The sequence below is a fragment of the Gemmatimonadales bacterium genome, assembly GCA_019637315.1.
GTDB lineage: Bacteria > Gemmatimonadota > Gemmatimonadetes > Gemmatimonadales > GWC2-71-9 > SHZU01.
Window position 1 is genome coordinate 57,238 of sequence record JAHBVU010000008.1, and the last position, 57,671, is coordinate 114,908.

Genomic DNA, 57,671 nt, shown 5'->3' on the forward strand with positions numbered 1-57,671 from the left:
CAGACATCGGGGCATGATGCAAACCCGAAGAGCACCAGCGTAGGTTGTCCTCTGGTAAACTCGTGAAATTCAACGGGCGTCCCATCCGTGCCGGTCAGTGTAAAGGCGGGCCTGGGCCAGGGCGATGGGAAGTCAACCCCAGCCCGGGGTCCGTCGCGGCAACCAACCGTCAGCAGCTGCGCTGCGACGAGACCCAGCAAGCACTTCTTCACTGCGGGGACGCCGGCTCGGTTCGATCGAACTCCCGCTCCCAGGCACGATAGTTGTCTGCGGCGTTCTGCACGAACGGCGACCACCCGATCACCTTGAGGATCCCGGCATTCAACAGGTTGACCGGGAAGCGGAGTGGTCGAACGATATCGAGGAACAAGACAACCCGCACTCCGTCTGTGTCATTCCAGACTTCGTGCTGATAGGTGTCGTCAAACACCATGACGCGCCCCTGCTCCCACGCTCGAATCTCCTGATCGACCCGGATACGGCACTGCTCCCGCGGCTCCGGCACCTGCAATCCAAGGTGCGCTCGAATCACGCCCTTGAAGGGCCCCCGATGCGGGGGAATATGTTTGCCCGGGGCAAGTATCGAGAAGAATGCCGTCTTCATGCCGGGAATTTGCGCCAGCACCCGAGCCGTCTCCGGGCACCGCTCACAGTTCTCGGCAGCGCGAAAGCCGTACGCGTAGAAGAAGAACGTCTTCCAGCCATCGTCCGACGTCAGGTGACGCTGATCCTTTGAAATATCCTGGAAGTTCGGGAGATCCTGGTGACGCACCATCACCCGCGACAGCTCCGCACGAATCGTCTCGGCGTGGTCCTCCAAGAGCTTGACCCAGGGGAACTGGGCGCCATCGAGAAAGGGCTCGTCCGGAATCAACGAGGCCCGCCCAATGACCCGCTCGAGGCTGCGAACCAGCACCGCACCATTCGTCACCACCCACCGATGCAGCCGTTCCTTCACACAGCACCTCCATTCAAGTCAATCGACAACCCCATCGCGATCGCCGAATCCCTCCACCGGCAACACGACCTCGAGCAACCGTTCGCCGGTCAGAACGAGCCTCACCCGAAGCGAGTCTCCAGGAAGCATCTCGCGTCCGAGGCCCTCGAGCATCAGGTGGAGCTCGCCAGAACGCATCGTCACGGTGCTGCCTGGCGGCAGCACGAGCTCGCTCTGGTGCATCATCCGGATCATGCCGCCGGTTGCCTCGTTGCGGTGCAGCATGATCTGCGCGGCATCCGGGGTTTCGAACCCGACGATCGTGGCTGTGTCGCGCCCCTGATTCCGGACCGAGACGAACGCGGCCAGGCTGCCTTCGATCGATGGAAAGGCATGACCGTCCACAACCGCGATGTTCCCGGCTCTGGCAAGAGGCGCGGGGCCGCAGCCCGCGCCGATTGCCAGGAGGCCGAGCAACCACGTCGCGCTAGCGCAGGGTGGCACGATGGAGCTCATCAATGGTCCACAGGTCCGTCCGCGACGCTGTCGCTTGGCGGACGGCCGCGACATCCTGCGGCGTGATTGAACTGGCGCTATTCCCGAATGACGCGCGAACGTAGCTCACGACCGCGGCGATCTGGTCATCGCCTAACGAGCCCCAGGGCGCCATGATATTGTTGTAGACCTGGCCTTTGACCGTCACCGGTCCCTGCAAGCCGTGCAGCACGATGGCGATCATGGGGTCAGGGGGGCCATTGACGATCTCAGACCCGGCCAGCGGAGGATAGGTGCCTGCCACACCCTCGCCGTTCTCCATGTGGCAGGTCTGGCAGATGAAGTATTCGTCGCGACCCGCAGCAATCAGCGCCGGATTCTGCCCCGATGGCGCACCGGCATCGGCTGCCGCCGTGGTCGGCGCAGCAGGCGGCGGAACCGCCGGTTTATCCCCCGAGCCGCCACAACCGATGAGACTGAACAGCCCAGCGATGAGTACCAAGTCCCGCCTGATAGTTTTCGACATACCGTTTACGAGCCCTCCCCTTTCGTGATGGTCCTGACGACGAAGGTCCGCCATGGCACGCAGCGACGTGCCGTTGGCGCATCGAGTATCACCGCAAACGAGCGGGTCGACCCCTGGTTGTCGTCACCGCGGAATCCGGTCGGCGGACGCCACGGCAGGAGACCGGTGCCGGGGGAACTCCCACGCGTCGCGAAGGCATCGTCGCAACCCCGCCGAGTCCGGCGGTGGCACGAGATCACCCGCGTTGAAGATGATACAGAACGCCTAAACCGTCAGTGGTGGTGCGAGTGCGGGGGGGAGAAGAAAGGGGACGGTTGCAGTCGAAAATCCCGGACGGTCCGTCGGCAGCACGATGACCGCATCAGCCGGAGGTGCAATCGCAACGGCGAGGTACGCAGGGCGGAGGCCTGGCGGGACGGACAGGTGACAGCCGTCAGCGCAGACACATACGCCTGCATGGTGACCGGGATGACTGGACGCGGGATCGATCGGTCCCGACGGACCGGCGGCGTCGGCGTGCTCGTGCGATGGGTGGTGGTCTGCTGCGGTCGGCGCGACTGCGACGGCACCGGCCTCGTATCTGGCAACCTCACATCGCGCCGCCCCCGCAACCACGCCCTGCAGCGTGACCGCGAGAACCGCGAGGAGGAGCCAGACCTGCCGCCAGGACCCGAGCATCCTGGCAAAATGTCAGAGGGGGGAACGACCGTCAAGTTTTGCGGATGACGCCCAGCGTGGCGTCATCCGCGGGGGCAGGTCGCCTAACGTCCGACCACTACCCCCTCGTAGATCACCGTCTTCGGAGCGACGATGCCGAGCGTCAACCCCGTGATCAGCAGGTCGGTCCAGCGGCTCTTGGTCCGGATCTTGAGTTGCGCGATCTCATTGCCGCCCACCAGCTGCGAAGCAAGGGCGCGGTCGAGGCGCGCCTCCTTGAGCTGCACCACGCCCCAGAAGGCATGCACCGTGTGAGTCCGGATCTGAAAGGGCTGACCCGCAGCCGGATCACCGGCGGCGGCCGCCATCGTGGCCGGCACTCCCAACGAGGTCGCATCGAACGACTGGGCGCACCCGCTCAGCAACCCCACCAGCGCACCTGCCGCCACCAACCGCCACATTGTACTTGCCAACGTCATCCTCACCGAAAGTGGTAACCCACCCCGACACTGAAGCCGGAGGCGGACCGATCCTCGCCGGCCCAACCCAGACGGCTGTCATACGCCAAACGAAACCCGAGCCCCGAGAGCAGGCCGAAGTCGACCCCGCCGCTCACGGCCCCTTTGATCTGGGTACCGTCGACCCGAATCAGATCGACCCGAGGAGCAACCCAGGGTCGGATCGAGACAGCCACCGCCGGTATTGCCAGCGCGGCACCCACACCCAGGTGGCCACGCCAGGGCTTGGAAGCCCCCTCTGGCGCGTCAAACGGCTGAATCAGACCAGCCTGCCAGGTGACCTTGAGTGGCACCAGCGGACCGCCGAAGACTGCGAACTGAGCGGCCGCAGCGAGCGAGGTCTGGCTCACGTTCGGCCCCATGGCCGGATCGATCGTGGTCCGAATCACCCCCGCAGACAACCCCAACGGCCCAAAACCAAGCGCCCCGGTTACCCCAAGGGCGCGAGACTTGTCGTTGTCACCAGGACTTTTGACACTGCCGAGCCCGAAGTCGGCCGCAAGCCCGAATCCGCCGGTCACACCGGCATTCCGAATCGGAATGCCCGAGATCTGGGCAGCCGCGTCGGAAACTAGAGCGATGCCGGCCAGGAACAAGGCCGCAAATGTGGTCGGTCGAATGAGGCACCTCCTCTTCCCTACTTCAGGTTGAGGCTGACTCCGACACCAACCGTGGTCGGTTTAGAGGTCAGCCGGTCGTCGAAGACTCGGTCGACTGCCAGATCGATTCCGACCCCATTGAGCAAGCCGAACGCGACGCCACCACTGAGACCGAATGCGACGTCCGTAGTGGTGACGCTCTCCGCCCGGGCCGCGAGCACGGTTCCCGGGAGACTCTGCCGACTGTACTGTATCCGCGGCGCAATCCAAGGCCGGATGGCGACTGCCGGCTGCGGAATGGTCCACGCGATCCCGACCCCGACTGGCACCTGCCACACGGACACTCGTTCACCACCGAGACCAATGGGGGTCGAGTAGCGCCCGGCCCCGGCCTGCAGGTTGATGGCGACCGGCACGAGCGGTCCGCCCGCCAGTCGATAGGAGCCGACCACGCCAGGTGCGGTGATCGGATCGTCGCTCCAGCTGGACCCGGCCATGCGGGCCAGGTACCCGCCGATCGCGGCCCGCCGCGACCCGACGCTGCCACTCACCGCCACCGTGGTCCCGCTCCCCGCGCCGTCGTTGCCGCGCCCGACCATGGTGCCAAACTTGACGCCGCTTGCCACGCCGGCGTTGACGACCGGCAGACCCGGCGCCTGCGCAGCGAGCGGCAGCGCCAGCATGGTCACCAGCAACCCCGTCATTATCCGCTTCATGTTCTGCGCTCTCCTCGTGAACTGCCCGGTGGGCCCCAGACACCGGTCGGGCACCAAACAATGCGAAGTCCCGAGGCCATGGGCACCCGGGACTCCGAATGCGACACGGGCTGACCGGCGGGCCCCTGACCTGCCCCGCGGATCAATCCGTTACCGGGTAAACGCGAAACTGACCGCCACGCCGTCGTAATCGCCGATGCCGGCGCTGACCCGAAGCTCGAAGCGCCGGTTGAAGGCGATATCGACGCCGAGCCCCAATCCGAACAGCAGATCGCTGTTGCCACCACCAAACGCCGGTGCCAGCACCGGATGAATGAACGGGACAAACTCGATGTCCGAGTCCTCGAGCTGCACCCGGCGGCCCAGCGAAATCCCTACCGGCACATACATGACCGACCGACCGTCGCCGAAGCTGCCGCCAACCCCGACGGTAAAGGCGCCATCGAAGGGAAAGTCGGCCGAATGGTCGAGCACACGGGTGCGGAAGTCGGCGCCCAGGAGGAGTCGGGTGTCCGAGCCGCGCCGGTCGTGGAAGCCGCCGCGCAGGCCGATGTCCCAGCGACGCTGCCCAAACCGGTAGAACCCTTCCGCAGCGAGTCCTGCGCCGGGATCCGAAATGGTGCCGCCAAACTCGATCCGCTGAAACGCCCGATACGGGGCATGAAAGACGGGGGTGCCGGTGGACTGGGCCACCAGATCGACCGCGCCGCCACCAATGGCAAGCGCGAGCCCGCCGATTACGAGAGCTTTACGATACATCGGTTGTCTCCCTCGAGTGGGGCGCCGGCTTACGCCGCCGGCGCCACGTGTTCAGCCACCACGCGAACCCGATTAGAGACGACTTGCAGGAAGCCGCCCTGCACAGTGAAACGATGAACGGCAGCGCCGTGTTTCACCGTGAGGACGCCGGAACCCAGCAGGGTCATGAACGGCGCGTGGTTGGGCAGAATGCCGACCTGCCCGTCGTACGCCGGCGCGACGAGGGCGTCCGCCTCGCCGTTGAAGACGGACGCTTCCGGACCGATCACCGTGACCTGCATCACGCACCCGCCAGCTTCTTGGCCTTCTCGACAGCTTCGTCGATCGTGCCGACCATGTAGAACGCCTGCTCGGGAAGGTGATCGAACTCACCGGCCAGCACCCGCTCGAAGCTCGCGATGGTGTCCTCGAGCTTGACGTACTTGCCCGGGAAACCGGTAAACTGCTCGGCCACGAAGAACGGCTGCGACAGGAAGCGCTGCAACCGCCGCGCCCGGGCGACGATGAGCTTGTCCTCTTCGGTGAGCTCGTCCATGCCCAGGATCGCGATGATGTCCTGGAGCGCCTTGTAGCGCTGCAAGGTGCGCTGCAGACCGACTGCGACATTGTAGTGCCGCTCGCCGACGAACTGCGGATCCAGAATTCGGCTCGAGCTGTCGAGCGGATCGACGGCCGGATAGATGCCAAGCTCCGAGATGGCGCGGCTCAAGACGACCGTGGCGTCCAAGTGCGCAAAGGCGTTGGCCGGCGCCGGGTCGGTCAAGTCGTCGGCCGGCACGTAGATGGCCTGCACCGAGGTGATCGAGCCCTTCTTGGTCGAGGTGATCCGCTCCTGCAAGTCACCCATTTCCGTAGCAAGCGTCGGCTGATAGCCAGCCGCGCTGGGCATCCGACCCAGCAGCGCCGAGACCTCGGAGCCGGCCTGAGTAAACCGGAAGATGTTGTCGATGAAGAGAAGCACGTCCTGGCCCTCGACATCGCGGAAGTACTCGGCGATGGTGAGGCCCGAGAGACCGACCCGGAGACGCGCGCCCGGCGGCTCATTCATCTGACCGTAGACGAGCGCCACGGATTCGAGGATGTTCGCTTCCTTGAACTCGAGATAGAGGTCGTTGCCTTCACGGGTCCGCTCACCGACGCCGCAGAAGACCGAGCGACCGCCGTGGCCCTTCTGCACGTTGTTGATGAGCTCCTGAATCACGACCGTCTTGCCGACGCCGGCGCCGCCGAAGAGACCGATCTTACCACCCTTCACGAACGGCGCGATCAGGTCGACGACCTTGATGCCCGTTTCGAAGATCTCGGTCTTGGGCTCGAGGTCGGTGAACTTCGGGGTTTCGCGGTGAATCGGCCACCGCTCGGTGTTGGCGGGAATCGCCGCGCCACCATCGATCGGCTCACCGAGCACGTTGATGATCCGGCCAAGCGGCGCGTTGCCCACCGGCACCTTGATCGCCGCGCCGGTGTCGACCACCTGCATGCCGCGCGTCACGCCGTCCGTCGAGCTCATCGCGACCGCGCGAACCATGTTCTGGCCGATGTGCTGCTGCACCTCCGCCACGAGATTGATCGGGATCGCCGCGTTGGGATCCTTGACCTCGACGGCGTTATAGATCTCCGGCAGCTTCTCCGGCGCGAACTCGATGTCGAGCACCGGGCCGATCACTTGGACGATGGTGCCCAGGTTCTGAGCGGTCGGTGTAGCGGTCGCAGTCATTGGCGTATCCCTGAAGTCCTGAATCGTTTCGTCTCAATCACCGGGCGATCACACCGACCGCACCGTAGCTGCTTCGTGTTGTACCGCTCAGCCCAACGCCGCCGCGCCGCCGACGATCTCCGCGATTTCCTGCGTGATCTGCGCCTGACGGTTGCGGTTGAAGGTCCGCTTCAAATGCTCGAGAATCTCACCCGCATTGTCGGTGGCGTTCTTCATCGCGGTGCGCTGCGAACCGTAGAACCCCGCCACCGTCTCCACCAGGCCGCGATAGACAGAATTGCGGACGTAGAGCGGCAGCAACTGCTCCAGGATCTCGTCCGGACCGGGCTCGAGGATGTAGTCAGGTCGGACTTTCCGATCGGTCGGCGCCTCGACCGGAAGCACCCGGGTCGTCGTCGGCGGCGTCGAGATGGCGCTGATGAACTTGGCGTGCACGAGATCGACGCTGGCAAGCTTGCCCGCTTCGTAATCGGCAATCAGCGTCTCGACGATGCTCGCGGCATGGTCGGCCGTCGGCTTGTCACCGACGTCCTGACGATCCGCAGCAAGGGTTCGCCCCATGTACTTGAAATACCCGGCGCCCTTCTTACCCACCGCATGCAGCTCGACGGTGTAGCCCTGTTCTTCCAGCTCGGCAATCCGGCGCCGGGCTTCCTTGATCAGATTGCTGTTGAACGCACCGGCAAGCCCGCGATTGGCGGTGACCACCACCACGGCCGCGCGGGTCGGCCCGCCCTGCGCAGGCGGCGCCGGACGACGCAGCAAGGGAAACCGCTCCGCCAGTTCCGGCGTCATCAGATCGGCAATCACCTCACGCAGCGCCTCGGCATACGGGCGCGCGGCCACGACACGGTCCTGGGCGCGCTTCAGCTTCGAGGTCGCGACCAGCTCCATCGTCCGGGTGATCTTGCGGGTATTCTGGACCGCCCGCATCCGGCCCTTGAGCTGCCGATTCTTCGACATTATTCAGGCTTGAAGAGCGGCTTGAACGAGGCGATGGCCTGCTCGAGCTGCGCCTTCTGCGCGTCATCGAGCGTCTTCTTGGTGCGGATCGTCTCGAAGATCCCGCCGTGCTGTGCACCGACGTAGCCGAGGAAGTCCCGCTCCCACTGCCGCACATGCCTGACGTCGACGGTATCGAGATGGCCGTTGGTCACCGCGTAGATGATCACGACCTGCTGCTCGACCGCCATCGGCTGATACTGGGGCTGCTTGAAGATCTCGACCAGCCGGGCACCGCGCGCCAGCTGGCGCTGGGTGGCCTGGTCGAGGTCGGAACCGAACTGCGCAAACGCCTCGAGCTCGCGGAACTGCGCCAGCGCGAGCCGGAGCGGACCGGCCACCTGCTTCATCGCCTTGATCTGCGCGTTACCACCGACGCGACTGACCGAGATACCGGCGTCGACCGCGGGGCGCACGTTCGAGAAGAAGAGGTCGGTCGTCAGGTAGATCTGGCCGTCCGTGATCGAGATCACGTTGGTCGGGATGTAGGCCGAGACGTCACCGGCCTGGGTCTCGATGATCGGCAGCGCGGTGAGCGAGCCGCCCGGCTTCTTGATCCGCGGATCGAGCTTCACCACGTTCGGATCTTCCGAGATCTTGGCGGCGCGCTCCAGCAGGCGGCTGTGCAGGTAGAAGACGTCGCCCGGATACGCTTCACGACCCGGCGGACGGCGCAGAATCAGCGAGAGCTGACGGTACGCTGCGGCCTGCTTCGACAAGTCGTCGTAAACGCAGAGCGTCGGCTGGCCGTTTTCGTACATGAAATGCTCGGCCAAGGCGCAGCCGGCGTAGGGCGCGATGTACTGGAGCGGCGCCGGATCAGAGGCGGAGGCGACGACGACGATGGTGTACTCCATCGCGCCCGCAGCCTTGAGGCGCTCCACCACGGTCGCCACGGTCGAACGCTTCTGCCCGATCGCGACGTAGACGCAGACGACGCCCTGGCCCTTCTGATTGATGATCGTGTCGATCGCGATGGCCGTCTTACCGGTGCCGCGGTCGCCGATGATGAGCTCACGCTGACCGCGACCGATCGGGATCATCGAGTCGATCGCCTTGAGCCCGGTCTGGAGCGGCTCCTTAACGGGCTGACGTACGATGATGCCCGGCGCGATCATCTCGACCGGACGAGTCGTCTTGGTCGCAATCGGTCCGCGGCCGTCGACCGGCTGCCCGAGCGCGTTGACGACACGGCCCAGCATCGCCTCACCGGTCGGCACCTCGAGGAGGCGGCCGGTGCAGCGGACCTGGTCGCCCTCTTTGAGCTTGAGGTAGTCGCCCAGAATGACGGCGCCGACGTTGTCCTGCTCGAGGTTGAGCACCAGGCCCGTGACGACTTCACCCGTCTCGGTCGAGGTGAACTCGAGCATTTCGCCTGCGACGGCGGAGCGGAGTCCGTAAACTCGGGCTACCCCGTCACGCACCTCCAGCGTGGTTCCGACCTCAGCCGTATCGACCGATCCCAGGTCGGCAGCCGCGATCTCCTTGAGGAGGATGTCCTTGATTTCACCGGGTCGCAGCGTGGATTCTGTGGCCATCGTCTTCAGTGCGTTTGAGATGATTTGGTCAAGTCAGAGTATAGCTTGTGAAAAATATCACAAATCGCCGGACTTGCAAGCCGACAGGACCCGATTCTAGCCCCGACTGCGCGACCGCGTACCCAGAAAACGGCGAATCGGATCTGGCGCGTCCGGATGGCTCAGCTCGTCCAGCGACAAGCCAGCAACTCGGCCGACCGTCTCACGCAGCCGGCTGGGCCGCCCGAACCCGAGCAGGGTGGCGACCGTAGCGGTCGAGTAGCCTGGGTTGGCCAGCAGGTCACGCGCCGTGATTACCGCCAGTAACCCTATGATCCGCTTGAGGTTGGGGGCTCCGCCAGCGGCAAACTGACGGGAGAGATGCTCTCGGCTCACACCCAGGGCGTCGGCCAGTTCTTCGGTTGTGGGTGGCGGCCCAGCGGCGGAGAGCAGGAGGTCAAAGGCCCGCAACTGGAGCGTCTCGGTCAACCGCAGCAACCTGGGGAGGTGCGCCAGGCGGGCTCGGCGGGAGGCCAGGTAGCCGTGTCGGGAGATCAGTTCGCCCGCCATCGGGTCGTCGACTCCCTCCACCAGGACCGCGCGAAACGACCCGGCCCGCCCCGCTTCGATCAGGATGCGGGCGTCGTCCGGGCGGACGGCGCCGAACAGCAGCATTGGAACGCCGGGGAATCGAGCCCGAACCGCCGCGAGCCCGTCGCGCCGGTACGCCGCGGTCCCGACGACCATGGCGTCGACCAGGGTGGACTCGAGCAGATCCGCCAGCGCGCCCGGGGTGCGGCAGCCGCGTACTCGAGTCCACCGCGGCGGCACGGACCGGCGGAGTGACTGCAAGGCTGCCGGGGTATCCAGCAGCGTGGCTACTGTGTTCACGACGCGCATCCGCAGCTATCGCCTCATCGAACGCCAGCGTGACCTGACGGCTGTCAGCTTCCCGGTTCCGCTCCTTCCAGCACCGCGCGGGTGACTTCACCCGCTCCGCGCAGGACGCCCCGCGCGTTCTGATATCCGATGGCGGCCACGGCTTCGTCGAGGGTAAACCAGGCGCACTCGGTAATGCCCTCGTCCTGCTGCGGCGTCGGTTCGCCGACCTCGGACTCGAGCAGGAAGAAATGGCAGAATTTGTGTATCAGCTTGCCGCGCAGCCGGAAATACCAGTCGATCGTGTCGAGCGGCCGGTGCAGCACCAGCGCCTCGAGGCCGGTTTCCTCGGTGGTTTCCCGCATGGCGGCCTGGGCCGGCGTCTCTCCCGACTCCAGGTGGCCCTTGGGAAAGCCCCAGTGTCCGTAGCTGTCGCGAATCAGCAGGAAGCGAGGACCATCAGCGCGGCGCCGAAAGACCACGCCCCCCGCGCTCACTTCCTTCTTGGCGCGACGAGCACGGCCCTGACCGGACCGGGACTGCGAGCGTGGCGCGTCGGCCATGCTCAGAAGACCGAGAAGCGGAAGTAACGGCGCGGGTTGGCCTGGATGTCCGCCAGCAGCTGGCGCATCTGGGCAATCACAGCGGTCGTCTCGAGGTACAACGACGAATCCCGGGCCAGCAAGCCCAGACTTCCCTGTCCGGTCTGGACCTTGGTGAGCAGCGTATCGGTGGTCACCATGATCCGACTGAGGGTCTGCTCATGCCCGCGGATCACGGCCACCAGCTCCCTGGCATCGTTCGAGGCCGATCGGAGGTCGCCCATGGTTGACTGCGCCGAGTTGAGGATAGTGGCGAGCTGACCGTCCTTGGTTGCCTCGTCGACCCGACCAAGCAGGCTGTTGACCCGTTCGGACGCCGCCCCCACCTCGGCCGACGTGGCAGCAAGGTTATTGGCGAGCTGGTTGAATGGCCCGGTCTGCTGTCGGGCAAACTGGGCCAGACCGTCGGCGGCTTCTCGCAAGGCGCGCAGGCTCTGCCGCACATCGACCACCGCAGCTGAATCGAGGGCGCCCGAGACCCGATTGGTTACCAGGCCGATGTCCGAGGCGATCCGGCTGGCCTGCTGCGTCAGCTGGCCGATATCGGGAAGGGTGGCGCCAGGCCAGGCCGCGCCACCCGGCCCGGCAGACTCCATCAGTTGCTGACGGAGGCCCGGGTCGAGCGGGGTGGCATCGAAGTCCACGACAGTGACCTGCCACTCGCCGAACAGGCTTCCGGAAGCAGCGATGGCCACGGGGCGCCTGGGCAGGATCACATCGGCGCCGATCCGCAGATCGGCCTCGACCCAGTCGTTGGCGGCAAGCCGGATTGCGTTGACGCGACCGACTTTGACGCCGCGAACGGTTACCGGGGCGCCCACGCCGAGCCCGCCCACCTCCCGGAATCGGACGGTGGAGATTTCCTGCGGGTTACCGAAATCGCTTTCGGACAACCAGATGGCTCCGCCGATCACCGCGGCAAACGCGATGATGACGGAAATTCCGACCAGGAACTCGTTCTGCCTTTTCATGGCCGTCCTTCGATAAACTGGCGGACGATCGGATCGTCGGTCCGGCGAATTTCGTCGACGGTCCCGACGGCGTGAATCCGTCCCTGATAGAGCATGGCGATCCGATCGGCAACGGCAAACGCGCTGCGCATGTCGTGTGTCACCATCACACCCGTCACGCCGAGATCTCGCTTTGTCCGCACCATCAGATCGTCGATCACTGCCGACGTGACCGGATCCAGACCGGTGGTCGGCTCATCGTACAAAATGTAGCGGGGCTCGAGCGCAATCGCCCGGGCAATCCCGACCCGTTTGCGCATCCCGCCCGAGAGTTCGCTCGGGAAGCGCTCTGCGGCCTCGGCCAGCCCGACCCGCTCGAGGCTCGACTCGACCCGCGCGACGACGTTCGCTTCCGGCACCCGCTGCTGGCGGAGACCGAGGGCGATGTTGTCGAACACCGACATCGAGTCGAACAGCGCGGCAAACTGGAAGACGAACCCGATGGTCGAGCGGAGGGCCATCAGCTCGTCGCGTGACAGTTCGGCCACGTTCTGGCCATTGACCTCGACCGTGCCGCCGTCCGGTTCGAGCAGGCCGACGATCAGCTTGAGCGCAACGCTCTTCCCGGTGCCCGAGTATCCCAGCAGGGCCGTAGTCTGTCCCACCGGGATCTCGAGCGAGACATCCTCGAGCACCCGTTTGGGCCCGAAGGACTTGCTGACGTTCGTGAAGCGGATCATCGGCCCGGGGTCATAGCAGGACCACAGCCCAGAACGCGTCGAGGACCAGGATGGCCTGGCACCCGAGCACCACGGCCCGGGTGGTGGAGCGCCCGACCCCCTCGGCGCCTCCCTGCGTGCGCAGCCCGGTCAGGGCACCCATGATCGCGACCGCGCAGCCGAAGCTGGCACTCTTGACCAGGCCGAACCAGACGTCCTTGAACTGGTAGAACTGGCGCACCCCTTTGAAGAACTCGGGGGTCGAAAGGTCGAGCAGGTTGGTGGCGGTAATCCATCCAGAGATGACGCCGACCCCGATGGCCATCGCCGTCACGACCGGAAACATCAGGGTCGCGGCCACGACGCGCGGCACCACCAGGTAGGCGTGGACGTCGACCGCCAGAGTTTCGAGCGCGTCAACCTGTTCGGTCACCTTCATGGTACCGAGTTCTGCGGCAATGTTGGCACCGACGCGACCGGCCAGGGCCATCCCGGTCAGCACCGGGCCCAGCTCCATCATGATCGTCTTGGCCACCAGGGCGCCAACGAAATAGAGCGGGACGGCGCCGGTAAAGATGTACGACGCCAGCAGGGCCAGCACGATCCCGGTGAAGATCGCGAGAAAGAGGGCGATCGGAATCGAGTCGACGCCCAATCGCCGCATATGAATGGCAACCTGGGGCAGCCAGACGCGGGGCATCACGACGGCCCGAGAGGCGTCGATGGCCCATCGTCCGGTCCGTCGGACAAAGCCCAGTTGGGCCACGCCGGCGAGGTTGAGGCGGGTGCTCACCGGGTGGCGCCCATCCGGTCGAGGCGGTCCATGCGCAGCTTGCGTTGCCTCGTTCGATTGGCGCCCCGGTGGCGGGGGGGCTCGCTTTGCGCCAGACGCGACGAACGGTGCGCGTCCGTCTCCGAATCGGACCCGCCAGCATGGCAATTATGGGGGTGCGTCCAGACCATGTGCGATCGGTGATCTACGAGGGAAACGGCATGAGTTTCGCTTGACATGTCTCCGCCGGACATGCTAGCTTGCTTTGCTCCAACATAAGCGCGGCGCGAGCGGGTACAAGACCGGGGACGTAGCTCAGTTGGGAGAGCGCGTGAATGGCATTCACGAGGTCAGGGGTTCGATCCCCCTCGTCTCCATTGACCGGGTCGGAAGCCCGTTCGGGCGGTAGTTGAACCGGTTGCTAATGGAAGCACCCGATGGTACGTTGGGTGCCCGCTGGACCGCGCGGGAATAGCTCAGTTGGTAGAGCACAACCTTGCCAAGGTTGGGGTCGCGGGTTCGAGTCCCGTTTCCCGCTCTGGGGTCGATGAATCGGACTGTTGGTTCACGACAAGCAGTGACACCCTGGGGGTGTCGAAACAGATAGCCGACGGGTGGTTGGGTCGGCAGTGAACGACGCGGGGTGGAGCAGTCTGGTAGCTCGCCGGGCTCATAACCCGGAGGTCGTGGGTTCAAATCCCACCCCCGCCATGGCAGTAGGATGACGGACAGTCGGACAGTCGGACGGCTGCACCTGTGACCCGGTGGTTCACGGCGCTGTCGAACCGTCAGACCGCTGTCCGTCTCGCGTGAGGGCAGGTCGTCTGCGCGAGGTAGGGGCGGTTAGCTCAGTTGGTTAGAGCGCTACGTTGACATCGTAGAGGTCACAAGTTCGAATCTTGTACCGCCCACTGAAATCATAGAGGGCCCGCCGGCTGAATCGGCTCGTCCCGCAGGTAGTGAGGGCCCGTAGCTCAATTGGATAGAGCGTCTGACTACGGATCAGAAGGTTGGGGGTTCGAGTCCCTCCGGGCCCGTGCGGTGCAGGTGCAGTGAATTCGGGATGCAGGTGAGTCAGAACGGGGCGTAGCGCAGCCTGGTAGCGCGCTTGCTTCGGGAGCAAGAGGTCCCGGGTTCAAATCCCGGCGCCCCGACTGATCATAAAGTGAAGCCTCATCGAACGTTACACTCGGTGGGGCTTCACCTTTTTCGATCGGTTCCTGCCCGGCAGTGTCGTTCCCAGTGACAAACGAGGTCCAGCCCAGCCGGTCTTTGAGCGCATCGAGGTGCTGATCGATGCGGAACTCCACAACATCCGAGCGATGACGTACCGTGCCCAAGTGCGAATAGACTTTCTCGACCATCTCTGTTGAGCCGTGGCCCATTTCACGGCTCACGGTGTAGACGCTGACCGGCGCCCCGCGGTCAAGCGTCTGGAGTCGCGCCGCACAGTAAGCATGACGGAACATCCGGGCGTTAATCTCTCGCGGCTTCCAGCCCGCCCGCACCGCAACCCGATCCACCATTGGGCGAATCTCACGGAGCGGCTGCTCGCGGCCGGCCACGAACGACGGAAAAAGCAGCGACCCGCCCCGCAGCATGCGCGGACCGAACAAGTAGACACGCAGAATCGCCTCGAGCTGCGGCCACAAGGGCACGACCCGCCACGACGCCTCCGTCTTGAGCCGATCGCGCCAACGGTTGGCCCGGAAGGTGACGGTTTGACGATCGAGGCTCACGTCGTCCAACTCCAGCCCCAGCACTTCACCACGTCGGCCGCCGGTCAGCGCCAGAGTCGCGAGGAGCGGCCAGACAAAGCCTGCATCGAAGCCGGCCGCGAATGGGGTGGTCGGGGTGGGTACCGTCCGGGCACTCTCGAGCAACAACGCCACGTCGTGTGCTTCGAGCCAGGCAGCTGTGCGCTGCGGCTTAGGTGGCTTGTCCGAGAACGACGCGACGGGATTGAAGCCGGGTGGAACGTGCTCAGCTTCTTGCGCCAACCGATAGAGGTTCGACAGCGTAAACAAGTGGCGCCTAACGCTATCGGCCGAGAAGGGCTTGCCGCGCACCGAGTCAGCATTGTGCAGCAAGTGCGAGGACCAGGCGCGCACATCCGACACCCGGATCGCATCGAGCGGTCGATCAGCCCCAAGAAATGCCACCGCGCGCTCGAGGAATTTCTGACACGCCTTGAGCCAGTCGACCGTCACGTTACCAGTCTGCTTTTTAGCGATCAGATAGTCGCGCGCGAACTCCGCCAGCGTGATGACATCGGCCTTGCCCGTAAGCGCTCGGCGTTTACGAGCTGCCTCGAGCTCTTCAAGCCGGCGGAGCGCCAGACGGAGCGCCAGATCCGGATCCGAGGTCGCAAACCGCTCGCCAAGCGGGATCAGCGGCTCACGCGTTCCTCCCACGTCGGAATAGTCGCGGAAGTCTCCATAGGCCCGTCGCGCCCCGCCCTGGCGGCGCCAATACACGCGAGACTGGCGCTTCCGCGGTGTCATCATGTCCTAACCTACCCTCCGCCAGTCGCCCAGATCCACCACCTTTGCCCGTCGAACCGGCGGGCCGGCCGGCGCAGGGCTTGGCGGTTGTGTTGGCATCTGGCGTTCACGTTCGGCCGCCTCGAAGGCCACCAGACTCGCGCGTGGCACCCGCCATTCCCTACCTTGCAGCCGGTACGCGCCCGGCATCCGGCCCTGCTCCAGCCACCACCGCACCGTTGACGGCGACCGCTGGTAGCGTGTCGCCAGATCCGCCACAGTGAGATCGACCGGCCCAATATCCGCCGCATCACCCAATAGCGCTGCCAGCCACGCCCGCGGCACCGTAAGGACGGTGCCATCGGGCGAGGCCTCGACGAGCGCACGGACGTGCTCGCGGGCATCCATCGTTAGGCAGCGCTGGCCAGCATGGGACGGGGAATCACCTTCTCCACCTCGCTGAGGTGATCAACGAGTTCTTCCGCCATGTCCGCGACAGTCGCCCAAAGATTGGCATCGCGTTCGTCCTGACGGAGCACGTCCCGACTACTCCGATGTCCCCCGCCGTCGCGCCGCGTCGACGCAAGCTCAGCAGCGGTCTCGGCCAAGGCTTTGACACGATATGCACGTTCGAGCGCCTGATCGAAGTGATTCACGGGCTTTTCTGCGTGGGACGATGTTGTACCCATACCGTTCTCCTTTGGGGTCAAGCGTCGACAGGCTCTCCTCGGGATTAAGGAGCTGCCCGTCAGACCGTATCCCTTCCTCGGTTGCCATCCAGTCCGTGACTCAAAGATTCCATCAGCCCGCTCACCAGCATCGTACTCGCCTGTAAGTCGCGCGTGTCCACTACCGTCCCGTCGGCCTCAGCGTTCTCGACCAGCGCGCACAAGGTATCGATCCCTATCTCGAGCGCGGCTGCGCGCCGCCGAACTTGGGAAAGCAACGACGTCACTGGCATGGCGGGCTCTGCACCGGGCCGAGAGAAGCAGGCTTGCGACTGATACGCCAACGTCAAGCCAAGGGCCGCATCCTCGGGCATACCTGCCGCCTGCAACGCGGCGTGATAGGTTGCCGTGGCTGCTGCGAGTTCTTTGATCCGGTCGAAATCCGACACAGAACCTCCCGCTGGTGAGGAAGGCCGCCCCCTCAGACTCAGAAAGCAGAGCCTTCGGGCTGGGTTTGCAGCGCCTTACCGGTATTCCATTTAGAGCCGGTTGCGACGAAACATCATGGCTCAATATTGCCACTTCTGGCAAGATTGTCAAGTCACTTGTGGCAAGCCATATTGGGCCATGCCAACCATGTTCCGTCTCGCTGAGCTCCTCGAATCGCGGAAGATGACTCAAGCCGAATTGGTCCGCCGCTCTGGTGTCAGTCAGCGGACGGTGTCCCGCCTGGTTGCTAACGAAACCCGACAAGTTCACCTCGACACCCTGGATGCCATAGCGACTACACTTGGCGTCGCCCCGGGCGAACTGATCGCCCACAATCGACCTCGGCAGCGGTAGCCTTTTCCGAGCTCCTCCGCTCCATCTCCCGTAACCCCTCAGCTTGTGCGCCCAGTCCTGACCGGTCACCGCCGAATCGTCGCCCGCCGAATGTGGGGGCAGAATGTTCCAACGCGTGAAATCGCCTGGTGGCTCAACGTGAGCGTCCGCGTGATTCAGAAATGGGCCATGCGATGGAACTGGCCGCGGCGGCGAAAAGCACCCGAGCCCGCCCGCCGCAGCGAAGCGTTCACCCGGGCTGTGATGGTCACGCGCCGGTGCCATCGGTGCTTGACGCCGAGATCGATCCTTCTCGACGACACCAACACCGATTGCCCACAATGTGGTGCGCCGTTTTTGCGCTGAGGCGCCGGTTATTCTCGAGTCAGTTCGGGCATCGGCGGCAGCGACTTCTCCGGCCAATCCGGTGGTAGCTGCTTCGGCTTCCCCCGCGGATGCCCTTTTGCGCTCACTTCTAGAAAGACCTCCAGGAAAGTCCGGCCCCTGTACGCCCGTTTGACGAAACGGCTCAGTGTGTCGATCGAGCAGTCGAACCATGCCGCGATTCCCCGTTCCGTGTAGTGAAGTTTGCACAGGCGTTCGAACTCTTCGCGGTCGATGTCCGCACTCGGGCGACCCTTCTTGACCACGGGCGCGGCGGCCTTCGCGTCCGCGAACACCCGGTTGAAGAACGCCCGCCCGCCGTCCGGCATCGACGCGAGCACCGCACGGAACCGCGTGAGCTCGCTGCGGTCCGGCGGGCCTAGCCGCGGCTGGCGTATCGTCATAGGAAGGTCGCAAACCAGGCGTCGGCTCTATCAGCATTGCCCTGCACGGCGCCGACCATGGCCTTGAGCTCCATCTGTAACGGAGACCACGCGTCCCGTGCGTCCTGCAGAGCTGCGGCCGATCGAAGGGCGCCTTCATTCAGCGTCCGGAGACTCACCCGGTATCGCTGCGCTGCCTCACGGATCTTGACCTGCTGCCGTTCCGGCGTAAGGTCCTCGCCCTTGATGCCACGAATAGTCTCGAGCGCATCGACGCAGCGCGCTGCTGTGTCGACGTACGCCTGCTTTAGATGGGAAACTGTGGCGTCATCAACGTGACTCGGCGAAAACGACCATTGGCTTGAAACGGATGGCAATGCCGAGTCACCTAGCGATAGGACGTGCCCTTCGAGCTGGCGAAGGAGCTGAGCGTTCTGAGAGCTTGCTTCCGGGTGATAGGTGGTCACGTTTGAAATCTCCTAAGATGATCGGTGCGCTAGCCAGCGCCCTGGAGGTGGCGCTTCATTGCAAGCCATTCAAGTGGCGGTTCGGTGGTTGCGGCCGCCTCCGCTTGCGCGATTGTTTCCAACTCGGAATCGGGCCTACCGTCCCGCCTCGCGTTGTCGGGTGCTAATCCGCTCCCGCTTGCTGGGGAAGATCGCCTATAGGTTGAAGCGGGAATAGCATTTACAATGCTGGTGGTAAGCGGGACCCCACCCCCCTGCCCCCCCTCCCCGCGGGCGGAGCTCGCGCTGTGATCCCGCTCGATCGGGCGGGACGTGTCCCGCTCGGTGAGCCGGGACGTATCCCGCTCGTCGGGGCGGGATGATTCGCGATATCCGCAGCTAATCAGGTGCGCATCGAGCCGAGCCGCGGCAGCGGATACCGCCGCGTCGGTGGGTCGGTCGCTGCCCGGTCGGAGGTCAGGCGGGACGGTTGCGTACCACGTTGACCGCATTCGCGACCCCTCACGAATCAGAAGGCCCGCCCGGACCAGAGCGGTGCGGCTCCTCTCCACCGTCTCCGGCGATAGCCCGACGCGTGACGCCAGCGTGGACGCCGTCGCAAAGCACCCCCGCCCAGTGTCGAGCTGTCGGTGCTCGTGCCAGATGCCCTTCGTCGGCCACGTCAGGACGAGTGAGCCGGTCACTACTCTGCTCCAGGCATACGGGACACTCGGAGGCATCCGGTCACGAAGTCGCGGCGGGCGCCGATGGCTCGACCCGCGTGGCGGGCTTCGGTGGCTCGGCCCGTGCCGCGATCATGGCATCGACCGATGCGGTAGAGATGCGCCAGCGGCCGTCGAGCATCTGCCCCGATAGCTTGCCACGCAGGACGAAGTCGCGCGTTCGCGCGTAGGAAAACCGAAGTCGCGCAGCAGCTTCTGTGATCGAAAGATCCAAGGATCACCCCCAGTGGAAAACGCGAAAAAGCGCCCTAACGAAACAGCACCCTCCCCGCCTTGGCAGGGAAAACGTGGTTCGTCAGGACGCTCAGCATCCCGGAACAAGCCGTACAAGGCCCGCTCGATGCGCATCGCGCTCCGCGCGATTCGCCTCTACGGGTCAAACTAATACTTTCAAAAAAAAGCAACAGTGGCGGGAATACTACTCGCATCCATGGCTCCGGCATACCAACCGAATACCGAAACTACCGACGCAGATACGATCGGGGCGGGTGGTGCGGAACTAAAGCGTTCGCCGCTCGCCCGTCGCGAGCATCGCATCGTCGACGGCCTGCTGGAGAGCGACATCAGGATCCGGCATGCTGATCCGCCCGGTGTTCCGGTCGATGCGGTGGAGCACGGCCAGCTGCTCGCGGGACACAGCCAGGTGCTGGTTGGCAATGCCGACCATCGACCCCATGAGGCCGGCAATCCGGTTGCTCGTCGCTTCGGTCGTAACGACGGAGGCACTGACCGAGGTCTGGCTCGCGCCGAAGGTTGGCGACGTGACGCTGAAGTTCGACGCCATGGCCTTGTCGAACTCCTCCTGCTGCCGTCGACGCCGCTCCTCGTCACGCTGGGCACGCTCTTGGCCATGAACCCGCCGAAGGTCGTCCAGCTGATCTGAGGATCGACCGGCCGCCATCGCGTCGCTGATCTGCTTCGCGTGCGTCGCCAGCAAGGCCAAGTCATCGGCGGCTTCATCGAAGCCGAGTGAGCGGAGATTCCGCTGCTGCAGACTCTCCAGCCAGTCCGCTTCTTCGCGGCGGCGCTTGATCTCCTCCTCCAGTGCATCGGCGGCCCGCTCGAGCGCGGCAGCCTGGTCGTCCAGGCTCTGGATATAGGCGAGCTGCGCCAGCTGGGCTTCGGTATACCCTTCGGCAATGGCGGCGCTGATCTGCCGTTCCTTCTCAAGGTCGCGGGCCAGGCGATCGGCACGCGCCTGCCGCTGCGCCGCGTCCTCGCTGCCGATGAGGCGGTCGATATCGGCCTCCGCCTGGGCCTGCATCTGCTCCAGGTTGCCCGTGATCCGTTCGGCAGCTTGCCGCGCTACGTCAGCATTCTCCTGGAACGCCTGCGTCAGCGCGGCAATCGCATCGGACGCCTCCCCCTCGACCAACCGGAGCCACGCCAGGAACTGCTCTTCGTTGATGATCCCGGAGGTGAACAGGTCGGTGAGCCGGGACTTCTCCTGCTCCCAGCCAAGATTGACCCCCGCGACATCGGCGCCCAGTCCGTTGCCCTGACGCCGCAGGCTGCGCACCGTGAAGTCACCGGACACATCGCGCTGCTGGCGCTCGGTCTCGAGGAGTTCGCGGGCCGCTTCGGCGGCCTGTTCGGCGGCAATCCGCTGCTCATTGAGCGCGTAGACGTGCTCGACCAGCGCCTTGCTGGCCTCGTCGAAGTACTCGCCCATCTCCTGGGCGAGATCGGCGACCCGGCGCTGATGATTGAGCCGACGCTCTTCGGCATCCGCTGCCTCATTCTGGCCGAACGCCCGGAGCCGCTCGACTTCCAAATCCTCCCGCATGAGGCCCTGCTGGACCGCGAACTGTTCCCGCATCGCGGCGGTATTGGCCTGCATCTGTTGCCGAAGATCGAGCGTGGCTTGGGCCGCTTGGCCCTCGGCGATCGCCATGTCCCGGAGCTTCCGGGGCATGTCGTTGTTCTTCGCCATCCGCTCGCCCCACTCCACGACGTTCTTAAGCCAGGCGTCGGACGCGGTCGCAAACTGATTGCCCGTATACGCGACGCCCTTCAGCCCCGCCGTCTCGGCCCGGTCGTTCAACCCCTGAGCCAGGGTGTCGAGCATGCCCAAGAACTGCTCTTCGAGATCCTTGAGCGACTGCCCCACGCCGGTCCTTGGTGACGCAATCGCGGCAAAGTCACTCATCGAGCGGTCCCAGTTCGCGACGAACTGCTCCCACTGGGCCTCCGCTGCCCGTGCGCGGGCCGCGGATGCACCGATCATGTCCACGATGCTGACGATCGTCTGGCCGACAGCGAGCGCGACGTTCACTTGCGCGGCCGCCACCTCGAGGCCGGACGCCATAGGGTTGCCCTTGGCGTCACGCTGCTTCGAGAGCGCAGTCGTCTCCTGCAGATTCCCCACCGCGCCCACCATGTTTGGCAGCGTCCGGAGGATCCCGCCGATCTCGCTGCCAAACAAGCGGGACGCTGCCGCGAGATCGAGCATGAAGTCCGCCGCTGACGCCAGGTTATCGGCCAACTGCCGGGCATGGTCGATCCGTTCAAGCTGGAGCGCCAACTCGCGAGCGGCATCGACGTCGCTCCGCCTGATCCCCGCCGCGTTGCTCGCTCCCCTGGCCGCCGCCTCCTGACGCTGCTCAGGCGTCTGGCCCAGCGGCTCCAGGATGAACCGGCGCCGGTTCGCTTCGTCGCGCTGACGCTGCCAGTCATTGACCTGCCGCTCCCCCTCAGACGCGATGCCGAACCCGATGGTAAACGGCGTGATCTTGCTCGCGGCGGCGGCAATGCCCTCGATGAGATCCTTCTGCCGACCCAAGATCACGGCGATCTCCAGCGCCTGCCGGTACCGGTCTTTCTCAGCAGCCGACAGCTTGTCGAGCGACCGGAGCTGCGACTCGAGGTCAGCGCGCCGGTCGGCATCCGCTGCGGCTTCCTGACGAATCCGATTCCCGGACAGGCCGGCTCGGGTTGCTTCGTTCTCTCGCTCCAGCTTCCCGATCTGCTCCACCTGCTGACGCCGCTCGTTCGCGGCCTGGGTGCCCTTATCGTCGGTTTCCTTCGTGATCGTGAGCGAGCGGACGCCCAGCGCCACCAGCGCCTGCGCGGTTTCCTGCTGCTTCTGTAGCTCTTGCGTGACCTTCCGCTGCGTCAGCAGATAGGCGAGCCCGGCGCCGTCCTCAAATGCCAATCCCTCCATCTGCGCCCGGAGGTCTTTGACCCGTTTGGACGAGGCGGTTAGATCCGCGGTCATCTTCTGGATGTCGGACGTGACCGCGGCCTTGAACGACTGCTGCAGCGAGCGGAACGCATCGACCCCGGCTTTCCGGATCTTGTCGAGTTCCTCACGGCTCTTGCGACTCTCCGCGTTCATCTGGTTGTACGCGAACCCCACGGCGGCAATGCCGCCGAGGATCCCAACCATCCACGGGTTGCCCATCACGAACATGCCGAGCCCGGCCGCGAGGCGACCGACCTGGCTCTGTGCCCCCACGGTCGACAGGGCAAACGTCGTGAGCGGCCCCCGGAGCCCGGCGACGGTGGGACCAAACTTCTGCCCGGCGTTCGTGGCTTGGTCGAAGGCACCGGCCATCGCCCCAATCTGCGTGCTGGTGGCCGCGATTTCATTGCCCACGCCCCGCATCTGCGGGTTGCTCCGGATGGCCGTGAGGTTCTTCGAGAGTTCAGCTTGGTAGGCCTGGGCCGACATCCGACCGGCCTCAGCGGCTTCCTGCGGCGTCAGGAGCCCAGCTTTGAGCGCCTGCTTGATCTGCGTTGCATCGGCCTGCATCTGGGCCACCAGCCCAGCCGCATGGGCACGCTGTGCCGTCCGCTGCTCGGCCAGGGCAGCTTTCGCGGCGGCGACTTCCCGGCGTCGGGCATCCGCCGCCACGGCCGCCTTGCCCTGTTCAGTCTGGCGGTAGGCTGCCGCTTCGGCTTGGATCCGCTGCCCGTACGCCTCATGCTGGGCATCGATCGCCGCGAGATCGGCCGCTCGGCGCCGCTGGGCGGCTTCCCGCGCATCGGCGAGCCGGGATTCCGCAGCCGCTTGATCCTCGGCGGCTCTCTGGGCTGCTTCGGCCTGGGCTTCCGCCGTGGCACCGGCCTCCGCCGCGGCGTCCTGCGATGCCACAAAGGCATTCGTCAGCTGCGTGACAGCGTTCGAGGCCTCGACGATCGACTGGCGGACATTGGGACTGACCTCGCGCACGCCGGGCGTATCGCCCACAGCCTTGAACGCCTCGGCCAGTTCGGTCGTGAACGCGGCGCCGATCTCGCGGGCGGCCATCTGCGCTTCGTCGGGGGTGAGCAGTCCGGCTTTCAGCGCATCCTTGAGGCCTTCACTCGCCCCCCGAACTGCATCCACGGCATTGGTCGCCACGGCGCGATAGGTCTGGGCGAGTTTCTCAACCTCCCGGACGCTGGCCGACGCGGCCTGGCGCGTGACCACTTCGGACGCCCGCATCGCCTGAGAGAGCGAGTGGACCCCTTTCTCCCCTCGTTTGGTGTTGGTATCGAGGCTGGCCCCGAGCCGTTCGGCCTGGTTCCCGAGCCGAAACATGACCTGATAGACGTCCTCGCCCCCCGCCTTGAAGGCGCGGGAATCGATCAGGAGTTCGAGACGTCCATCGTCGCTCATGCGACATTGATAAGTCGAACATGTGCGCAGGCTGCAGAGAATGGACTCAATTTCGACGGATTTGTATCGCGGCCCGAGCAGGGCTGGTTGCAGGTCCGCCTCGGGGATAGGCAACACGCGCCAGACGACGATCAGCGAACTCGAGAACAATTGGGCAAGCGAGTCGAGCTGGACGTAATCGAGTGCCTAGCCGCAGCCCTTGGGGTCGAGCCGGGCGACCTGATCCTGCGGGAACCGAAGAAGGGGAAGAAGGGTTAACGGGCCCTAAAGGCCGAGGCCGCACCAACCAAGCAATGCATGCCTGGCCAGCGCGGCTGCGGCTCATCCCAGCTACAAGCCTGCTTACGGACCTGACACTACAACCGAACTGATCCATGCGACTTCGGTGGAGCTCGCCTCCTTATGGTGTCGGAGGCTCCTCACCCGACTTTTCCGCGCCCGTAGAGGCAACCTAACAGGGCACCCCACCGTTGTCCGCCGACCGGATGATGTTCCCGCCATAGTGGAGGCGGAAGGTACCCGCGTTGATTGTCGTGATGAACGTTTCGTTGTATTCCACGCTGTCGTTGCGGCCTGGTAATGAGGCCGAGCCAGTCTCGGCGGTACTGGCAACGCTATACGTCGCCGGCACCGTGGCGTAGCTTACACTCTTAAGGCTGAATTTGTTGCCGCAGACGTAGGTTAGAGTAATACCCTCCAAGTCGATGTAGGACGTGAGATACGTCGCATTCGGCTTCAGTAAGAAATATGCGGCGTTCGTGACCGCTGTCCCGCCCGTGTATGCGGAATCCAGAGATGCTGTGAATCCCTCGGCCCGAAAGGGATCGGCGGCCAGGTGACCGAGGAGCGTATCACATAGATCTTCGTCCGTCATTACGCCATTGTTGCAGAGGCCGGCGGTGAAATCGGCCAGGCGCGCCATAAGACCCGAAGTCGTAGTCGCCCACGCAGGAGTTTTCTCAATGCCGATGGTCCATGTCTGAACGCTAAGGTCGGCGACGGGATCTGGATCCTGGTCTGCATCTGGGTCCCACAACGTCGTATCGCTCTCGTTCGAGGAGGCGATACTGTCTCCTTGAAACCACGCAACGGTTGGAAACGGTAGCCCAATGGCTCGATACGAGAGCCACGGCGTCGTATCACCAGGAGCGATGCCACCAAAATTCACCCAATGAGCTACTATCCGATCTCGGAACTTGCTCTTAGCACGCCAGGCACGCGCGGAACCTGGTAGGACAACGGTGATTGGGGCTGCATCTCCCGGTGCTTCAACCATGAATGACTCTAGCTTCTCGGCGCTCGTGCTCTTGTTGTGAACCATGTATGAGATCGTCATCGTGTCTTTCGAAAAGGCCACATTTCGAATGTAGATGTCGACACTCAGGTTCTTCCCAGGCGCCTCCTGGGCATTAGCCCTACCAGTAGCACCGCAGATGGATGCCCCAAGCACTAACCAGCGCATGTATGTCATTCGACTTCAGGCTTCCTGTAACGAAGGTGGAAATGGGGTGGGACGTCTGGCTTATTGCGTTCATCGTACACGGTGCCACCCAGCTCCTGCCAAAAATACTTAATCATCTTTCGAATCGTATCGTTCGTTATCCCAGGCGAGTGGTCTGTTCGGAGGTCAACGTCCCTTCCCATCATGTGTTCGACATGAGACCCAACCCAGACATTACTACCGACGTCAAACTTCCCTCCCCATCGGAGGCTTCCGTCGTTCCAATGAGGCTTGTACTCAGGGAACTGGGCATGAAGCGAATCTGACACCGAGTTTATTCGTGTAGCAACCGCCCCAATAACCCAATGGTTGCTGATATGGTGGCCAGGTCTTGTGCTTGCGATCTGGCCAATCAACGAGTCACTGGCCCGCTGTTCCAGCGATATCAGGAAGGGCACCCCAACGTACAGTGTGTCTCGTGCGGTATCGGCCGCAGCGCTAGCGGCGACAATAAGTATCGGAGAAGAAACCTGAGACGGTCGGTAGGTGACGACTGCCGTTCCGGTCGCACCCGTGTTCGGTGACGTATTGGACAGTGCACCTATTGGCTTGGCGGCGCCCGTGTTGTGTAGGTGCCCAAACGACGAGTCGATTGACGCACCTGCGCTATCAAACCCTAGGAGAGACAATGACACGCTCCTGTTCAGGAGGGTCACACCACCGGAATCAACCTTGACCGCGATTCGGATCGAATCCGGCCAGGGTTGACCGTCCCACAATGGCTTAGGCCCATGTTTGGATTCCGGAATGTTGCGAGGGAAGACAACGGCGTTGCCGTTGACTACGAGCGCAGCGGGAGGCAAGTACGACAGCACCACCCGAACGTTAACCAAGGTTGTAATCGTCACTGCATAGGCGACATAGTCGAGATTGGCTGGTGTTAGAACGATAGTCGATATCGACCCAGACAAGGTCTTGGTATCCGGGACGTTGACTCCCGGCACTCCGCTACCGCTAAAAAAGACACTATCGACCGGCGTACCGGTTGAGTCATAGGCAACCGCCTTGTTCCCCGCGTACGTAGGATCCTGAATGTTGATTTCGGCCCCAGTGATTGGCGTTGGGAACGAGAGCGTTATTGGATAGGACTGTCCCGTGCCGGAGCCGCTCTGGAAGGTTGGGGGTCCAAACGGCGCCCCAGCGAAGTAAGGCGTCGCCGTCCAGGCGCTAACCCCGCAGAAACCGGTCTCATCATCAATGTCGCAGACTTGCGACACGCTTGCTCCGGGGGCCCGCATCGGCCGCTGGCCGGACGGCGCCATCCAAGGCCTGACGGCGCGTACCACCCGGGCATTGCCGGTAACACCTTGGGTGAGCTTCAGTACAGCCTCGCTAGGGCCCCGAGTGCCGCGCTGCATCCAGTAGGAAACCGATGCTGAGGAGCTGCTCGTAAACGAGTGAACCAGAATGCTGCGTGGAAGCGCTGCTAGCGTGACTTCCTGCCTCTTGCCGTCCACATCGATGACAAGCACGGCGGTTCCTGCAACGGCGGCTAGGGCGATCGACGAAGTGCTAAGGATAACTGAGTCCCCCGAGCTGCCCTCGACCTCAAACCGCGCGAGGGGGATCAACGTACCGGCGGAATCCCGTTTCTCAACAGCCGACGCCAATACCCTCCCATCCTCAACCACCAGACACGCCGCCGAGCACTCCGCAATCAGAGTGGTGAGCTCGGGGGGCTGAGACGGATCGACCCGCGGCGGCGCGACCGTCTCTCCGCAGCCCACAAGCACCAGCGCCGTGCACACTATCGCCCAACGTATCCAGAGGGGTCGTTGCATCGCAGTCGCCTTCCGCTGTTTGTTCTGTCGGGACTAGGCGTCAGATGCCCATTGAGCGCTTCGCATCTAACGAGAGTCGCGCAGATTGTGCCCCGCACGACCGCCCTCAACCAAGGAGTGTACCATGCAAGCTACGGAGGAATGAAAATCGGTCAAGCGTCAAACACGCAAGAAAATGGTCAGAACGCGCAATCGCCTTATGTGCACCTAGCTGGGCGCCAGGCGTGCATTCGCAACAACGGGGCACGCAACAATCAGGTAACGCCACGCGAGAAATACCAATAGAACCCACGATTGGCGGGCAATGGCAGTTTGCAGTAACATCTCCGCAGGTAGCCGTCACTCAGACGAATCGATGTACCTGAAGCACCTCCGCGCCCCTAGGTGACAAACCCCTTGGGGCAAACTCTTTTGTTCGCAATCGCAACCGTGAGCCAGGCAATGGAATGGCGTCCCCAGTTCTCCAGACGTCTCGAAACACTCTTGATTGTCGAGGCGTCTTGCCCGGCGGATCTCGTTCCGTTCTTTGAGTGGGCAATTGACAATGCCCGAAATAGCCCCAGTGTACGGGATATGGCTGCTGCGGCCGCCATCAAGCCAAGGGCACTGGAGTACCGGTTCGCTGCGCATCGGGTCATGCGGCCCGGCAAAGTGCTGTGGTGGGCCAGAATCCTACATGCAGTGGATCTTCTTGGACGCACGACCCTTACCGCCGACGACGTCGCGATGATCTGTGGCTACAGCTCGAGCGCAGTTCTCTCGAAGGGCCTACGTCGAGTGGGACTGCGAGTCCGAGAAGTACGCTCCAAAGATGGCTTTCGATTGGCTCTACAGAATTTTAGGGCGTCGCTCCAGCATGGTTCGCATGGCGGACCCACCGTAACTTGATCGATCGCTACTGCTCCGCACCTAAGCAGAATCAACCGAAAGCATACCGTAAGGCCAAATGGCCCTATCCGATATCGCCCTCCCTCAACGTGGAGCCGAAGAAGGTGAGACAATGAATTCCCCCCGAGACCTGAGACCTCCTCTCAGCAAGACGGAGTTGGAGGAGATCGTTAGGGACCACTTCCTAGACAATCCTGGGCCTATGAAGGTCGCCGCGCAGGGTGGTGAAGGGCTGTTCTACGCCTTGCTGTCTCGTGTATCAGCGGGCCTCGACTTCCCGGAAGAATGGGCCCGGGAGCGCAGCCGGAACGCCCTCCGCCTCTGGCACGACTCGGAGATACGGATCCTCAACAAGCTCCTTTGGGACTGGATTCAACAGGGAATCTTGGAGCCGGTTACTGAGATCCCCTACGACCGTGATCCGGCCATTTGGTCGTCTGTTGTGCTCTCAGCAACCGGACGTACACGATTGGAGCGCAACCCAATTCCTGAGCGACCGGATGACTACCTCGCAGCCATGGAGGACAAGGCCCCAGAGCTGTCTGACGTCGAGCGGTTCTATGTTCGCGAAGGTCTCATGGCGTTCAGAGCGAGACTGTACCCAGCTGCGCTCGTGATGCTGGGCTGCGCAGCTGAGGAGTTGATCCAACGAATTGCCACCGAGGCTGCGCGGCAGGTCTCGACGAGCAGACGAGACAAATACGAAAGGGACGTCAAGGGTAAGATCACACAAGTCTGGCTTGCCCTTGAGCCGGTACTCGCCCAGCATTGGGCGGCTATTGCCGGCCGTGAGAAGGCCGTCGCTCATACTGCATTCAATCAGCTGCTACTCTCCGTGAAGATTAGCCGGGATGATGCAGGACATCCTCAAGCGACCCCTGCCACCTTGGATAAGGCTCGACCGCCGTTCGACAACTTCATAGAGGCGGCCCGAGTTGGCTGCAATGTTCTCCGACACCTCAACGGCTTGCCCACTGTGCCTTAAAGGGGTGTGTTCTGGTACGGAGACAGCGAAAGAGTCGAACCCTATTGGGACGATCGCGCACCACTCCCACTAGCTCCGCTTCCCCAAATGCGATCGGTTCGTAGACGGACCTCGTCATTGAGCGGCGCTCCATAGTGCTGCTCTAGTGCCTCCTGGATATGCCTGGGGACCGTGAAGACGATGGTCGCTCCCAGGTCCCGTTGAGCGAATAGGCCCCTCGACGCCAACTGGCGTCCGGCGACAAATACCTCGTGGCGTAGAACGTCGCCATCCGGGTCACTTTCACTGTAGGACGTTGCATCCTTTCGGAGGAGATCGAGAAACGCCCCCTCATCCGGCGTGAGCAGCCGCAGGACCAGGTCGAGCTGGCGCGCCTCCTCGAAGCTCGGCAGGTTCAGGCTCGGCTGCTGGAAGAACAGCCGTGTCGAATCGGAAACGAAGGGGTGGAGATACGCGGCAACCTTGCCTCGATGCTCCGGGATCTGGTTGAGATCTTCAATCCGGTCGAAGAAGGCTCGGTGGCGCGAACGCCAACGGCTGACCAACTCGAGATACTCTCCATCGTGCGGCTGGATCACGTCAGCATCAACCAGCTCCGCAACATGCTTCCCGATCCGAAGGTAGACACCGTACATCTTGTTGAACGTCTCGCGAACCTCGTCAATCGGTACAGAACTGTTGTCGTCCACGGTACGCCCGAACGCCTGCGAGCGCATCTCTAAGTCAGTACCGATGGCCGGCAGGAGCTCTACCAGAGGGGTTCCCTTCTTCGCGCGACCGACTGCAAAGTTGAAAAGCCGGAGCATGCTATCGACCGCGTCTCGCCCGAAGCGAAGCCAGCACGACCGGTAGTCCTGCATCAACCGCCGCTCGAGTTCTGAGCGCATGAGGCAGGAAGCTGCTTCCGCGGCCGTTTGCCGGCGACGCTCGGCCCAGCTGGTGTAGGTCGGACTCGTCTCCAGCCATGACAGAACCAGCAGGACAGAAAGCATCGCGAGAAGGATGGCGCCCGCCACGCCGATCGGCATCGCAACAGAGGCACGGAGCAAGCCCCAGAGCGGGCGCCCAAAGTAGGTTGTCAGGAAGCCGTCAAACCAGGCGTCTAGCAATCGCTCAACCACAAACAACGCAACGATCACGACCAGCACGAACAGCCCTCGCCTCATACGGGCTTCAAGGCTGTCAAGCCAGCTACGCAAACGTCCGAAGAGGGCAGCAACCATCATCGACCCCTGGGAGAAAGCCGGGTGACCGCACGGGGGTAACTAACCCGTGCGGCCTTTTACCTACCTACCGGTATCGAACCGGCGCGGAATGGGCACTCTTGACCAAGGCAATACCGTGCTCGCAACTCGCCTTGCTCGTATACCCTTCCCCGGAATCCGCGATCCGTTGAGCATTGGCTGCGATCAATCGCCACCGCCACTCGCTTCGCGTATCCTGGTAAACCTCGAAGTACATCGGGTTTCTCCTGGGAGCTCGACAAACCCCTTGTCACCGGCGGGTGCTTCGATCATGATTGGCATGCTGTTGCGAATCAGGGACCCCGGTCCCGGCCTCCCGGTGGGCGGCTTGTCGCACCCGGTGGGAGATTCAGCGCCCGGATCAGCTCGAACTGATTCCGGGCGTTTCCCCTGCCGGCAACGTCCTGCGCCGGCACCGCCAATCTGGGGTTAGGAGACGTGCCCCGCAACGGCCGTGCAAGCTCTGTTCCCACTAGCACTAAGGGTATCAACATCACAAATCTGGCTGGCCTACCATAGAGGGATACTCCCGAATTCGGCGAAACGGAATTCCGCGGGGTGCGAACCGTCAAACGCTTGGCCTGGAATTCCTAGGGGCCCGGCCCTCACCAGCTCCGGCTTCCCGCCGCGCTCAGACCTCACGCTTATCAGGCGTGCAGCGTATGGGCCGACCTGGCGCTTGGCTAGCGCCATCTAGATTGGTCCATGCACCTGCTCTTCAAGTTCCCGACTGACGCCACGTTCTACGACCTGGCCCAGGCCGCCCGGAAGATGCGGATCTCCGTCGCGGAGCTGGGAGAGATGGCCCACGCGCCTGGGGTCGACTTCGACGTCGTCGGGTGGACCTGCCACAAGGGCCACGACGGCGCCTGGCAGCTCCGCCTCCTCGGGCAATTCGACTTCAGCGCGAACAAGAGCGCGGATCTTGGATGGCCGACCGATGCCGAAATCAACCTCGAGGTCGAGCGGGCGCGGCAGGCGCCTCGTCGCCCGAAGCGGTCGACGTGACCGGGGGGTGCGGTTCGGGGTGGCTTGGCAGCCGATCGCCAGCCTTAGGGCGAGCCAGGCGGGGCGGATCCAGCAGAACGCGGGCCGGTGAGGACTGCCCGACTGTGGCGGCCATCAGCCTATGGGCGAGCGGCGTTTCTGCCGCAACTCCGCCGCCCCCCCAGGCATCCCTATTGGTAGCAGGGCGTACGACTAGTAGATTGGGGTGCGAAGCGCCCATGCCGTAACTAGGACCAAACCCCACCCGGTAAGGTGTGCTTGATGTCTGAACAGGAGTACTCGAGTCCACCTGTACATGAAGTCGTCCTCGACCTCCTGTTCCGGGAGCGAGAAGCCGATGACAGGGTTTTCGAGCGGATTCAGCATGCCATCGCTAGCGTTTACAATCAGGTCAGCGCCCTCGAAGAAAACCAGATCCAGGTTATCGCAACGCCGGGCGCTCCCAGCGAAGCGGCGTCCACCACCCGAACGGTGGGCTGGATGGGCACTAATGTCGTAGGGGAGGCTCGATGGCTTCTCCGATGCCGCAGCCAGCGGTTAACCCTCAATATGGTTCGATCTGCCTCTTGGCCCAGCGGTCCCTATGTTGGTTGGCCGGTGATTCGAGCAGAGTTCGCCAAATGCCTTGAGTTGCTTGCTGATGAATTCAAAGACTTGCCAGTACAGCGCGCAGGCCTGCGCTACCTCAATAAACTCGCGTTGCCCAGCACGGGCGCTCTTGCCACTTGGTTAAACGTCGGCATCCGTGCACCGGAGGTTCTGTCGGGGCTTTCCGTCTTCAACTGTCGCCAAGGATGGACCGAGATTCAAGGACACTCCGGACTAAGTGCCCTAGTGAATCTCGCGCGGATCAAAGTTGAGGATCCGTCCTCGCCCCCCGATGCGGTTGGCGTCCTTTTGGATATCGACGTCTATACCCGAGACCCATCTACGGCCCCCACGTACGCCCGGGTTAGCGACTGGTTTAATCATGCTCACGCCGCCGAGCGGCTTGTTTTTGAATCGTCGATCTCGAATGAGATCAGGTCGACCCTCGGAGCAATCCAGAATGCTTGAAACCCCAATTGCTGGGCTGGAGTGGGATGAGTTCGATGAGCCGGGGACGTCGTCGGTAAGTGCCGGCCCGGGACGCGGAGGTCCTTGGGTCACTATGGCCGCCGCTGCGACTACTGCGGTTTTCATGTCCCACCTAAGTCTGGTGCCGCCCCTCACACAGCCTACACCAAGTGTTGGCACTCACCACTTCGAGTGGGTCGCCGATGAAGTCCTGCCAGCTGAGACCTATTCTGCCTTAGCAGACTTTGCGGATCACGTCGAGCCCATCAGTCCAATTGGAAGGCAATGGGTCGCTACTAGTCGGGCACCAGAGTTCGAGTCGACCTGGGATACTTGAGCTGAGCCGGTGAACGCTCATACCTATTGGTACTCGGTCGTATCCGGCCCAACTCCCCCTCGTCAGGGTGACATCTACGTATCATTCTTGGCCCCTATTATCACTCAGGTACTTCCTGATCAGTCTGCCGACGGCGGGGCGCGTGCTGAGTTCGTGACTGAAGAGGCTCCTTGGGTCGTGCTGGATGCGTCGTGTGACGTAGATTATTCGCCTCCCTCGGAGGGATCGAAGGGACGGAAACCCAGCTGCGCTCGAGTCCTCCTCGCACCACTGTATCCGGCGATACGAGAGAAACTGGGAACGAAAACTGATAAGGAGCTGAACGAACGACTCGAGGTCATGCGCCGCGGCGATTACCCCTCAAAGCTACTGCTACCCGGACACCCTGAACATCTATCAGCCGCCAACGCCTGGTATGTCGAATACCGGAATCGAACACTGGTACCTCACGCCTACTTAGTGCTGGACCCAACGGTTATTCGTCTCAGGCTCAACCACCCGTTCAGGGAGCACTTGGGTAACTGGGTCGGGGCGTGCATCTCGCGAGTCGGGATCGAGGACGGCCAGAAAATACCGCCCTACCTGGGAGGTTTGCACGATCCCCACCGCCTCAATGCCGTTCGCCCCGAAGATCTGACCAGTAGGTAGGAGAACCGGGTGGACACGCGAACATCCCAATCAAGGTCGCGACAAGGCGGACCCGGGATCGGGTAACGCTCCGGGTAACAATCCCTACCGTTGCTAGCCGTTTTCGGCCAACGCGGGCTAACGTAAGTCGTTGAAAATCAACGATCGTCGGTTGGTGGCTGGTGCCCATTAACGGGCTGCTGCGGTTCGCGGGCAGGGTACGTCAAAGGATTCAGGGCCTCCAGTTGGGGGGCGACATAGCCACTGGGGTCCGGAAAAATAACGCACCCCATTCCGGCAGGAAGGCGAGGCTATCCGCGTTCCGGCCACCCAGAAGGTCGAGGCTGCCGCCCAGTGTCCTTCCCAGTGACAAATGCCCCCGTTTGTAACCAACGCCAGCCAACAACCATCGGCGTAAGCTATTGAAAATCAATCATCTTCCGTTGATGGCTGGTGCCCATTGGCGGGCGGCTGCGATTCGGGAGCAAGAGGTCCCGGGTTCAAATCCCGGCGCCCCGACTGATCATAAAGCGAAGCCCCATCGAACGTTACGTTCGATGGGGCTTCGTCGTTTTCCGACGGGCAACATGTGGCGGGTGACGTTCCGGGCAACAGGCAGTCCGCGCCACGCGCGCTACTTGTTCATCGGGAAAGCGCGCCCGCCCGATCTTCGCGACGAGCTTCCGACAATGGCAAAGCGCGCAACAGTCGTCTCGACAATCCCCGCGTCCGTTTCGACCCTCCACAACCCGAACGGCGACGCACCAAGGGGAGCTGACATGAACTCGTCGAAACGGGCTGACGCATGAAGTTTCCCCGTCTTGGTATCGAAGACCTCAACAACGGTGTCGTACACCAAGTTGGCATTCTCTACTCGATAGACCGCGCCCCCGCCTTCTCCCCGCACAGGGTTCCGTGCCAAACCACGATGCCACCTGTTTGCCGGGACAGCAACGAAAACCCAGAGATAGCGGCCTTCAGCAAAGATTCCCGCAATGGCTGGTGAAGGTGGGTCCTTCGGCGTCGGAGCTTGGCGAGGACCTTCCCGATAGAAATCTGCTATCCGCCGGATCCGCTGCTTTAGAGTGCCTGTTTCAACGTCCCATCCCTCTATCGTGTAGTCGCCGAACGGGGTTGCCGACCAGACGACTCCATCGCTTGACGTAATGAACCGGGCCATCTCATGTACGGTTCCTGGTGACACGACCGGTCGTTCTGAGCCAAAGGAGCGCAAGCGCTTGCCGTCAGGATCGATTACATGCAAAGGAAAACCGACCACGGCTTTGTCTGACAAATAAACGTTGACAACTAACTCTCCGCCCGGAAGCGCCGTTACCGATTCGAATGAAGGGAGGGTAAACGGTAAGGACCGGACATACTGATACGATGGCGAAAGAACTGAGAATCGACCAATCGAGGGATCGGCTACGAGGATTGAATCACCTCGCCACCGAAGGATGTCTCTCGGAGCGATGTACTCTCCAGGACCACGCCCCGCACGACCGATAGTTCGTACGAAGCGACCGTTCGCTGTAAACACCAACGGAGTCCCTCTTCCTCCTAGTACAACGCCGATCAACGTTTGATCATGTCCCGCTGTAATGCCGACCACCCCCAACGGGGCGGCGAGTTGTCCTCCTTGGTCCCGTCCCAGAACCGCAACGGTGTGACGTTCAATCGTACACTGACCACACTCCGCCGCACGATTAACCACCTCCTGGCCCAACAAGGCTCGGGCAAACACCATCGAGAGGCCGGCGAGAAACATGCAGCGGAGCTTCACTGGAATCTCGCTATTCGTATTGGCTTACTACGCGCGTTTCGCGACTGGGCAAACCAGCTGCAGCCTCTGCAAGAACGAGTGCGTCTACTGGGAAAAAACCAACCACTCGACCGCAGGATTCGACGAGCAGCGACTGCCTTTCCGGTACGACCTCCACTCGGTCAGGGAATTCGCTGACAATCTGCCTCGCAGCATCCATTCCGCCTCCGGCCGCCAGGTCTATCAGATGCTGCAGGCGCTCAGCTTTCGCATGGTCAGCTAGCGCAAAGCAAAACGGGTGGCCGCTGCAGGGTGAGCCAGTGGGAGGGTCAGCAAGGCAGAACTCATGGGGGTTGGCATGGCTCCCGGAATGAGCGGAGCTGGCAACATGACCGGAAGTCCCAAGCTGAAAGAAGCAGAGCAGGACATTGGTGGGGCAGAGTACACAACTTTGCAGTACCTCACCCTCGGCCTCATCCTGAAGAAAGGATGGAATTACTGAGGCACGTCCGTCAGCATAGGTGACCTTGGGTCCTTCGTCACGTCCCAACTCAATCGTGCCGCTCGGACTCCGCGGAATCAGGAACGAAAGTGACGCAATGATTCCAAGTGACAGGGCACGCATAGTCCGCCTACCTTTCAAATGAAAGCTCGCTAACCTCCTACGCTCGGTGATCTTGGTTTCAGTCGGCACCAAGAGTCATTATGAGGTGCCTACCTTGCCGTCGCGGCCCACGGTAACACTTTGCCCTCACGAGCGCAATATTCTAGCGACAATACACCAGCCGCGCAGACTGGAGGCGACTGATTTCGCTACTAAGGGTTCCCCTATCCGGTAATTCACCGTAAGGCCGTTCGGCCCTAGTGCAGACCGACGACACACTACGGGCACCGCATTGGGCCTTTGCGGTCGGCACCGAGGTCCCCCCCGGACGCGATTCGGCCCTGCCTGACCCCCGAACCGAATCGTGGGCGCGTGACGGCCGGACTGACGATCCGAGCCGGCCTGCTGGCCCAAACCCAAACCCGAGCCGGTCTTTGTGGTCTGACCTCCGCCAGCCGAGCCAAGCCTTGAATTGGCCCGGCCTCCAACCCACTTTCTACGCTGTGCCACGCACCGCTGACGACCCTCCAGATCCGCATCCGAGACGGCTCTCGTATCGCCCGCCGACGCCAGTCGCCCGGCCACGGACAGGTCACGCCCATGAGGCAGGTTGCACCTCATGACGACATCGCGTGTAGATCGTGTATCAACACCCCGTTGCCTGCTGATCCTGGTCGACGGCCTCCGACCAGACGTCGCCGAGCGCGAAGCCGCCGCCGGACGCCTGCCGAACCTGGCCCGCCTGACGGATAGGGGCGGGCGCGGGCGGGCCATCACCGCGTTTCCGTCGACCACGAGTGTCGCCTACCTGCCCTTCCTGACCGGGTGCCTGCCGGGCCGCTGCAACGTGCCGTCAATCCGCTGGCTCGATCGCGCCGCCTACGCAGGGCGCTGGTGGCGCGAGCGCGATGCTGTTCGCAGCTACTGCGGCTACCAGGCCGGCATGCTGGACGCCGACATTGCCCCGGACATCCGGACCATCTTCCAGCTGGTCCCGGAAAGTGCCGCCTTCTTTACGATGATTACCCGCGGACTCACCCCGGAACGGGATCCGACCCAAGGTGCGCGCAAGTTCTGGGGCGCCCTGTCGCACTACCTGCTCTGGCACCAGCCAGCCGACGGCGTGGTGGCGAAGGGCCTGCTCGACTGGATCGAACGCGACCCCGACTGGCGCTTTCTCTTTGCACAGTTTCCCGCGGTCGACGGCTATACCCACCAGACCACGCCCGATGCACCGAAAGTCGTGCGTGCCCTGCATCGGGTCGACGCGGCAGTCGGAGACACGCTGGCCTTGCTGGAAGCGAAGGGTCAGCGGGACAATACGCTGATCCTCCTGGTGAGCGACCACGGCGCCACCACGGTTCGCGAGCATCTCGATCTGGCCACCTGGTTCCGCAGCCGCGGCATTCCGACCCTGGCGCACCCGGAGCTCTGGCGACCCGACCCCCGAGTCGCCGTGATGGTGGCCGGCAACGGCTCCGCCATGCTCTACGCAGCGCCCGGCGTTCCGCGCACCGAGCGATGGCCCCTGGCCCGCCTGCGCACCCGCGAGGCCTTCGGCGCCGCAGAAGACCTGGTCTCGGCGCTGGTCCGGGAACCCGCCGTGGCGTTCGTCGCGGCGGAAGATCATCCCGGCCAGGTTCGGCTGCTGGACGCGCAGGGTGAAGCGATCATCGCCGACCACGGCGACCGCATCAGCTACCGGCCCGAAGGCTCGGACCCGCTGGGCACCGGCCCCTTCGAGGCCGATCGGCGCGACACCCTGGCCCGGAGTTTCCACGAGACCTATCCGGACGCCGCAGTCCAACTGCTCGATCAGTTCCGGTCGCCGCGCACGGGCGATCTCGTCGTGATCGGCCGCGAGGGCTACGACTTCCGCGATCGGTGGGAGATCCCCGAGCACAAGGCCGGTCACGGCAGCCTCTTCCGAGCGCACATGCAGGTCCCGCTCTGGAGCAGCCAGCCCCTCGGTGCGGTTCCGCTCCGCACCGTCGACATCTTCGCGACGATGCTCGACTGGCTCAACGTCGAAGCCCCGAGCGGGATCGACGCCGAGTTGGTCTGGCGGGCCGGCGCGCCACAGCAGGAACTGGTACCCGCCCTGGTTTCCTGAACAGCTGACCTAAGCAACTCTTCACGATTGGTTCATTCGAGGTCGGGAATCAACCGGTAGTTTGAGGAAGGTCGAGGCTCCGGGACCCAGCACCCGGCGCCCCGCCCCGCCACACACGCCGGAGGTATCATGCCCGAAACCTGGCTCGAAACCTGGTCGGATGCGGTGCTCGAGTTCCCGCTCAACGGCACCCCTGCCAGACAGTTGCGAGCGCTGGTCCGATTCGCGACCCGCGCGCCCTCCAGTCACAACAGCCAGCCCTGGCGGTTTCGTCTCGTCGGCGAGACGCTCGAGCTGCGCATCGACCCATCCCGTCGCCTTCCGATCGTCGATCCGAACGACCGGGAACTCCTGATCAGTTGCGGCGCGGCGCTCGAGCATCTGCGGATTGCCGCGCACCGGTTCTGCCTGGCCGATGCCGTCACGATCAATCCCGACCCGCATGACCCCGAGCTGGTGGCGCGGATCCGCCTGGCGGGCAGGCGCGACCCGTCGCCCAACGACCAGGCGATCTTCGACGCCATCAGCACTCGGCACACCTACCGGGGGCCGATGGAGCCTCGCCCGATTGCGCCACCGCTGGTCGATCAGCTGATCCTGGAAGCGAGGCGCGCGGGTGCGCGGCTTGCGATCCTCGACGACTCTGCCCGGGACCCACTGGCCGATCTCGTCATGGCAGCCGACCGGATCCAGATGGCGGATCCCCTCTTCCGTGCCGAACTGGCCGGGTGGTTGCGCTCCGGGCTGACCAACGCCACTGACGGGATGCCCGGCTACGCGCTCGAGATGAGCGCGGTAGCCTCGGTCATGGCCCCGCTGGTCGTACGGACCTTCGACCTTGGTAACGGGCGTGCTGCGCGGGATGCCGATCTGGTGCGGGGATCGCCGGTGCTGGCCGTCCTGGGAACCGACGGCGATAGTCGTGGAGACTGGATTCGTGGCGGTCAGGCACTGGCCCGGGTGCTGCTCTTGGCCGCGGCAGGCGGAGTTCGCGCCTCTTATCTCAACCAGCCAGTCGAGATTCCGGCCCTGCGCGAGCGACTCGGCGTCCTGGTTCCCGAAGCCGGCACGCCGCAACTCGTGCTCCGTCTGGGCTACGGTCCCGAGGGGCAAGCGACACCGAGACGTCGGGTTTCGGAGATCTGGGACCAGTCAGATGCCAGCTAGGACCCTCCGCCAGCGATGCCGGAACCGCTTGGCGAATAACGAGTTCCCTGCCGACCCCTTCCAGCTGCGGCCGTCTGCCCCCGGGCGTCGAGGGCTACCGCCAACGGCCGGCATCATTAGTATTGGGGGCCCGGAAACCGGGTGCTGGTTCGGCGGCGGCCCGGTCCGCTGTGCCGACGCTGTACATCAGGGCCCGTAGCTCAGCTGGATAGAGCGCTTGCCTCCGGAGCAAGAGGTCGCGCGTTCGAATCGCGCCGGGCCCGCTCGTTCGTAACTTGAAGCCCCGCCGACCAGCCGGTTCGACGGGGCTTCGTCGTTAATCGCCCCGATTCGCCTCAGCACCTCATGTAACCGCTATGCAAAGACCACAGGACCCGAGCCGTGACACGTGATACCGCAGCAAAACGGCACCGAGCTCTGCCATTACGCACCAATCGAAAACCGTCCCAGCAATGACCTCTATCTTGCCCAGGGTCACTCCGTTACGTGCAGTCCGTAGCGACAAGGTACTGCTCAGAATAGGTTGAGGAGGTCCCACCCCGCGCCGTGCGCAGGGTCATCCGCCCGCCCATACGACAAGGGACAGCCGTATGCACATGGTCAATCGCGCTTTCGCCAGGCTTCGCGACGTCGCCCGCCTGGCGAAGCAACCCCGCCACGCAACCGCCCTGCTCCAAGCGTACTACCGATTCCAGCGCCTGCCTCAGACGACAGGTGCCGATGCGACGATCGACTTTCTCGGGTATCGATTTCACTATCTGGACCCTTCGACGGCCTGCCATCTGTTCCGGGAGATCTTTGTCGAGCGATTGTACGATGTGGCGATCGATTCCGACCGCCCCCGCATCCTGGATTGCGGCAGCAACATTGGCATGTCCGTCCTGTTCTTCAGGCATCGCTTCCCCAATGCCGTCATCACGGCGTTCGAGCCACATCCAATCGCCTTCAAAACGCTGCGCAAGAATGTCGAGCACAATCACCTCGACGTCACGCTGCATCAGATCGCCGTAGCTGAACGTTCGGGCACCGTCGATTTCTACTGCAACGACGACGTCAGCGACTCGCTCGACATGAGCCTCCTTCCCAATCGAACCGAACAGTCCATCGAGGTGCAGGCCCGATGTCTGTCGGACTATGTCGACGACGAGATCGATCTCCTCAAGCTCGACGTGGAGGGAGCCGAGGAGCAGGTGCTGCGAGAACTCGCCGACTCAGGTGCCCTTGGTCGGATCCGCAGCATCGCCTGCGAGTACCACCATCACCGACCGGTGCGTTCCGACCGCCTGTCGGAAACACTCGCAATTCTCGAGACAAACGGCTTCGGCTACCAACTCCGCGCCCATAGCAGCGCCGACAACCACCTCGAAGGAATCCAGGACGTCCTGATCTACGCCTATCGGAAGTGAACCTCGCCAGGTCAGCTGAGGCGAGGTCAAGGGCGACCGAGCAGGACCCGCCTGCCACGATGACCACTGCTCAGCGAGGACCACCTTGAAACGCCCCGCCCGCGATCCGTGGCTTTCCGCCAACCCGAGACCTACCTTTGGCCGGGTCCACCGCTGGCCGAGGCGCCCGAACCGCACTGTGGAGGTCAGATTGTCGTCGGGTCTCCAGACGCTGCCCGGGCTGCTTCTCGCCCTGACTCTCGGATTACCGGCCATTCCGATGGCCGCCGCTGAGGCGCAGCGCGGTGCCGGGCGCGCCCTGACGGCAATCCGGGCCGCGGAGGAGCATGGATTGCGACCGTCGGACTACGGTCTTGCCAGGCTCGAGCACCTCATGCGCACCGACACCTCCCGGGTCGACAGCACCCTGGCGAGCAGCCTGACCCACCTGGCCCAGGACCTCCGATTCGGACGGGTCCGTCCCAACGCCTATTCGAACCTTCGGGAGTCCGAACGCCTCGACCTCGCCGCCGCCGTCCGCACCGCGCTCGCTGCGGACACCGTGCCGGAACTGATGGAGGCGATGGCCCCGCCAACTGCCCTTTACCGCAGTCTTCGGCAGGCGCTGGCTCACGCCGGGAGTGATGCATCCGATCACGCCCGCAAGATCCAGCTGACGATGGAGCGGCTCCGCTGGCTGCCACGCCCGGAACACGAACGCGTCGTGCTGGTCAATATCCCGGCTTTCGAACTGAACGCGTTCGATACTCCCGACCTCGCAGGCAATCCGGCGCTGACTATGCGGGTCATCGTCGGACGCGCCAGCAGGACCCGAACACCCTTGCTGGGCGCAATGTTGCGGACGGTCGAGTTCCGCCCGTTCTGGAACGTGCCCCGCAGCATCCTGGTCGGCGAGCTCCTGCCAGCCATGCGAAAGAACACCCGATACTTGATCGAGCATGATATGGAAATCGTCGGACCGCGCGACAGCATACTCGGCGACAAGCTCGATCAGGATCTGCTGGACCGGCTGGGGCGCGGCGAGGTTCGCGTCCGGCAGCGTCCCACCGAGCGAAACGCCTTGGGCGCGGTCAAGCTCGAGTTCCCGAACCCGTCGAGCATCTTCCTGCACGACACTCCCGACAAGCGCCTCTTTGCACGCGAGCGCCGAGACCTGAGCCACGGCTGCATCCGACTGGAACGGCCAGGTGCGCTGGCAAGCTGGGCACTCGCAGAACGTCCTGGTTGGGCCCAGGACAGCACCGACCGCGCCATGTCCGACGCAGCTCGGCGGATCCTGGCCGTAGCCAAGCCAACGATGGTGATCCTGTTCTATGGGACGGCGGACGCGCTGCCGGACGGAACGCTCCGGTTCCATCCGGATCTCTACGGGCTCGATCGGCAGCTCACCACAGCCCTGTCTCGGACTCGGTGAGTCCCGGCAGCGGGGTTTCGAGCCGCGCCGCCGTGATCACGAAATCCGAGCTACTTCACTCGCGGGGTTTCCCAGCGTAGCTGAAACTCGAGCTCGTCCTGTCCACCCGCTCGCTCGTGCTCGATGTTGAAGAGCGCTTTGGCCGGAATGTGCAGGCGCTCGCCGGCAATTTGAATCGTGAAGGGCTTGCGCGATTCGAGTGCATCCGCAAAGCGGCGCAGCTTGGCGATAAACTGTGACCGCGAGTAGGTGCGCTCGAGGTCACGCGCGGCCTTGCGACGCGGCCGAGCGTTGGTGGACCTGCGGACTTTCGACGTTGATGCGCGACGAGCCATGACGGAGCATCCCGGGTTGAAGTGAAGATCGAGCAGCCGCCGAAAATAACCCTGCCTCTGCCGACGGGTGAATCCGGGTGATAACTTGGAGTCTCACCCTTTCGCGACCCATCCGATGCAATACCTGCTGCTCGCGCTGACCGCTCTGGTCCTTTCCCGTACCGCAACTGCTCAAGGCCGCTTCCCGCTGACGATCGGCGTTCAGGACTCGGTCCAATCCAAGACGCTGTCTGAGACCCGGCGCTATCTGGTCTACACGCCGCCGTCCTACAGCGACACAACTTTCGCCCCGCAACGGTACCCGGTCCTGTACCTCCTCGACGGCGACGCCCATTTTCACTCCGTCTCCGGCCTGGTCCAGATTCTCGGCACGGGTGTCAACGGGACCTATGCAGTTCCCGAGATGATCGTCGTCGCCATTCCGAACCGGGACCGCACCCGCGACATGACGCCAACCAAGGTCAGCGCCGGGCTCGACGGCCGCCCAAACCAGGCATTCCGCACCAGCGGCGGCATGGCCAATTTCCTGTCGTTCATCAAGGACGAACTGATCCCGGAAATCGACACCAAATATCGAACCATGCCGTACCGGGTTTTCGTCGGCCACTCCCTGGGCGGCATCACGACGATCAACGCGCTGTTCACGATTCCCGAGACGTTCAACGCCTACGTCGCGATCGACCCGAGCCTCTGGTGGGACAACGCCGTGCTGCTCAAGGCGACCAAGGAGCGGTTGTCGACCGCCGACTATCGCAACAAAGTGCTCTACCTCGGCCAGGCCAACACGATCAATCCGGACGATTCGACGGCCAATCCGCACTTCAACGCGATGGTGCGGTTCAACAGCCTGGCCCGAACCTACAACACCTCGGGACTGCGCTTCGGCTACAAGTACTACGACAACGACGATCACGGCTCGGTGCCACTGATCACCACTTACGACGCGCTGCGCTTCATCTTCGACGGCTACCGCCTCGACCTGGGACGCTTGCTGGGCTCGCCGGCGTTGCTGACTGCCCATTACGAGAACATCTCGACCAAACTCGGCGCGCCGTTCACTCCATCCGAGGCGATCGTCAGCCAGCTCGGACAGTTTGCCCTGACGCAGGACACAGCTAAGGCCATCGGGTTCTTCGAGATCGGCGCCCGGCTCTACCCGAACAGCCCGCGGAGCTATGACCGTCTGGGCGCGCTCTGGGCCGCCAAGGGCGACAAGGCAAAGGCCACCGGGTACTACCGCCGATCGCTCGAGCTCAACCCCCAAAACACGAGCGCTGCGGAAGCGCTCAAGAAACTCCAGCAGTAGTCCGTCGCTCGTGGAAGACGTGATCATCCTGCCACCTGGAGGCGGCCGCCAGTACAACTGCGGACCGATGGAGGCGCTCTTTCTCGCCGACGGCAGCGAAACGGGGAATCGCTATGCGGTGACGATCTGGTGGGTGGAGCCCGGCAAGCCTGGCCCGGGGGCCCATTCGCACGAGGCAAACGAGGAGCTGTTCTACGTCATCGAGGGCACCATGACGTTTCGCGTCGGTGACCGTTTCGTCGACGCACCGACCGGGACCTTCCTGCGGATTCCCGCGACGATCGTCCACGACTTCGAGAACCGGACCGACCAGCGGGCCGGCGCTCTCAACGTATTCATACCCGGCGGATTCGAAACCAACATGCCGGCAATCGTGGACTGGTTTCGGAATAATCCAACGGTGTGAGGAAGGTGCGTCCGGTCCCGCGGTGGACCGGACGCACCGACCTGCTCTCAGCGAATGCCGACCTGACCTTTCACGTCCGCGATCAGCTTCGCCGAATCATAGCCGATCCCGTCTTTGAAAACGGTGACCGTCTCGTAGATCACCTTCGGATCGTTCGCGAGATTGCCTCGAAGGAGGACCAGGTCGGCCAGCTTGCCCGCCTCGACGGAGCCCCGATCCTTCTGCACACCAAGCACGACCGCTCCGTTCAAGGTCAGCACCTGCACGGCTTCCGGCGTCGTGAACCCAGCCTCGCGGAGCAGCTCGAGCACCCGGAGGTTGCCGTAGCCCGCCACCGCACCAAAGGCCGGGTCGACGCCCGCCGCCAGCACCCCACCTGCCCGAACGAACGCCAATTCATACTCCAGCGACCGCGGGTAAATCTCCCGCATCCTGGGGTAGATCTCACTACCCGGCACGGACGCATCGAGCCGCTTCCGGCGGTCGAGCTCCTGCTCGGCAATCCACGGCGCCATCACCGCCAGGACCCGCGCGTCCGGACCCGGACGATTGGGGGCGAGCTGCTCGTTGACCGAGGTGGTGGTCATCGGAACGTTGTTGTCGATCATGGCCTTGAAGGTCTTCGCGATCCGCGGATCCTTCATGTCGAGCTTGCCAAGGGTCTCGAAGTGGCTGGCCGGACACTCGTCCGGCTTCTTGGCCGTGTCATAGTCCGAGTTGGTGCGGAAACCGTGCTCGATATTGTCGATGCCGAGCTCGACAGCTTCGGTAAAGCTGATGGAACACAAGTGCCCGGTCACCTTCATGCCGTGCTTGTGCGCCTCGTCGATGACCGCTCGGAAAATGTCGCGCGAGAGCTGCGTATATCCCTTGATCCACTCGGCCCCCTCCTCGGCCCAGTGCCGAACCACTCGCCGTGCGGCCGCTTCGGTTTCGATCTTGTGCATCCCCATCTGGTCGAGCCGAAGATCATTCCCCTGTGAGATCAGGTACGGGCCCGTGATATGGATCCGCGGTCCCGGCATCTGATGTCGCTCGATGTTGGTCTTGAGATTGAGTTCGGCATAGGGCGCAAAGCTGCCCGTCGTCCGGACGGTCGTCACCCCGGTTCCCAGATAGAGACGCGGGAACGAGTAGGGCGACTGCACCATGCCACCCTGGGTGGTATAGAACATGTGGTCGTGCATGCCCATGAGGCCCGGAATGACCGTGTGACCGCTGGCATCGACGACATGAGCCCCCGCCGGCACCGCCACCGACCCGGTTGGCCCGACCGCCTGGATCCGATTGCCCGAGATGACGATCGTCTGACCCGATCTCGGCGCCGCCCCCGTCCCATCGATCAGCGTGGCGTTGGTCAAAGCCACGACCGGAGCATCAACAGCGACATAGCGACGGAGGTCGGGATGAAAGGACGAGGCACGCTGTGCAGCAAGCGAGCACACCCCGACGGCGAGCAGCAGGGCGGTTCCGGTCGCGACTCGGAGCATCATGGAGGACCTCGGAGAGTTACGGGTGGCACGGATGACGTACAGCCTGGTAATCTACCCCGTCAGGGACAGCAGATGCACCCGCGGGGCGGACTGGTGCGACCTCGACACTCAGGACACCTTTCGACTACTATGACCCCTCCGTTTCCGCCTCGAATCGACCCGATCGACGCCTCGATCACCGCCTGGATGGCCCGTCACGGTGTCACCCTCGCGCGGATCTCGCTCGGGCTGGTGTTCTTCTGGTTCGGCTTGATCAAGTTCATCCCCGGGTGGAGTCCCGCCGAGGACCTCTCGACCCGAACGATCGCGGCGATCAGTTTCGGGTTGGTGCAGCCGGCGCTGGGGCTCCCGCTCCTGGCCGCCTGGGAGGTCGCGATCGGAGTCGGCCTCCTGACCGGTCGCTTTCTGCGCATTACCCTGCTGCTGCTCTGCCTCCAGATGATCGGTACCTTCGTGCCCCTGGTGCTCTACCCTGACGAGATGTTTGCCGTCATTCCGTTCGCGCCGACCCTGGAAGGGCAGTACATCATCAAGAATCTCGTACTGATCAGCGCAGCGATCGTGATCGGAGCCACCGTCCGCGGCGGGCGCCTCAGCTCACGCCCGCCGCAACCGGCTTGACGGACGATCGGCAGGCCCTGAGCCGCCCCGAGGCCGTTTGACGATTGGTTGAGACCGACCGGTAGGTTCGTCATATCCAGACCCCGTCGGGGCATATGGCGACACCGCTCAGGCTGCTCGTTTTCATCATCCTCTGGAGTGCTTCGGCCTGCGGTCACGTCGTGGACCCGCCGCCGGAGCCGCCGCGAGTACCGTTCGTCGAAGCGGCGCTGATCGCCGGGGCAACCACCACGACGGTACGAGCCGGCTGGCTCGACAGCGAGCGGCTGAGTTCGGGCGTTTCAGCCCCGGCCACCCTGGTGGACCTGACCCTGACGGATGAGACGACAGGCGCCTCGATCCGTTTGACTCGCCACGACGACACTCTCTACCTCGCAACCCTCGCGATCCGGCCTGGTCACCGCTACCGCCTTGCCGGGCGCATCGAGGCGGCGCCAATCCACGCGACAACCACGGTCCCCGAGCAGTTCGTCATCGAAGCACCTGTCGGCGACAGCATCATGCTGGACTCCGCATCCCCGACCTCCCTGACCACCGCCGTGGGCTACCGCTGGCGTGCCCTCGGTGCCACGGCCTTCGTGGTCGACTCGGCCTGGTTTCCGCCCGGACAAACAGCAACCCGCGCCCCGATCGGGCAGATGATCGTTCCCCACCGACCCGCCGGGGCGCCAGCGAGGCTGCTGCGCATCGTCGCGGTCAATCGCGATCTGGACGAGTACCTCTACCGTACGCCCGCGCCGGCCAGCAACGTCTTCGGGGGGTTCGGCGTCGTCGGCGCGGCCATCAGCGCCGAGCGCAGGCTGGTAACGCGATGAGTCGACCGCTGTTCCTGATTGTGCTTGCCGCCTCGCCGGCCGGGCTGCCGAATCAGCTCGGAGCCCAGACCCTGAACGGCAGCGTCGTTGCCGCGGAGGGCGCAACCCCGGTTGCCGGCGCAACGATAGCAACGTTGCGCAGCAAGCTGGCTGTGGCCAGCGACCGGCTCGGCCGATTCTCGCTGACCCTGCCGGCCTTTCCCGACACGATTGTCGTCAGCGCTATCGGCTGGCGGCCGGATACGGTTCCGCTTGCCGCCAACCCCGAGGATGGGCTGACGGTCCGCCTGTCGAGGGCGGCCCTGATCATGGCGGATCTTCTGGCGGTCGCTGCGCCGTCCCGTCGGCTCGACCTGGCGGAGCACGGCCAGTGGACCATGCCGCTGGCGCACGCCCGAACCATTCCTCCAGCGGTCGAGACCGATGTCTTTCGCGCCCTGACCTTCGTTCCGGCCGTCACCTTCTCGAGCCCGCTGTCGGCCCGCCCGTCGATCCGAGGCTACGACGCCCAGGACGTCGCCACGCGCATCGATGGATTCGAGATTCTCAATCTCTATCACCTTGGTCGCATCTTCTCATCCTTCCCGGCCGACGCCGCTGAGGCGATCACCGTTTCGACGGCGCCATACCCCGCCAACCACGGCGGGTCGATCGCAGGTATCATCGACATTTCCGGAAGAACCGGACAGCTCGACCGCTTTCATGCAGGAGCCGGATGGAGCTATGGCTCGCTCAGTGCGTACGCTGGTGGCGGCGGCGCCAGTATCCGATACTTCGCCAACGCACGGCTGTTCTATTGGAAGGCGCTCGATCTCCTGCCGAACGTCAAGGTGCCGTACGGGTTCGAAGACCTGTACGCCGGCGCTGTCTTCGGCTCACCCGAACGACCACGCGGGCGCGTTACCGTCTTTGCAACTCAGGACCGGGCCGGCAACGTCAACCGGCGCAGCTACCTGCACTGGGACAACCTCATGACGGGGGGCCGGTGGCGGATCCTCGACCACGGGGCCGCGAGCCTCGAGGCGTCCGCCTCGGTCGCCCGTTTCACGCAGCGGGGTGAGGATGTCCCGGGTCTCTACAGCATCGCGAGCACGAACATCCGGAACCAGTTCAGCCGGTCCGCGGCGGGGCTCGACTTTCTGGCAAGCTCCGCAAAGTCCCGGGTGGCAGCGGGGCTCGGGCTCGGATGGCGTTCGGTTGCCAATCGAATCGTCGAATCCACCCCGGCACCCTCCGGATTCGACCGCGCGCCCTTCGAGTTTCCGGCCGCCGACCTCGAAACAGCCCGGCTCGAGGTCGGCGGTTACCTGAATCTGACCCGACAGCTCGGGCCCGCCACCATCGAAGCCGCAGTACGACTCGATGCGGCAGCAAGTCGCCAGACGATCCAGCCGCGCCTGCACGCTCGGTGGGCACTGAACCAGCGCGTCGAGCTGAGCGCAGCCGCAGGACGGACCAGCCGCCTCTATCACGTGCTGTCCGAGGCCCGCTCGGAACCGGAGTTCGACTTTCTCGACTTTTGGCTGAGCAGCAGCGATTCGATTCCCGCGGCTATCGTCGACCACGGCAGCATCGACCTGCGGCTCGATTTCTCACCGGTTGTCGCCCGGCTGTCGCTGTACCGATCGGACGGCAACGGCCTCGGCGAGCTCCGCCCCAGTTACGCGCAGCGTCCGACCTCGCAGCCGCTCTTTCGCTTCGGGCGCTCCCGCACCAGCGGCGTCGAAGCACAGCTTGCGCTGAGCCGCAGTGACGGCGCACTCGAGTCCGCCTCAGTCAGCTACGTACTGGCCCGATCCCAGCGGCGCTGGGGTGACGACTGGGTGCCCTGGGCGCTCGATCGGCGTCACCAGTTCCGCGGCTTTGCTCAAGTTCGCACGGGCGGTTGGGCCTGGTCGGGAGCGCTCGATCTCGCCTCCGGGCTGCCGATAACCCCGATAGCCTACACCTTGCCACCGGCCGGCGTCCCCGGCATACCACCAGGCACGACGGCAAGCGGGCGGGCGGCGACACCTCCTGTGTACGGCGTCGAGAACAGTGCTGCAACGAGCGGAACCTTTCGGTTCGATGTCGCCACCCAGTTCAGCTTTGGCGGCCCCGGGCGGAGCCGTTTGACGCTCGGCGTCGCCGTCATCAACCTGTTCGGCACGGCGGTCGCCCCATTCGGCGACTTCTTCAGCCATGCCGTGGGTGACTACGCCACCGATCCGAGCGGCAGCCCCCTGCCCTATCGCCGGCTCTTCAACCTGCCACCGATTCCGACCGTGACGATCCGGGCGGATTTCTGACGAGACAACCTCGGCTCGACGCCAGCGCAGCTGACGGTGGAATCTGTCCGACCGCCTGCAGTTGATATCGTCCTCGGCTGCAAGCAGATTTCAGGATCTCGACTCCTTCGAGATCCTGTCTCTGATTGCAAGGCCATGACCGACCAGGGGATCGACTCGCTCGTCTCATTCCTGGAGTACGCCCCCGATCCCGCGATCGTGGCGGACGACCAGGATCGCATCGTCATCGTCAACCACTCAGCGGAGTCGCTCTTCGGCTACCGTCGAGTGGAACTCCTAGGCCGCCCCCTGCACGAAGTCGTGCCGACCCTCCCGACGAGCCGGACCGGTGACACCGAGGCCGGGCTGGGAGAGAGCACGACCTTTGTCGCTCGACACCGAGATGGTCATATCCTGCGCCTGTCGGTGGCGTTCCGAGCCGTACCGCTCGAGCACCAGCGCCTCACCGCGGCGTACTTCCGACCGACCGTCACGGACGCCGCACCGACCCCCGCGGAGACGCTCGACCGGCTCCCGATTGCCGTGGCGCGATTCGATCGTGAGCAGCGCCTGATCTTTGCCAATGTGGCCGCGCACGGGGTCTTTGGCGCCCACCCGAGCCGCCTGCTCGGTCGCACGCCGTCCGAGATCGGGCTGCCGCAGTCGGCGGCCCAAGCCTGGAGCGAGGCGGTCCAGCACGCGGCCCAGACTGGCAGTCCGCGCCGATTCGGCTTTTCGCTCGAACTCGGGGGTGGAACCCGCTGGTTCGCCGGCTCGGTGCTGCCGGAGCAGCGCGCCGACGGGTCGCTTGCTTCGGTGCTGGTCGTCACCCAGGACGTGACCGCCCTCCACCGGACCAAGGCCGAGTTCGAAACTGCGGAGCTCCGCTTCCGCCGGCTGACCGAGGGCAGTCACGACCTGATTTCGCAGCACACGCCCGATGGCCAGTTCCTCTTTGCCTCCAAGTCTGCCATCACCCTGCTGCAGCGGTCGCCCGAGAGCGTGGTCGGCCTCTCGCTGGTCGAGCTGGTTCATCCGGAAGACCGCGCAGTCGTCGCCACGGCCATTGCCCGCGCCTCGGTCGGCGATGCGGAGCGGTTGACGACCTTCCGTTTGCTGCGCCCTGATGAGTCGACTCTGTGGTGCGAGATGACCGCGCAGGGCACGACGACGAGCACCGGCGCACCGTCGATTACCTGCATTACGCGCGACATCACGGAGCGGATGCGGACCGAGGAAATTCTGCGCACCGCCTCCCGCATGGAGGCAACCGCAACCCTCGCTGCGGGTGTTGCGCACGACTTCAACAACCTGATGACCTCGATCCTCGGCAACGCCGAGCTGTTGCTGGCGGACCCGGAGTTCCCCGATGCGCCGTCGCGGCTGACCCAGGTCGCCGACTCGGCCAAACGGGGCGGCGCTCTGGCGCAGCAGCTGCTGGCCTATGCTCGCGGCGGGAAGTATCAGACCTCTGCCGTTTCGGTCAACGAGATCGTGACCCAGGCACTACACCTTCAGAAGCATGCCATGCCGCCGCGGGTTCAGCTCGAGGTCGATCTCGATCCGGCGAGCCCGGCCATCGATGCGGATCCGGTGCAGATCGGCCAGGTGGTGACCAATCTCTGCATCAATGCCACCGAGGCGACGCCAGGCGTCGGCCGCCTCACCGTGCGCACCAGACGGGTCAACCTCACGGACGACGACATTCGTGACCGACCGGGGCTTCGAGTTGGCCCAGCGGTGATGATTCAGGTGAGTGACACCGGCACCGGCATCGACCCGGCGGCGCTATCGAAGATCTTCGAGCCATTCTTCAGCACCAAGTTCCAGGGCCGAGGATTGGGCCTTGCGGCCGCGTACGGCATCGTCAAGAACCACCGCGGCTATATCGGCGTCGAGAGCGCCCTCGGCAAGGGCACCACCTTCACGGCGTACTTCCCGGCGGTTGCTTCGGTGCCCGCAACTGTGGTGCCTGAGGCCCAGCCGTTCCCGACCGGCCGCGAGACGATCCTGCTGGTCGACGACGACGAGGCGGTGCTCGACATCACCAAGACCCTGCTCGAACGGCTGCAGTATCGGGTGATCGTTGCTCGCGACGGGGTCGAGGCCGTGGAGGCAGCGCGTACGCACGACGGCGCGCTGCACCTCTGCATCCTCGACCTCGGCATGCCGCTGGCAGGGGGCGCAGAGGCATACCCGTTTCTCAGGGCGGCGCGCCCGGACCTTCGGGTCATGATCTCGAGCGGATACGAAATGAACGAGGTAGTCCAGAGCCTGCTGGCAGCAGGTGCGGACGCCTTCCTTCAGAAGCCGTACCGGATGAGTGCGCTGGCCCGTGGTGTCCGCCAGGTCCTCGATGGGACGGCCGGTAACGCACGGATCGCCGATCACTGATCGTCCCGTCAGCCGGGAGACGCCAATGCAGTGGTTAGTCACCGGATTCCGCCACGCTCTGCGCTCCATCGGGCGTTCGCGCCGGTTCACTCTCCTGTTCGTCGCAGTCATGAGCCCGGTGGTCGCGGTTACGACCGTGGTACTGTCGATCGTCCGCGCCACAACACAGCAGGCTGCGTCCTATCGAGACCCGGCGTCGATTGCCGTCGTAATGGGGGCGACGGAGCCGCGCTGCGGTCCGGACTGTCCGGACTTGTTCGACGGAACCACGCTCGAGCGGCTCGCACGCGACGAGACGCTGGGGCCCCTCCTGATCCCTGTCGGCATCCGGCAGCTGGCGTGGCACGCGGATGGCGGCGTTCGCCCACTCTCCGGCGCCATCGTACCCAGCCGTATCAACAGTGTCCTCTCCGCGCCAACCCATCTCGGCCGCCAGCTGCTTCCTGCGGACGACGGACCGGGCGCCACCCCCGTAGCACTGCTCTCGTTCACCTCCTGGCGTCGCCATTTCGGCAGTGCAGCAGAGGTAGTCGGACAGCAGATCCTTTTGGACGATCGGTCCTACCGAGTCATAGGTGTGCTCCGGGCAGGAGCGGAGTATCCGACCGGCACCGATGTCATAATCAACGGCCACGAGTCGACCGGGCACGTGTCGTCTGCCCTGCTGACCGGCCTGGTCAGATTGAACGAGGACTTGACGCTCGACCAGCTTCGGGCGCGCCTTGCAGCCATTGCCGCCGATCGGTGGCCGAGCTCGATGCCCGAAGGCGAGCGCCGCGGGCTCACGGCCCTCTCCCTGCTAGGTCAGCTCGAAGGAAGCAATGGGGGGCTGGTCCGGCTCGCCGGAACCGTCAACCTCGCGATCCTGACGCTGCTCGCCGCTACGCTCCAGCTCATGAGCATCGGCCGAGCCATGCGGAGGGCGCCGGAACTCGCCGTCATGGCAGCGCTCGGCGCTTCCCGCCGACGGGTACTCACCCTCGGTGTGCTGGAGCAGGTCGTACTCGCGACCCTCGCCAGCACCGCCGGCATCATCGTGGGTTGGTGGGCACTCGACTGGATCGAGCCCCTGCTCCGGAGCCGAATCGGGCTCCTCGTCGACTTGCGCGTCGACTGGGCCGTTGCCGGGCTGACGGCGGCCGGGGGGATCGCCGTGGCGACCGCCGGGGGGTTGGCCGGACTCCTCAGCGTTGGCCACGTCGACCTGAGGAGCGGCTTCGCCGACGGAGGCGCCACGACCGTCGGACGACGACGCCGAACCCTCCAGGGCGCGCTGATCGTTGCCCAGCTTGCGGTTACCGTCCTGCTCGCCGCCAGCGCCGGTAGCCTGGCACAGTCGCTAGCGAGAGTCCGGCAGCTCGACCTTCGTTTCGCCACGGACGATCTGGTCATCGCATCGCTACAGGCGCGATACGGGGGCGAGCGCCCGATCGCCGAACTGTTCCTTGCCGCGCGCGACATCGAAGAGCGGCTTGCCGCGATGCCAGGCCTTCGCGACGCGACCGTCTGGTTCGCCGCGTCTCCGAACCTGCTGGTACCACTCGGCGATCCCTACGCAACCGTCGAAGGACGCGAGGCGCGGCTCACCGCCAACACCGCTCCTCTTCGCATCACCGGCGTGCTGCCCGGCTTCGTCCGCACCATCGGCCTGCATCTGATCCAGGGTCGCGACCTCACCGCGGACGACCGTGCCGACTCCGAGTCTGTGGCGCTGATCACCGAAAGCGCTGCAGCGACCTGGTGGCCCGGCGTGAACCCGCTCGGCCGGCGCTTCAAGATCGGCGGTGAACAGTCGCCGTATCCGTGGCTCACCGTGGTCGGCGTGATCGCCGACCTGCACCCGATCCAGGATTCAGGACCAAGGCTTGCCGCCCAGCTGCCGCCGGGCCGTTTCTACCCGTTGGCCTTCGTACCGTTGAGCCAGTTTGCGTCGCACGATGCGCGCCGATCGCCGTTCGAGGATGACCTCACGGTCGCGCTACGGCGGCGCCCGCTCGATGCCCCGACCCGTACCGCAATCGCCGACGCCATCGAAACCGCCGCGCCGCAGTTCGCGGTCGAACGAGTGCAACGCTTCGACGAGTTGGCCATGGCGGAATGGTCGATGATCCGGCTTCGCTTCAACCTCCACGCTCTCCAGTGGATCGCCATCCTGGGGGTCATTCTGGCGCTCGCGAGCGTTGCGGGCGTGGTGACCGAGACGGTCGCCATGCGCTATCGGGAACTGAGCCTGCGTCTGGCACTCGGCGCGTCTCCTGCCGGGCTGGTCCGGTCCGTGATGGCGGACATGCTGCGGGTCGGCGCGGTTGCCGGCATCATCGGCGTGACCGCAACTCTGGCCCTCACACGGATCCTCGGAGCCTTGTTCTTCGGCCCGCGCAACAGCTTCCTTTTCGGCATCGAACCGTATCAGCCAGCAATCCTCGCCGGCGTCGTTGGTGGCGTCCTCGCCCTGATGACCGCGGTTGCCTACACAGCTGCCAGACCGATCGCGAGAATCGACGCCATTCGGGCCTTGACCTCGGAACGCTGACTCCGGCTACCGGAGCCCTATACCGCAAAGGAACGACAGCATCCCGACTCGTCGAATGTGACGGGGCTCACGGCGAAGCGGGCGGGCCTCGACTAACCTGCGGATGTGAAGCATCCCTCCACCGTCGCCGTGGTAAGCCTCGCCGCGACCCTGCTGCTAGGCAGCTGCGCATCAGGCCCCGACGACGAGGTCTGCCGCATGACGGACGAGTATGGCAATTGGGGCTGTGCCCGTATCGTGGTCTACCTCACGACGGAAGACGGAGGGCCTGTCGTCACGCTCCTCCCGCGCCGAGTCAGCTACCTGACCGTCCATCTAGCAGGGATCAACCAGCGCGGCGGCATCTGGGCCAGGGCTGAGGTGCACCGCCTGAATGGCGAGCCGGTTCAGCTCGAGGTTACCCGCACCATCGCCCAACCGGAGGCAACTCCAGACACGGCAACGGTCCAGATCTCCGCTTCCTGGTTGGCCCAGCCTGACGTCATCGTGTTAGGGGAGAAGGCTCTGCCCGTAGCCAGCGGTGCCATCACCAAGCGAATAACCTTCGCGCGGGTCGGCCAGCCACCGGTCTATCACACGGTCCGGCTCGTGCTCTATCCGTCGGATTCGACACGGCCCTGAGGAGCACACCGTGCGCGAGCAAACCCGGCGGTCAGTCGCGATGCCTACTGAGGGCGAGGCGCCTCGCCGCGCAGGATCGAGCGCATCCGGATTGCCAGCTTCTCGATCTCGCGCAACGAAGTCAGCGTCTCCTCATTCAGCTTCTCGGGATCCATCAGCAGGAGCTGCGTCTCGGCGAGCAACGCGGCCAGTGGATTGGCCAGGTCATGCCGGAGCGTGTACAGCGCATCGGGGTCGCTCACATCCGGTCTCACAGTACGAGGGGAATTGGCACGAAGGTTATCACGAACACGATCAGACACGCCACGCCCACCCAGGCGCGGCGCGGCGGGATCGGGCGGTCCGGCACCACCACCGGCGGATGCGACAACCGCCCGCCCCCAATCGCAAACGCCATCACGACCCAGATCAGCCAGCTGAAGGAGTACTGCGACAGGAAGAGCAACGCAGCTACCGTCACGATGGCCAGCCAGTGCTGGCGCTTGCCGAGGTAACCATAGGCAATATGGCCCCCATCGAGCTGACTCAGCGGCAGCAGGTTGAGCCCGGTCAGAAAACAGCCGACCCAGCCCGCAAAGGCCGGCAGGCTCAAGTGCACGGCCGTCCCCCCCGGCAATAACCACTCCCGAAGCCAGTACGTCAGCAGCGAATCGCCCAACCGGATCAGCTGACCCGCAAAGACGACGTAGCTCTTGGCCAGACCGGGCTCCCAAGCCACCCGCTCCGACGTGAGGTAGCCCCAGATCATGACGCCGACCGCCACCACGAACCCTGCCAGCGGCCCCGCCGCCCCCACGTCCGCAAGCTGGCGACGGTCGATGACCGGGCTCTGCACCCGGATGAAGGCCCCGAAACTCCCGATCGGAGAAATGGACGGGGGAACCGGCAGGAAGTAGGGCGGACTCGCGTCGATCAAGTACCGGCGGGCGGCCCAGTAATGACCCAATTCATGAATCAGGAGAATCCCGATGGCCGGGACCGCGAAGGACCATCCCGCCAGAAAGAGCTTCCAGTCCCCGGCCACGACCCCCCGTACGAAGTCGACCAGATCGCGGCCCAGGCCGACCAGGAAGCCGGGATTGTCGACCGGGTACCAGACCCCGGCCATGGCCGCCCCGGCCGCCAGGGAAAAGACCAGGGTCAATAGAAAGAGCAGGACGTGCGTGATCCAGCGGACCGGGACGTCTCTTTCCAGGGAGCGGATGAGCACGAGGTGCCCCGCAGACCGGTCGGCCCAGTAGTGGGCCCCCCGCCACCCCGCCAGGAAGGTCGCGAGCTCCGCCGACGGCGCCGTGTGCGCCGGCAGCACCAGGGCATCGATCGCTTCACGGGAACCGCAACGGATGGTACGCCAGGCACTGAAGAGCCGATCGAATTGATCCACGCTGGTCTTGACGGAGGTAGGTTGGTTTGCTAAAATGATTTATCCATCCGGTATGAACCCCCGAAAGCATCGTCTCGGCCAACTACAATTCCGCTCCGGTTCCGGGGCTCTTGAATAGGCACCTTCGCCATCTTCACCCGTCCCCCCGTCGATGCGACGGCGGACATGAGGCACCCTCCCGTGGATATATCAGAACTGAAGCAGAAATCAGTCGCTGAACTGCATCAGCTGGCTCAAGAGTTGAACATCACCAACTACTCCGGCCTGCGCAAGCAGGATTTGATCTTCCGGATCGAGCAGTCGCTGCTCGACAAGGACACGGTCATCCGCGGCGAAGGCGTGCTGGAGATCCTGCCCGAGGGCTACGGCTTCCTCCGCAGCCAGGACTGGAACTACCTCTACGGCCCGGACGACATCTACGTCAGTCCGAGCCAGATCAAGCGCTTCGACCTCCGCACCGGCGACACGGTCATGGGTCAGGTTCGCCCCCCGAAAGAGGGCGAGCGCTACCTCGCCCTCTTGAAGGTAGAGCGGGTCAACTACGAGGAGCCCGAAAAGACCAAGCACCGGATTGCGTTCGACAACCTCCGGCCCCGCTATCCCGACGCGCGGATCAAGCTCGAGAGCAAGAAGGGCGACATCTCGATGCGGGTCGTCGACCTGCTTTCGCCAATCGGTAAGGGTCAGCGCGGCCTGATCGTGGCGCAACCGAAGGCCGGTAAGACGATCCTGATGCAGAAGCTGGCCAACGCCATCACGGAGAACCACCCCGAGGTCGTGCTGATCGTCCTGCTGATCGACGAGCGCCCGGAAGAAGTCACGGACATGCAGGAGAATGTCCGGGCCGAAGTCATCGCCTCGACCTTCGACGAGCCGGCCGACCGGCACGTCCAGGTGGCCGACATGGTGATCGAGAAGTCGAAGCGACTCGTCGAGCACGGCCGGGACGTGGTGATCCTGCTCGACTCGATTACCCGTCTCGCCCGCGCCCACAACGTGGTGGTGCCGCACTCGGGCAAGATCCTCTCCGGCGGTGTCGACGCCAACGCGCTCCAGAAGCCGAAGCGGTTCTTCGGCGCCGCACGGAACATCGACGGCGGCGGGTCGCTCACGATCATCGCCACGGCGCTGATCGACACCGGTTCACGCATGGACGAAGTGATTTTCGAAGAGTTTAAGGGCACCGGCAACATGGAGCTCGTGCTCGATCGTCGCCTGGCCGACCGCCGCATTTGGCCGGCCATCGACATCCAGAAGTCCGGCACCCGTAAGGAAGAGCTCCTGATGGACAAGGACGAGCTCAACCGGGTCTACCTGCTCCGCAACTTCCTGGCGGACATGCCGCCGGTCGAAGCGATGGAATTCCTCCTCGAACGGATGAAGCGGACCAAGTCCAACAAGGAGTTTTTCGCCACGATGGTGCAATGAGTCTGGCGCCCGACGGGTCGGAGACCCCTCCGACCGAGGGCCCGGCACTCAGCACCCTCCCGTCGTCCGGCCGCCTCCTGGCGGTCGATTGGGGCGAGCGCCGAATCGGGCTCGCCGTCACGGACGAGACGCAGACCCTGGCGAGCCCGCTGGCCACACTGACGCGGCGGGTTGGAAAGCGGTTCCCGATGCCCGCCTTGCAAATCCACCTCGATGCCCAGCAACCCGTTGGCCTGCTGATCGGCCTGCCGCTCGACTCATCGGGCAACGACGGCGCG

General features: G+C 64.1%; 54 protein-coding genes, 7 tRNA genes and 1 pseudogene (2 of these 62 only partly in view). 27 read left to right on the forward strand and 35 right to left on the reverse strand.

Annotation, left to right across the window (positions count from 1 at the left end):
* The 17 genes from KF785_09255 to KF785_09335 form a co-directional block, all read right to left on the reverse strand.
* Positions 1-212 carry the beginning of an SCO family protein gene (locus KF785_09255; GenBank protein MBX3146950.1) on the reverse strand. The gene continues 406 nt to the left of window position 1, outside the view, so the window shows 212 of its 618 coding nt (coding positions 1-212); its start codon is at positions 210-212; its stop codon lies off the left edge, out of view.
* Positions 209-958: an aspartyl/asparaginyl beta-hydroxylase domain-containing protein gene (locus tag KF785_09260; protein ID MBX3146951.1), complete on the reverse strand. Its 750-nt coding sequence runs from the start codon at positions 956-958 to the stop codon at positions 209-211. Before KF785_09260 ends, KF785_09255 begins: the two co-directional genes overlap by 4 nt.
* Positions 959-976: 18 nt before the next feature.
* Complete coding sequence (locus KF785_09265) at positions 977-1,441, reverse strand: copper chaperone PCu(A)C (protein ID MBX3146952.1); 465 nt, start codon at positions 1,439-1,441, stop codon at positions 977-979.
* Positions 1,425-1,958: a cytochrome c gene (locus KF785_09270; protein ID MBX3146953.1), complete on the reverse strand. Its 534-nt coding sequence runs from the start codon at positions 1,956-1,958 to the stop codon at positions 1,425-1,427. Before KF785_09270 ends, KF785_09265 begins: the two co-directional genes overlap by 17 nt.
* Before the next feature lie 761 nt (positions 1,959-2,719).
* Positions 2,720-3,088 carry a hypothetical protein gene (locus tag KF785_09275; GenBank protein ID MBX3146954.1) on the reverse strand — a complete coding sequence of 123 codons (369 nt, stop codon included), beginning with the start codon at positions 3,086-3,088 and terminating at the stop codon, positions 2,720-2,722.
* Positions 3,089-3,096: 8 nt separating this feature from the next.
* Complete coding sequence (locus KF785_09280) at positions 3,097-3,654, reverse strand: hypothetical protein (protein MBX3146955.1); 558 nt, start codon at positions 3,652-3,654, stop codon at positions 3,097-3,099.
* Positions 3,655-3,770: 116 nt separating this feature from the next.
* Complete coding sequence (locus KF785_09285) at positions 3,771-4,448, reverse strand: hypothetical protein (GenBank protein MBX3146956.1); 678 nt, start codon at positions 4,446-4,448, stop codon at positions 3,771-3,773.
* 150 nt (positions 4,449-4,598) lie between these two features.
* Positions 4,599-5,207 (reverse strand): outer membrane beta-barrel protein, encoded by a 609-nt coding sequence (locus tag KF785_09290; GenBank protein ID MBX3146957.1) that lies wholly within the window; start codon positions 5,205-5,207, stop codon positions 4,599-4,601.
* Between the two features lie 29 nt (positions 5,208-5,236).
* Positions 5,237-5,491 (reverse strand): ATP synthase F1 subunit epsilon, encoded by a 255-nt coding sequence (gene atpC / locus KF785_09295; GenBank protein ID MBX3146958.1) that lies wholly within the window; start codon positions 5,489-5,491, stop codon positions 5,237-5,239.
* Positions 5,488-6,924, reverse strand: coding sequence for a F0F1 ATP synthase subunit beta (atpD, locus tag KF785_09300; GenBank protein ID MBX3146959.1), 1,437 nt, complete (start codon positions 6,922-6,924; stop codon positions 5,488-5,490). The genes atpC and atpD overlap by 4 nt, the downstream gene beginning before the upstream one ends.
* Positions 6,925-7,011: 87 nt before the next feature.
* A complete protein-coding gene (gene atpG / locus KF785_09305; protein ID MBX3146960.1) occupies positions 7,012-7,887 on the reverse strand; it encodes an ATP synthase F1 subunit gamma in 876 nt (291 codons plus the stop codon).
* Positions 7,887-9,464, reverse strand: coding sequence for a F0F1 ATP synthase subunit alpha (gene atpA, locus KF785_09310; GenBank protein MBX3146961.1), 1,578 nt, complete (start codon positions 9,462-9,464; stop codon positions 7,887-7,889). The genes atpG and atpA overlap by 1 nt, the downstream gene beginning before the upstream one ends.
* 96 nt (positions 9,465-9,560) lie before the next feature.
* On the reverse strand, positions 9,561-10,334 hold the full coding sequence (locus KF785_09315) for a helix-turn-helix transcriptional regulator (protein MBX3146962.1): 774 nt from the start codon (positions 10,332-10,334) through the stop codon (positions 9,561-9,563).
* 53 nt (positions 10,335-10,387) lie between these two features.
* A complete protein-coding gene (locus tag KF785_09320) occupies positions 10,388-10,885 on the reverse strand; it encodes an NUDIX hydrolase (GenBank protein MBX3146963.1) in 498 nt (165 codons plus the stop codon).
* A gap of 2 nt (positions 10,886-10,887) precedes the next feature.
* Complete coding sequence (locus KF785_09325) at positions 10,888-11,895, reverse strand: MCE family protein (protein MBX3146964.1); 1,008 nt, start codon at positions 11,893-11,895, stop codon at positions 10,888-10,890.
* Entirely contained in the window at positions 11,892-12,614 is a 723-nt protein-coding gene (locus tag KF785_09330) for an ABC transporter ATP-binding protein (protein MBX3146965.1), read from the reverse strand. Before KF785_09330 ends, KF785_09325 begins: the two co-directional genes overlap by 4 nt.
* Before the next feature lie 10 nt (positions 12,615-12,624).
* Positions 12,625-13,386, reverse strand: a complete 762-nt coding sequence (locus KF785_09335; protein MBX3146966.1) for an ABC transporter permease — start codon at positions 13,384-13,386, stop codon at positions 12,625-12,627.
* 283 nt (positions 13,387-13,669) lie between these two features.
* Here KF785_09335 and KF785_09340 point away from each other — a divergent pair.
* From KF785_09340 to KF785_09365, 6 genes are all read left to right on the forward strand, one after another.
* Positions 13,670-13,742, forward strand: a tRNA-Ala gene (locus tag KF785_09340).
* Between the two features lie 88 nt (positions 13,743-13,830).
* Positions 13,831-13,903: transfer RNA gene (locus KF785_09345), tRNA-Gly, on the forward strand.
* Between the two features lie 99 nt (positions 13,904-14,002).
* Positions 14,003-14,076: transfer RNA gene (locus KF785_09350), tRNA-Met, on the forward strand.
* 126 nt (positions 14,077-14,202) lie between these two features.
* Positions 14,203-14,276: transfer RNA gene (locus KF785_09355), tRNA-Val, on the forward strand.
* Between the two features lie 52 nt (positions 14,277-14,328).
* Positions 14,329-14,402, forward strand: a tRNA-Arg gene (locus tag KF785_09360).
* Between the two features lie 43 nt (positions 14,403-14,445).
* Positions 14,446-14,519 (forward strand) — tRNA-Pro (locus KF785_09365).
* Between the two features lie 183 nt (positions 14,520-14,702).
* Here the strand turns inward: KF785_09365 and KF785_09370 are convergent.
* The 4 genes and pseudogenes from KF785_09370 to KF785_09385 form a co-directional block, all read right to left on the reverse strand.
* Positions 14,703-15,872 (reverse strand): annotated as a pseudogene (locus tag KF785_09370) (tyrosine-type recombinase/integrase).
* A 3-nt stretch (positions 15,873-15,875) separates the two neighbouring features.
* The gene (locus tag KF785_09375) at positions 15,876-16,256 is read right to left on the reverse strand and encodes a helix-turn-helix domain-containing protein (protein ID MBX3146967.1); all 381 of its coding nucleotides are present in this window, start codon (positions 16,254-16,256) and stop codon (positions 15,876-15,878) included.
* A 2-nt stretch (positions 16,257-16,258) separates the two neighbouring features.
* Complete coding sequence (locus KF785_09380; protein ID MBX3146968.1) at positions 16,259-16,537, reverse strand: hypothetical protein; 279 nt, start codon at positions 16,535-16,537, stop codon at positions 16,259-16,261.
* Positions 16,538-16,596: 59 nt separating this feature from the next.
* Positions 16,597-16,965 (reverse strand): hypothetical protein, encoded by a 369-nt coding sequence (locus KF785_09385; GenBank protein MBX3146969.1) that lies wholly within the window; start codon positions 16,963-16,965, stop codon positions 16,597-16,599.
* Between the two features lie 223 nt (positions 16,966-17,188).
* Between KF785_09385 and KF785_09390 the strand changes: the two genes are divergently transcribed.
* Complete coding sequence (locus KF785_09390; GenBank protein ID MBX3146970.1) at positions 17,189-17,359, forward strand: helix-turn-helix transcriptional regulator; 171 nt, start codon at positions 17,189-17,191, stop codon at positions 17,357-17,359.
* A gap of 353 nt (positions 17,360-17,712) precedes the next feature.
* On the opposite strand, the gene KF785_09395 is transcribed toward KF785_09390, so the two are convergent.
* The 7 genes from KF785_09395 to KF785_09425 all read right to left on the reverse strand — a co-directional run bounded on the left by KF785_09395 (position 17,713) and on the right by KF785_09425 (position 27,179).
* Positions 17,713-18,126: a hypothetical protein gene (locus KF785_09395; protein MBX3146971.1), complete on the reverse strand. Its 414-nt coding sequence runs from the start codon at positions 18,124-18,126 to the stop codon at positions 17,713-17,715.
* Positions 18,123-18,572, reverse strand: coding sequence for a hypothetical protein (locus tag KF785_09400; protein ID MBX3146972.1), 450 nt, complete (start codon positions 18,570-18,572; stop codon positions 18,123-18,125). Before KF785_09400 ends, KF785_09395 begins: the two co-directional genes overlap by 4 nt.
* Before the next feature lie 29 nt (positions 18,573-18,601).
* A complete protein-coding gene (locus KF785_09405; protein ID MBX3146973.1) occupies positions 18,602-19,255 on the reverse strand; it encodes a helix-turn-helix domain-containing protein in 654 nt (217 codons plus the stop codon).
* A 40-nt stretch (positions 19,256-19,295) separates the two neighbouring features.
* Entirely contained in the window at positions 19,296-19,508 is a 213-nt protein-coding gene (locus KF785_09410; protein ID MBX3146974.1) for a helix-turn-helix domain-containing protein, read from the reverse strand.
* Positions 19,509-19,793: 285 nt separating this feature from the next.
* Positions 19,794-23,897, reverse strand: coding sequence for a hypothetical protein (locus tag KF785_09415; protein ID MBX3146975.1), 4,104 nt, complete (start codon positions 23,895-23,897; stop codon positions 19,794-19,796).
* Between the two features lie 451 nt (positions 23,898-24,348).
* On the reverse strand, positions 24,349-25,368 hold the full coding sequence (locus tag KF785_09420) for a hypothetical protein (protein ID MBX3146976.1): 1,020 nt from the start codon (positions 25,366-25,368) through the stop codon (positions 24,349-24,351).
* Positions 25,365-27,179, reverse strand: coding sequence for a hypothetical protein (locus KF785_09425; protein ID MBX3146977.1), 1,815 nt, complete (start codon positions 27,177-27,179; stop codon positions 25,365-25,367). Before KF785_09425 ends, KF785_09420 begins: the two co-directional genes overlap by 4 nt.
* A gap of 441 nt (positions 27,180-27,620) precedes the next feature.
* Between KF785_09425 and KF785_09430 the strand changes: the two genes are divergently transcribed.
* Together KF785_09430 and KF785_09435 are read left to right on the forward strand one after the other, a co-directional pair.
* Entirely contained in the window at positions 27,621-28,067 is a 447-nt protein-coding gene (locus tag KF785_09430; GenBank protein ID MBX3146978.1) for a helix-turn-helix transcriptional regulator, read from the forward strand.
* Between the two features lie 58 nt (positions 28,068-28,125).
* A complete protein-coding gene (locus KF785_09435; GenBank protein ID MBX3146979.1) occupies positions 28,126-29,052 on the forward strand; it encodes a hypothetical protein in 927 nt (308 codons plus the stop codon).
* A gap of 41 nt (positions 29,053-29,093) precedes the next feature.
* On the opposite strand, the gene KF785_09440 is transcribed toward KF785_09435, so the two are convergent.
* Together KF785_09440 and KF785_09445 are read right to left on the reverse strand one after the other, a co-directional pair.
* On the reverse strand, positions 29,094-30,218 hold the full coding sequence (locus KF785_09440; GenBank protein ID MBX3146980.1) for a hypothetical protein: 1,125 nt from the start codon (positions 30,216-30,218) through the stop codon (positions 29,094-29,096).
* 124 nt (positions 30,219-30,342) lie between these two features.
* Positions 30,343-30,513, reverse strand: a complete 171-nt coding sequence (locus tag KF785_09445; protein MBX3146981.1) for a DUF1508 domain-containing protein — start codon at positions 30,511-30,513, stop codon at positions 30,343-30,345.
* A gap of 488 nt (positions 30,514-31,001) precedes the next feature.
* Here KF785_09445 and KF785_09450 point away from each other — a divergent pair, with 488 nt between their 5' ends.
* Together KF785_09450 and KF785_09455 are read left to right on the forward strand one after the other, a co-directional pair.
* Positions 31,002-31,304: a hypothetical protein gene (locus KF785_09450; protein ID MBX3146982.1), complete on the forward strand. Its 303-nt coding sequence runs from the start codon at positions 31,002-31,004 to the stop codon at positions 31,302-31,304.
* A 261-nt stretch (positions 31,305-31,565) separates the two neighbouring features.
* Positions 31,566-32,360 (forward strand): TIGR04255 family protein, encoded by a 795-nt coding sequence (locus KF785_09455; GenBank protein MBX3146983.1) that lies wholly within the window; start codon positions 31,566-31,568, stop codon positions 32,358-32,360.
* A 1,598-nt stretch (positions 32,361-33,958) separates the two neighbouring features.
* On the opposite strand, the gene KF785_09460 is transcribed toward KF785_09455, so the two are convergent.
* Positions 33,959-35,092 (reverse strand): 6-bladed beta-propeller, encoded by a 1,134-nt coding sequence (locus KF785_09460; GenBank protein MBX3146984.1) that lies wholly within the window; start codon positions 35,090-35,092, stop codon positions 33,959-33,961.
* On the opposite strand from KF785_09460, the gene KF785_09465 reads away from it, so the two are divergent.
* From KF785_09465 to KF785_09490, 6 genes are all read left to right on the forward strand, one after another.
* Entirely contained in the window at positions 35,091-35,369 is a 279-nt protein-coding gene (locus KF785_09465; GenBank protein ID MBX3146985.1) for a hypothetical protein, read from the forward strand. The genes KF785_09460 and KF785_09465 overlap by 2 nt on opposite strands.
* 940 nt (positions 35,370-36,309) lie before the next feature.
* Positions 36,310-37,803 (forward strand): alkaline phosphatase family protein, encoded by a 1,494-nt coding sequence (locus KF785_09470; GenBank protein MBX3146986.1) that lies wholly within the window; start codon positions 36,310-36,312, stop codon positions 37,801-37,803.
* A 129-nt stretch (positions 37,804-37,932) separates the two neighbouring features.
* Positions 37,933-38,970 (forward strand): nitroreductase family protein, encoded by a 1,038-nt coding sequence (locus KF785_09475; GenBank protein MBX3146987.1) that lies wholly within the window; start codon positions 37,933-37,935, stop codon positions 38,968-38,970.
* Positions 38,971-39,159: 189 nt separating this feature from the next.
* A tRNA-Arg gene (locus KF785_09480) sits at positions 39,160-39,233 on the forward strand.
* 333 nt (positions 39,234-39,566) lie between these two features.
* Positions 39,567-40,376: an FkbM family methyltransferase gene (locus tag KF785_09485; protein ID MBX3146988.1), complete on the forward strand. Its 810-nt coding sequence runs from the start codon at positions 39,567-39,569 to the stop codon at positions 40,374-40,376.
* Between the two features lie 190 nt (positions 40,377-40,566).
* Positions 40,567-41,790: a L,D-transpeptidase family protein gene (locus KF785_09490; protein ID MBX3146989.1), complete on the forward strand. Its 1,224-nt coding sequence runs from the start codon at positions 40,567-40,569 to the stop codon at positions 41,788-41,790.
* Positions 41,791-41,840: 50 nt separating this feature from the next.
* Here KF785_09490 and KF785_09495 read toward each other — a convergent pair whose 3' ends face one another.
* A complete protein-coding gene (locus KF785_09495; GenBank protein ID MBX3146990.1) occupies positions 41,841-42,125 on the reverse strand; it encodes an amphi-Trp domain-containing protein in 285 nt (94 codons plus the stop codon).
* 115 nt (positions 42,126-42,240) lie between these two features.
* Here KF785_09495 and KF785_09500 point away from each other — a divergent pair, with 115 nt between their 5' ends.
* Entirely contained in the window at positions 42,241-43,431 is a 1,191-nt protein-coding gene (locus KF785_09500) for a hypothetical protein (protein ID MBX3146991.1), read from the forward strand.
* Positions 43,432-43,441: 10 nt separating this feature from the next.
* The gene (locus tag KF785_09505; protein ID MBX3146992.1) at positions 43,442-43,837 is read left to right on the forward strand and encodes a cupin domain-containing protein; all 396 of its coding nucleotides are present in this window, start codon (positions 43,442-43,444) and stop codon (positions 43,835-43,837) included.
* Between the two features lie 47 nt (positions 43,838-43,884).
* On the opposite strand, the gene KF785_09510 is transcribed toward KF785_09505, so the two are convergent.
* Positions 43,885-45,330, reverse strand: coding sequence for an amidohydrolase family protein (locus KF785_09510; GenBank protein ID MBX3146993.1), 1,446 nt, complete (start codon positions 45,328-45,330; stop codon positions 43,885-43,887).
* Positions 45,331-45,459: 129 nt separating this feature from the next.
* On the opposite strand from KF785_09510, the gene KF785_09515 reads away from it, so the two are divergent.
* From KF785_09515 to KF785_09540, 6 genes are all read left to right on the forward strand, one after another.
* Positions 45,460-45,951 (forward strand): DoxX family protein, encoded by a 492-nt coding sequence (locus KF785_09515; GenBank protein MBX3146994.1) that lies wholly within the window; start codon positions 45,460-45,462, stop codon positions 45,949-45,951.
* Positions 45,952-46,046: 95 nt separating this feature from the next.
* Complete coding sequence (locus KF785_09520; GenBank protein ID MBX3146995.1) at positions 46,047-46,766, forward strand: hypothetical protein; 720 nt, start codon at positions 46,047-46,049, stop codon at positions 46,764-46,766.
* Positions 46,763-49,054 (forward strand): TonB-dependent receptor, encoded by a 2,292-nt coding sequence (locus KF785_09525; GenBank protein MBX3146996.1) that lies wholly within the window; start codon positions 46,763-46,765, stop codon positions 49,052-49,054. The genes KF785_09520 and KF785_09525 overlap by 4 nt, the downstream gene beginning before the upstream one ends.
* Before the next feature lie 135 nt (positions 49,055-49,189).
* Positions 49,190-51,427, forward strand: a complete 2,238-nt coding sequence (locus tag KF785_09530; GenBank protein ID MBX3146997.1) for a PAS domain S-box protein — start codon at positions 49,190-49,192, stop codon at positions 51,425-51,427.
* Between the two features lie 25 nt (positions 51,428-51,452).
* Positions 51,453-53,960, forward strand: coding sequence for an ABC transporter permease (locus KF785_09535; protein ID MBX3146998.1), 2,508 nt, complete (start codon positions 51,453-51,455; stop codon positions 53,958-53,960).
* A 105-nt stretch (positions 53,961-54,065) separates the two neighbouring features.
* Positions 54,066-54,581 (forward strand): hypothetical protein, encoded by a 516-nt coding sequence (locus tag KF785_09540; GenBank protein MBX3146999.1) that lies wholly within the window; start codon positions 54,066-54,068, stop codon positions 54,579-54,581.
* 44 nt (positions 54,582-54,625) lie between these two features.
* On the opposite strand, the gene KF785_09545 is transcribed toward KF785_09540, so the two are convergent.
* Together KF785_09545 and KF785_09550 are read right to left on the reverse strand one after the other, a co-directional pair.
* Positions 54,626-54,823: a hypothetical protein gene (locus tag KF785_09545; GenBank protein MBX3147000.1), complete on the reverse strand. Its 198-nt coding sequence runs from the start codon at positions 54,821-54,823 to the stop codon at positions 54,626-54,628.
* Positions 54,824-54,831: 8 nt separating this feature from the next.
* Positions 54,832-55,965 carry a site-2 protease family protein gene (locus KF785_09550; protein ID MBX3147001.1) on the reverse strand — a complete coding sequence of 378 codons (1,134 nt, stop codon included), beginning with the start codon at positions 55,963-55,965 and terminating at the stop codon, positions 54,832-54,834.
* Positions 55,966-56,145: 180 nt separating this feature from the next.
* On the opposite strand from KF785_09550, the gene rho reads away from it, so the two are divergent.
* Positions 56,146-57,393, forward strand: coding sequence for a transcription termination factor Rho (gene rho / locus KF785_09555; protein ID MBX3147002.1), 1,248 nt, complete (start codon positions 56,146-56,148; stop codon positions 57,391-57,393).
* Positions 57,390-57,671, forward strand: partial view of a Holliday junction resolvase RuvX gene (gene ruvX / locus KF785_09560; GenBank protein ID MBX3147003.1) — the 5' portion only. It continues 213 nt past the right edge of the window; the window shows 282 of its 495 coding nt (coding positions 1-282); its start codon is at positions 57,390-57,392; its stop codon lies beyond the right edge, outside the window. Before rho ends, ruvX begins: the two co-directional genes overlap by 4 nt.

What these genes read in the sequence shown, in the direction of transcription:
- KF785_09270 (MBX3146953.1), bottom strand. Translation starts at nt 1,958, where the DNA reads ATGTCGAAAACTATCAGGCGGGACTTGGTACTCATCGCTGGGCTGTTC.
- KF785_09445 (MBX3146981.1), bottom strand. Translation starts at nt 30,513, where the DNA reads ATGTACTTCGAGGTTTACCAGGATACGCGAAGCGAGTGGCGGTGGCGA.
- KF785_09375 (MBX3146967.1), bottom strand. Translation starts at nt 16,256, where the DNA reads ATGGATGCCCGCGAGCACGTCCGTGCGCTCGTCGAGGCCTCGCCCGAT.
- KF785_09290 (MBX3146957.1), bottom strand. Translation starts at nt 5,207, where the DNA reads ATGTATCGTAAAGCTCTCGTAATCGGCGGGCTCGCGCTTGCCATTGGT.
- KF785_09495 (MBX3146990.1), bottom strand. Translation starts at nt 42,125, where the DNA reads ATGGCTCGTCGCGCATCAACGTCGAAAGTCCGCAGGTCCACCAACGCT.
- KF785_09520 (MBX3146995.1), top strand. Translation starts at nt 46,047, where the DNA reads ATGGCGACACCGCTCAGGCTGCTCGTTTTCATCATCCTCTGGAGTGCT.
- atpG (MBX3146960.1), bottom strand. Translation starts at nt 7,887, where the DNA reads ATGTCGAAGAATCGGCAGCTCAAGGGCCGGATGCGGGCGGTCCAGAAT.
- KF785_09525 (MBX3146996.1), top strand. Translation starts at nt 46,763, where the DNA reads ATGAGTCGACCGCTGTTCCTGATTGTGCTTGCCGCCTCGCCGGCCGGG.
- KF785_09510 (MBX3146993.1), bottom strand. Translation starts at nt 45,330, where the DNA reads ATGATGCTCCGAGTCGCGACCGGAACCGCCCTGCTGCTCGCCGTCGGG.
- KF785_09325 (MBX3146964.1), bottom strand. Translation starts at nt 11,895, where the DNA reads ATGAAAAGGCAGAACGAGTTCCTGGTCGGAATTTCCGTCATCATCGCG.
- atpA (MBX3146961.1), bottom strand. Translation starts at nt 9,464, where the DNA reads ATGGCCACAGAATCCACGCTGCGACCCGGTGAAATCAAGGACATCCTC.
- KF785_09465 (MBX3146985.1), top strand. Translation starts at nt 35,091, where the DNA reads ATGCAGCGGAGCTTCACTGGAATCTCGCTATTCGTATTGGCTTACTAC.
- KF785_09330 (MBX3146965.1), bottom strand. Translation starts at nt 12,614, where the DNA reads ATGATCCGCTTCACGAACGTCAGCAAGTCCTTCGGGCCCAAACGGGTG.
- KF785_09285 (MBX3146956.1), bottom strand. Translation starts at nt 4,448, where the DNA reads ATGAAGCGGATAATGACGGGGTTGCTGGTGACCATGCTGGCGCTGCCG.
- KF785_09415 (MBX3146975.1), bottom strand. Translation starts at nt 23,897, where the DNA reads ATGAGCGACGATGGACGTCTCGAACTCCTGATCGATTCCCGCGCCTTC.
- KF785_09535 (MBX3146998.1), top strand. Translation starts at nt 51,453, where the DNA reads ATGCAGTGGTTAGTCACCGGATTCCGCCACGCTCTGCGCTCCATCGGG.
- KF785_09475 (MBX3146987.1), top strand. Translation starts at nt 37,933, where the DNA reads ATGCCCGAAACCTGGCTCGAAACCTGGTCGGATGCGGTGCTCGAGTTC.
- atpD (MBX3146959.1), bottom strand. Translation starts at nt 6,924, where the DNA reads ATGACTGCGACCGCTACACCGACCGCTCAGAACCTGGGCACCATCGTC.
- KF785_09380 (MBX3146968.1), bottom strand. Translation starts at nt 16,537, where the DNA reads ATGGGTACAACATCGTCCCACGCAGAAAAGCCCGTGAATCACTTCGAT.
- KF785_09500 (MBX3146991.1), top strand. Translation starts at nt 42,241, where the DNA reads ATGCAATACCTGCTGCTCGCGCTGACCGCTCTGGTCCTTTCCCGTACC.
- KF785_09430 (MBX3146978.1), top strand. Translation starts at nt 27,621, where the DNA reads ATGGAATGGCGTCCCCAGTTCTCCAGACGTCTCGAAACACTCTTGATT.
- KF785_09515 (MBX3146994.1), top strand. Translation starts at nt 45,460, where the DNA reads ATGACCCCTCCGTTTCCGCCTCGAATCGACCCGATCGACGCCTCGATC.
- KF785_09320 (MBX3146963.1), bottom strand. Translation starts at nt 10,885, where the DNA reads ATGGCCGACGCGCCACGCTCGCAGTCCCGGTCCGGTCAGGGCCGTGCT.
- KF785_09485 (MBX3146988.1), top strand. Translation starts at nt 39,567, where the DNA reads ATGGTCAATCGCGCTTTCGCCAGGCTTCGCGACGTCGCCCGCCTGGCG.
- KF785_09395 (MBX3146971.1), bottom strand. Translation starts at nt 18,126, where the DNA reads ATGACGATACGCCAGCCGCGGCTAGGCCCGCCGGACCGCAGCGAGCTC.
- KF785_09460 (MBX3146984.1), bottom strand. Translation starts at nt 35,092, where the DNA reads ATGTTTCTCGCCGGCCTCTCGATGGTGTTTGCCCGAGCCTTGTTGGGC.
- KF785_09470 (MBX3146986.1), top strand. Translation starts at nt 36,310, where the DNA reads ATGACGACATCGCGTGTAGATCGTGTATCAACACCCCGTTGCCTGCTG.
- KF785_09530 (MBX3146997.1), top strand. Translation starts at nt 49,190, where the DNA reads ATGACCGACCAGGGGATCGACTCGCTCGTCTCATTCCTGGAGTACGCC.
- KF785_09450 (MBX3146982.1), top strand. Translation starts at nt 31,002, where the DNA reads ATGCACCTGCTCTTCAAGTTCCCGACTGACGCCACGTTCTACGACCTG.
- KF785_09390 (MBX3146970.1), top strand. Translation starts at nt 17,189, where the DNA reads ATGACTCAAGCCGAATTGGTCCGCCGCTCTGGTGTCAGTCAGCGGACG.
- KF785_09425 (MBX3146977.1), bottom strand. Translation starts at nt 27,179, where the DNA reads ATGCAACGACCCCTCTGGATACGTTGGGCGATAGTGTGCACGGCGCTG.
- KF785_09420 (MBX3146976.1), bottom strand. Translation starts at nt 25,368, where the DNA reads ATGACATACATGCGCTGGTTAGTGCTTGGGGCATCCATCTGCGGTGCT.
- KF785_09435 (MBX3146979.1), top strand. Translation starts at nt 28,126, where the DNA reads ATGGCCCTATCCGATATCGCCCTCCCTCAACGTGGAGCCGAAGAAGGT.
- KF785_09455 (MBX3146983.1), top strand. Translation starts at nt 31,566, where the DNA reads ATGTCTGAACAGGAGTACTCGAGTCCACCTGTACATGAAGTCGTCCTC.
- KF785_09440 (MBX3146980.1), bottom strand. Translation starts at nt 30,218, where the DNA reads ATGAGGCGAGGGCTGTTCGTGCTGGTCGTGATCGTTGCGTTGTTTGTG.